The organism is Caballeronia sp. LjRoot34 (assembly GCF_964253815.1).
GTDB lineage: Bacteria > Pseudomonadota > Gammaproteobacteria > Burkholderiales > Burkholderiaceae > Caballeronia.
Map to the genome: position 1 here is coordinate 1 of NZ_CAXUSB020000003.1, position 57,236 is coordinate 57,236.

The window sequence follows — 57,236 nt, forward strand, 5'->3', positions numbered from 1 at the left end:
CACCTGCGCGCTTTCGAGTTAGTTCTTCCTCTCGTATCCGAGTTTTGAAGATTTCCGGGCACTACAACCGGGTGCGAGAAATTGGTCAGCAAGCGCTCGATAGAGCTTGGTTGCTTTCGGGACATGCACGCCAAACGACAACCCAAACGACGAGGCAACCGATCAAGCGAATCGGCCAATTCGTCTCTCCGTAGGCGACAACTGCAACACGTTTGTCTGGACCGCTCCCACCGACTCCATCCTGGCCAAGATACATCGGCTTTGCATCGGAAGCAGCGGGACGGAACTCTTGGCATGCCAAGACGTAGCTCGTGTCGAGCCAGAGCAAACTCTCAATAACGAAAGAGACAATGCTTTCCACGAAAGTCGAGCGCCCCCGCGGTCGAAGGCACCGCCCGTCTGCGCATTTTATTTGCCATACATGTCGAAGTCGAAGTAACGCGCTTCGATCTTCTTGTAGCTGCCGTCGGCGAGCAAACCGGCAAACGCTGTGTTCAGCGCGTCGCGGAGATCGGAATCACCTTTGCGAATACCTGCAGCATCGCCGTCGCCCATGATCGTCGCATCGTAGACCGTATCGCCAGCAAAAGCGTAGTCCTTACCACGCGGCGTATCCAGAAAGCCGAGCTTGCCCTGGACCGCGTCCATCAGCACCCCGTCAAGCCGGCCCGTGGTCAGATCGTCGTATGCTTGATCGTAGTTCTGATAGGAAACGATCTGCGCGCCCGATGGCGCCCATTTCTCGCGTCCGTAGGTTTCCTGCACGGTACCTTGCTCGACGCCGATATGCTTGCCCTGCAATGACGACGCCTCCGGCTTCACGCCGGAATCCCTGCGCGCCACCAGCTTCGTCTGATTGCGATACAGCCGGTTCGTGAAATCGATCTGCTCGCGTCGCTTTGCCGTGGCGGCCATCGACGAGAGGATCACGTCGAACTTGCGCGCCTGCAAGCCAGGAATGAGACCATCGAAACTACTTTGTACCCAGACGCATTTCGCCTTGAGCCTGGCGCAAAGTGCATTGCCCAGATCCACGTCGAATCCCACGACACGACCATCCGGCGCCACCGATTCGAATGGCGCATAGGTCGGGTCCACACCAATGCGGATCGTCGTCCAGTCCTTCGCCGATGCAACGCAAGACAACGCAAGCAGCGCGGCGGAAACACTCAATTTGAGGCTTGTTTTCATTGCATTACTCCGGCAGGGAAAGGATAAAGAAACTGCAGTCGCTGTTGATAACTCTGTCTCTGGCCATTCAGTTAATGATCCGATGTCGTCAACTTGGAAACTCGCCTCGATGCAGGACAGCATCAGCGGGAACGGCTGCCGCGATTTCGGCGATCGTCACGGGCTTCACCGGCGGACGGATTCGGAAATAACCGACGTCGCCAGGAGTGCGCCCTTGTGCATCGGCGATCAGTTCTGTGACTGTGCTGCCGCACCAGCGGCCTTGGCACGGCCCCATGCCGCAGCGAGAAAACGCTTTCATCTGGTTTGGCCCGGTGCAACCCAGTCCAGCGATCTTGCGGATGTCCCCCGCTGTCACTTCCTCACATCGGCAGACGATGACATCGTCGGCGGGGAGGCGCTGCGCGCGCGGCGGCGTGTACAAAACGTCGAGCAGTGGCCGGATTGCAGCGTGCTGCGCACGCCGGGCGCGGATTGGCTTGATGGCGTGCTCGAACGCGGCCATATCGATCCGTTCCTGCACCCGCGCTATATCAAGCGCAGCCATCTCGCCATCGCATTCGGCAAGCTGCGCGCCGCCAATCGCAGCGCCGTCACCGGCAATCCATATAAGCGGTACGCTCGTACGGCCGAAAGCGTCGACTTCGGCATGCCAGCACGCTTGCGCCTCGCTCCATCGATGCCGGCAGCCGACGGATCGACTCAGGTTCGTCCCGGGGATCACGCCCTGATGCAGCAGTACCAGGCCAGCCGCGACTTCATGCCTCTTGGTGCCCACGCGAAAGCGCAAGCCTTCGGCGCGCTGCTCTCCGAGCACTTCCACCGCCTGCGCCGAGCGATAAATACTTACGCCGGCGCGGCGGACGTCCCGCATCATGCTCAAACCTTTCGCCAGATAACTCGTTGCACGCAGCGCACGCGGCAATTGCGGCATCGCACGCCAATACGCGCCGGCCGGCGTGGTATCGACGATTGCGCGAAATGAACGGCCCGCGCAGATCAGTTGAGATGCGTAGAGCCACAGCAACGGCCCGCTTCCGGCAATCACCGTATCCGCGCCGGGAACCAGGGCGGCCGACTTGAGTAGGGTTTGCGCCGCGCCCACGTTCATGACGCCGGGAAGCGTCCAGCCGGGCACAGGCCATGGCCGCTCCTGCGCGCCGGTGGCGAGGAGAATTGCGGTTGCCTGAACTCGCAGCGTGCCTGGAGAATCGCCACGGCGTGTCAGCATCGCTTCGCCATCCTTACCGATCTGCCAGACCAGCGTCTGTGGGAGAAACGACGCGCCGCTCTGCCTGAAACGCTCGATCAGCGGTCTGCCATGCGCGTAGTCGCGCCCGAGCAGGCTGGCATCGGCCAGGGGCGAGTCACTGGCCTGCCGATAGACTTGTCCCCCCGGTCCCATGCCCTCCTCGGCGACGACGACCGACAAGCCGTACCGGCGTGCGGCAATGGCCGCTGCCATCCCGGCCGGGCCGGCGCCCACGATCAGGAGGTCGCAGCGGGCCGCGCCGGTCCCCGTGCCAGCGTCACTGGTCATGCAATCCTCGCTTTGCCATGCATCGGATGGATTCGCATGCCATCGCGGACTTGCACCATGCAGCCCTGTTGATTGGGCACGCCATCGATTTCCACAAGGCAATCGAAGCACACCCCCATCATGCAAAACGGGCCACGTGGCAAGCCGCTGATGGGGGTCGCACGGCACGCCTGCAGTCCCGCCTCAAGCATCGCGGCCGCGACGTTCAAATGCCCGGAAACGACATGCGCCTCTCCGTTTATATCGACGCAAACCTTCGCCCCTTCCGAAAGCGGCAACAGTTCAAACATGGCTCGGTCCGGGTTGAATGTGAAAACGGCGGCTACTGAACGTGTCCAGCGCGGCGGGTCGCGCGCCGCCCGCAATCCACGGCGCGATGCAATCCGCATGGGTCGCGGCGAGCGTCACGCCGCTATGGCAGATCGCGATGAATGCGCCGGGATGCGTCGGTGATTCTTCATAGACCGGTAATCCGTCCGGCGTCATGATGCGCAGCGCGCCCCAGCTGCGGACAATGCGCGCGTGGGCGAGCATGGGAAACGCGTTCTGCGCGCGACGGGCAATATCGGCCATGACGGTGGTACTCACTCCGTCGTGCAGACCGACGTCCTCGGCTGAATCGCCGATCATCACCGAGCCTTCGCGTGTCTGACGCACGACAAGCGTCGGATACGCGAGGAATGGCGCGAGCTTCTCGGTCACCATGATCTGGCCGCGCAGCGGCTTGATCGGCGCATCGAAACCGAGCATCTGGCCGAGCTCGGCGTTGCCCAAGCCGGCGGCGAGAACCACCCGCCCCGCTTCTAAAACGCCCTCTGCCGAGACAATCTCGAAGTGACCCACCCGCGCCCGAACCTCCGATACCTTGCGCCCCGGCAAATAGGCGCCGCCGCGCAGTTGAAACGCCGCGTGCATGGCGCGCAACGTAGTGAGGGGGTTGGCGTGGCCATCGTTCGGGGAATAGAGCGCCCCTGTCAACTCGGGCGATGCCGCCGGAATCCTGCGACGCAACTCGGTGGTACTGAAGACCTCGTAGGTGAGCCCGGCATCGCGACCATGCAGCGACGCGAGCAAAGCCTGGGCATCGGCAAATTGGTTTTGCGTCTCGCACAGTTCGAAACCACCCGGACGTTCGAACGCGGGATCGACACCCGTTTCGCGAATCAATTGCGCGGAAAACGCCGACCAGCGTTGTGACGATTCGAGCGACCACTGCGCGTATGGCAGGCAGCGCCCGCCTTTGCCCTGAACCCATACCAGTCCGAAATTGCCGCGTGCCGCGCGATACGACGTGTCCTCGCCGTCGCAGACTGCTACGCGCAGCTTCTCGCGCACCAAGCCATATGCGATAGCCATGCCCACGAGCCCGCCGCCGACGACCACGACGTCGAAGTTGCCGGCGGCGCTCAACGAGTGCATCGCCTAAGATTTCTATTATGAACAACCATGGAAGCCTTTTATGCGCTAAAACAAGCTTATCCGGAGCTTCGGTGATACAAAATGCGTGGTCAAATACCGTTTTTTTCGTCAACCATTCACTAATGTTATGGCCTCTCCCGACCTCAAGATTCGCCAGGTAGAAGCGTTCCGGGCGCTGATGCAGCGGCACACCGTCACCCGCGCCGCACAGATGCTGCATATTTCACAGCCGGCGATGAGCCGTCTTATCGCCGATTTCGAGGAGCGCGTCGGCTTTGCATTGTTCACGCGGCAGCAAGGACGGCTGTTGCCGACTGTCGAGGCGAATGTGCTTTATACGGAGGTCGAGCGGGCTTTTGTCGGACTCGATTCGATCACCCAGGCAGCACAGCAGATACGCGCGATGCGACGCGGTTCCTTGCGCATAGCAGGTTCTCCCGCGGTGGCGCTGGAATGGCTGCCGCGCTTGTTGACGTCGTTCGCGCGCGACCATCCGGGTGTGGATATCACGCTGCTGACCCACAGTTCATCGACAGTTGTCCAGCTCGTGGCGTCGCAACGAATTGACATCGGCTTCATTGCCGAAGCCATGCCTCATCCTGCCGTCCGGCTCGACCGGCTCACGCACGAACCCATGCGCTGCATTCTGCCGGCAGGCCATCGGTTGGCGCGCAAGCGCGTATTGAAACCGGAAGATCTACGCGACGAACCTTTCGTGTCATTTCCGCTTTCCTTCGACGCCCGGCGCACGATCGACCGGGTGTTCGTTGAGCACGGTGTGGCGCGGCAGATGACAGTCGAAGCGCAACTCTCGCAGACCATCGTTGCATTCGTGGCACAGGGCGCCGGAGTCGCTCTTATCGATCCGGTCACGGCGAGCTTTGCAGGTGAGCGCGTAGCAGTTCGCCGGTTCGAACCGGCTATCGCTGATGAGCTTTATCTTGTTAGTGCAGTGGGATCGCCTGCGTCGAGTCTCGTGACTGCGTTCGTGGCGGATATGAAGTTGGCGCTTGAGAAAATCAAGACGACGTAAGGCGAAATTAAGAGGTAGGGACTGGTTTGGATGTGCGCATATCCAGATATGCCCTCACCCGGCAGCCCGTTCGGGTAAGCGCAACCACCCCCTCCAATAAAGGCGGCCCGATCATGCCCGCGAGGCGCATGTTCGTATTCCCTCAGCAATACCCAATCTACCCGCGCTGTTCTGGGCCGCCCTGCCGGCTCCCGCCGCTCGTCGCAAAGCTCGTCCTTGACAAAAACAAATGATCAACATATTGTTTCGCCCAAGAGAACATAATTCTCTACAAAAAAATGAAGTGCGCGAGTAATACCGCTCCGTGTCACACAAAACGGCTCGCAGGAGACGCCTCAAAATGCAAAGTTCCGATTCGCCGGCAGACCACGCGTTGCTAAATCGCGTGTTCTGGCGGGTAATGCCCATCGTCATGCTGATGTACATGGTCGCGGTCATCGACCGGCAGAACGTCGGCTTCGCCAAGCTGCAAATGGTGCATGCGCTCGGCATGAGTGAAATGGCGTATGGCCTCGCCTCGTCGCTATTCTTTATCGGCTATCTCGTCTTCGAGGTGCCGAGCGCACTTGCGGTCCACCGCTTTGGCGCGAGGGTATGGTTTGCGCGCATCGTGCTCACGTGGGGATTGCTCACGATCCTGCTCGGCTTCTGCGTATCGGGCTCGATGTTTACCGCCATGCGCTTTCTCCTGGGGTCCGCCGAGGCCGGACTGTATCCGGGTCTCATCTATTACCTGACGCTGTGGTTTCCGCGGAGCTATCAGGTCCGCGCGCTAGGCGTGCTGACGCTCGGAAGCGCGATCGGCAACATGGCTGGCTCCATCATGGGCGGCCTGTTTCTCGACATCAATGGCTGGCTTGGTTTCGCAGGCTGGCAATGGGTGTTTATCGCCACCGGCATTCCCGCCCTGATCGTCACCGCGTTGATATGGATTTATCTGCCGGACACACCAGAGCGCGCCGGCTTCTTGACGAGCCCGGAGAAAACCCGCCTCCTCGCCGCGATCGAACGTGAACGCATCCCTGTTACCGGGCATGCAAGTATCTGGTCCGCCCTTGTCGACCCGCGCACGTTGCTGTTTTCCTTCGCCTACGTGCTCATCCTGACCTCCCTGTACGGCGTGATCTATTGGCTGCCGACGGTCATCAAAGGTTTCGGCGCGACGGGTTCGCTCAATGGTTTGCTCAATGCGATTCCCTGGGGCATCGCCACCGTCATGCTGTTGATCCTGCCGCGGCGCTTGCGCGACGAACAGGAGGTACTGCTGACCATGGCAGCAATCGCCGCGCTCGGCGTGGTGTGTTTCCTTGTCAGCATCAGCGCGGATTCCGTCATGGTGCGCTTCATTGCGCTGGCCATCGGCACACCCTGCATCTCGCTTGTCCTGCCCTGTTTCTGGTCGATTCCGCCGCGATATTTCAATGGTGCACAAGCGGCGGCAAGCGTTGCGGCAATCAGCAGCTTCGGCAACATTGGCGGTTTTCTCGCCCAAAACATCATGCCCTGGGTCGCTAAACAGGCCGGCACTCCCGGCGCCGCGATGTACGTCCCGGCCGCATGCCTCGTTGTGCTGGCGATCGGCGCGATCCGTTTTCGCACCCGGCGGACGGCGCTCCCCGCTAAAGCCTGACGCCGCCCGGTTCACCCGTCCGGCCTGACCATTCGTTTTTCGATCAAGGCGCCGTGAATTTCGCGGCGCGTGGATAGTGACATCGGCTTTACTTCAATGCATCTTTTTTTAATTTATTTAGTCATTCTAAGAAATATAGAAAAACAGGAGACCCTTGATGAAGAAAATACTCGTTGCTACGCTCGCCTCTGCCTTTGCAAGTGGCGCATTCGCTCAAAGCAGCGTCACGTTGTACGGGATTGTCGATGCGGGCATTCTCATCAACACGAACGCGGGAGGCAAGCCGCTAACGGCGCTTACAGGCGGTAACCAGAGCGCGAATCGCTTTGGTTTTTCGGGCACGGAAGACCTTGGCGGCGGGCTGAAGGCCATCTTCACACTGGAGAACGGGTTTAATCTCGCCAACGGCACGATGTCGAGCGGGCTCGAATTTGCCCGTCAGGCCTTTGTCGGACTGAGCGGGCCATTCGGCACGATCAGTCTGGGACGCCAGTATCTGACGCTGACCGCGTTCCTCACGCCGTTCGAAGCGGGCGCGGACTGGGCAGCGCGCGGATCGGGCTACGGCTATCACCCCGGCGGCCTGGACGATGTGGACGGCTCCGAGCGCGCCAACAACGCAATCAAATTCACCAGCAATTCCTATCGCGGCTTACGCGTGGGCGCCACCTACAGTTTCGGCGGCGTAGCCGGCGCGGTGACGCAGAACGAGTTGCTCTCCGCGGGTTTGGCGTACAACAATGGCCCGTTTGCTTTTGCCGCGGCCTACCTGTTCGTCAAGGCCCCGAACTTTTCGTTGTTCGGCAATAACGGCACCAGCAATGCACCTACGAGCGCAAGTGCCATCAACATCACCAGTCCCGTGTTCAGAGGCTATGCATCGGCGGCCTCCCAGCAGGAATTTGGCGCGGGTGCGTCGTACACCATCGGCCGGGCAACGGTCGGCGGAATATTTACCAGCACGCAATTCAAGGACATCGGCGGCACGGTCATCAACGGTGCGAAGCCGGCTACGGCCATCGCCGGTTCATCGCCCACCTTCAATACCGCCGAAATCAATCTCAAGTACCAGCTCACCCCGTCCTTTCTGCTTGGCGTGATGTACGCGTACACCCGGGCAAGCTCGTATGCCGGGGAGAGCGGCGCGAGCTACCAGCAGCTCAGTCTCGGCGCCGATTACTTCTTGTCGAAGCGGACCGACCTGTATCTCGTCGGGCTCCACGAAAAGGCCGCAGGCATTGATTCGACCGGCAAACCCGCCGTCGCTGCCATGACGTTCGCGACCCCCTCTACGAGCAACGAGCAAACCGTGCTGACGTTCGGCATGCGCCATACGTTCTAACGGGAAAACAGAAAGTTGCCGAAGCACTAAAGCGCCTTGACACCGCATCGGTCGATGTCTAGTATTGTTTCTACAAACGAAATACGATTCTTTTGAAAAGAACTTAAAAGATCATCGGAAAGCGACGAGACGGGTCGCTTCCGACCGCCCCCACCAGAATGGAGAGACAGCCAGAATGACAACTCAAGACTTGCTGCATAACTGGAATGACCTGCCCCGTGAAGTCGTTCGGAAGGGAGTCGAGCGGGTTGGCTTCCGCGGCGACAACGCCATGTGCGTGATGAACTGGCTGACGCCCGGCATGACGGTTTTTCCGCATAGCCATACTTTCGAACAGCTCGTCATCATCGTGCAGGGCCGGGTGCGGTTTCACCTCGGCGACGAGGTGGTGGAAGGCGGCCCCGGCACCATGATTCGCATCCCGCCGCATGTCATGCACTACGCAGAACCGGTTGGCGACGAGGTCGTGCTCAACCTGGACGTATTTGCACCGCTGCGTGAGGACTACCGGCATCTGGTGGAATATCAAGCCGCGGAATTCGAACCACAACCCGCAAGCACAGGTGTCTGAATGAGCCAGCATTTCGCGGCCCGCCTGCGGGACCGGCAATTGTTAGGCGGCACGTTCATCAAGACGCCGCAGTCGCATCACGCGGAGATCGCCGGTCTCGCGGGGCTTGATTTCGTGGTGTTCGACAGCGAACACGCGCCCTTTTCCGCCGCCCAACTCGATCATTGCCTGCTCGGCGCACGCGCCGCGGGCATTGCATCGCTGGTGCGCCTCCGTCAATCAAGCCCTTCTGACGTGTTGCAGGCACTCGACATGGGCGCTACCGGCGTACTGGTGCCGCACGTCACTTCCGCCCGGCAGGCGCGTGAGATCGTCGCGAGCGCGCGTTACCGGGACGGGTTGCGCGGCTTCAGCAACTCGCCGCGCGCCGGTGCCTACGGCGGCCATTCGATGCTCCAACACATCGAGCGCAGCGATAGTGAAACCGCGGTCCTCTGCCAGATCGAAGACCGCGAAGCGGTCGAGGCAATCGACGAGCTCGCGGGTGTAGCGGGCATCGACTGCCTCTTCATCGGGCGTGCGGATCTCTCGGTGTCGTATCGATTGTTCGACGTCGATCATCCCGAGGTCGAACGTGCAATTCAGCGCGTGGCGTCGGCTGGGCGCTCGGCGTGCGTGCCGGTTGGCATGTTCGTCGCCGATACCGCGGCGATGGCCCGTTATGCCGCCCTCGGCGTCACGCTGTTCGTGATCGGATCAGACCAGAGCCTCTTGCGCAGCGGCTTCAGCAAACTCAGCCAGAGCGTTGCCGAACTGCGCAGCCAAATTCAATAGCGCGTTACGACGTGCTCAACCAGACGGAAAAACTCATGTCCACACTAGACGACACCCGCACCACGCGCGATCCGGCCTATATCGGCAGCCTGCTGCGCGGCACGATCGACCTGCATTGTCATAGCGGCCCCTCAGTCATGCCGCGTTACCTGGACCACATCGAAGCAATGCGCGAAGCGTCATCGGCGGGCCTGCGCGCGGTGCTGCTCAAGGATCACTACTACTCGGCAACGCCCGTTACGGCGCTGCTGAACAAGCACTTCGCGGATCTCGGCGTGCTGATGCTCTCGGGCGTTCCGCTCAACAACACGGTCGGCGGCATCAATGTTCACGCGGTCGAGCACGGCATCAAGCTGGGCGCGCGGCTTGTGTGGATGCCCACGTTTTCGTCGGCGAACCATATCAACCATCACAAGCAAGACGCGCATTTCGACCAGAAATTCCCGCAGACCACGCAGAAGATGCTTGCTCCCATTCCGCTCTCGGTGCTCGACAGCGACGGCAAGCTCAAGGAGGAAGTCAAGGCGATCCTCGATCTCATCGCGGATGCGGACATTGTTCTCTCAGCCGGGCACCTGAACATAACTGAAATCTGGCCGCTCTTCGAAGAAGCGCGCAAACGCGGCGTGAAGCGGCTGCTCGTGAATCATCCGACCTATGTGGTGGACGCGACACTCGACGACATGCGCCAACTCGCAAAAGAAGGCGTGTACATGGAGCATTCCATGTGCATGTGGGTGCCGGGCTCGAAGTTCCGCTTCTATGATCCGGAGTTCCTGCGCGACGTCATCGAAGCGGGCACGGTCGATCTCACCATTCTCGGCTCCGACCTCGGTCAGAAGGGCAACCCGACAATCGTCGAGGGCTTTCGCAGCGTGATCGAAACCGCGCTCGACATTGGGTATAGTGAAGCGGACATCCGGAAGATGACCTCCACGAATGCGGCGCGATTGATGAACATCGAATTGCCCGCGTCCCGCTGAGCATCCCCCGCCAACCATCACGAAATCGGCACAGGAGATCGAGTTGCCCAAGAGTCTGCCCCGTCCCAAGAATGCCGTATTGCCTTCAGAGCCGGCTATCGAGGCCAGCAATACCACGCCGATCGACAAGAGCGGCCCCGCGCTGCTCGAATCGGTGGCCATCGTGTTCCGGCTGCTCGACGAGCTGTCGGCGGCACGCCGGCCGCTCGGCGTCACCGAGCTTGCGGATATCGTCGATGAGCCGAAGCCGCGTGTGTACCGGCATCTGGCGTCGATGCGGCAAATGGGCGCCGTCGAACAGGACCCTTCGACCGAAAAATATCGGCTGGGGGCTAAGCTCGTTATTTACGGCACAGCCGCCAGCGAGCAGTTCGACTTGCGCGCCATCGCCGATCCGTATCTGACGAAGTTGCGCGACACACTCGGTCAAAGCGCGGTGCTGTCGGTCGTCACGCACGATTCGGCACTCGTTGTCGCGGCGGTCGACTCGAACAACGGCGTGTGCATCACGGTCAAGCCGGGAAACCGGGTGCCGGCGCACTGCTCCGCCCAGGGACGGCTCGTGCTTGCGTTCCTGCCGCCGGAGGACCAGCAGCGTATCTTGCGCCGCAAGCTGCAAAGGTTCACGGCCCGCTCGATCACGGACCCGGTGGTGCTGGCGAGGCGCCTCGAAGCCGTGCGTGCGCAACTGTACGAAGATGCGAACGGCGAAGTGATCGACGGCATCAACGTGCTGAGCGCGCCGATCTTTCGCGACAACGACGTGATGGTCGGCGCAATTGGCATTATCGGTCCCACGCACGACGTGCCGTCGCCGCCGCCGCCGGCCTTGCTTGAACACGTGCAGCAGGCCGCCGCCGAATTGAGTGAGCGGCTTAACTGCGACAAATATCGCCGCGCCGGTCTGCCGTCGACCGAGCGTGGCCAGACAAAAGCATTAGCAGGAAATCACCGATGACCTCCCTGACCACCCGGATCGGGTCGATCGTGCTGAAAAACCCGGTGATCTGCGGATCGGGCGAGCACACCATGACGGCCGCCGGCATCCGCGCCGCACTCGAGGCTGGCGCGGCCGCCGTGGTGGCGAAATCGACCAATGAATCGAACGCCGCCAAAGCTCAGCTCGACAAGACCGATTACGCGCTCTTCGACAGCAACTGGACGCGCTTGCCCTGGAATTTCCAGCCGCCCGCCGACGCCTCGCTCTTCTGCCGCTCGGGTCTCGTGCAGAGCGAATTCGAGCCGTGGCTCGACCAGCTCGCGGCATTGGATAAAGAAGCTGCCGAGCGCAACGCCTACGTGATCCCCAGCCTGATTCTCGCCGACCTGGATCGCTGCGTTGAACAGGCGCAGCGGATCGAAGCGCGTGGGCTGCGTGTCCTCGAGCTGAACATCGGCGCGCCGCATGGCGAAGAGGCCGCAAAGGGCGCCATCGTTCTCGAACGCGATGTCGAACGTATCGAAATAATCGTGGCCCGCGTGCGTGCCGCGATCCGCCTGCCGCTGTGGATCAAACTGACGGGGCAAAGCGAGAACGTCGTTGCACTCGCGGATGCCGCGAGACGGGGCGGCGCGGACGCGGTCGTGATGATGGGGCGCTTCATGGGCTTCCTGCCCGACCTCGATACCGGCGCGCCTGTGCTGGGCACATCGGCGGCTATTGGCGGCGGCTGGGCATTGCCGCTGACAGCGCGTTGGCTGATGCTCACACGCAAGAAGCTGGGCACGTCGTTTCCCTTGCTCGCCACGAACGGCGCCCGCAATGGCCTCGATGTCGCGCGCTTTCTTCTGTCGGGCGCGGCTGCGACTGAAATGACCTCGGCCGTTTTCACGCGTGGTTATCGCGTGCTCACGGAGGCGATCGAAGAACTGAATGAATACGTAAAACAACGCGGAAAATCGGTGGAAGAACTGCTGGGTTCGGCCGCCGACCGCGTCGAAACCTATCAGGAACAGAATGACCGGCCGCAGTATTGGCAGGAGTTCGCGCCGCCCGCTGGATAGCCTGCCCGGGCGCCGGAAGCCTGCTGTCATTTGCGGCCGTAGCTGATTCAAACGCATCAGGTTGCTTTACCTGGCCTTAAGTCGTTGCAACCCCGCTGCATCTATTGAATACGCCCAAGCCCGCGTCCGATCTGTCGAACGCGGCGGGACACCCCTGCCCGTCATTCATGGCGTGGACAGACCGAACTCACGATACGAGCCGGCTCGACCGGCCACTCGCACCGCACATCCTGCGTGCGCAAGGAGACATGATGAGATTTCTCACCGCCGCTTCGTTCGACGACCCAGTCGACGATCGAATCTACAATCGCGTCGCCACGCGTTTGCTGCCGTTCCTGATGCTGCTCTATATCGTTTCGTTTCTCGACAAGATCAATGTCGGGTTTGCGAAGGCGGGCATGTCGGCGGAACTCGGGCTCAGCAACACAGCGTTTGGTATAGGCGCCGGCATATTCTTTATTGGCTACTGCATCTGCGAAATCCCGAGCAACCTGGCGTTGCAACGCTTCGGTGCGCGCGTGTGGATCGCCCGCATCATGATCGTGTGGGGCGCCATTTCGGTCGCCATGATGTTCGTCACGACCGAGCGTGAGTTTTTCATTGCGCGTTTCGTGCTCGGCGTCGCTGAAGCGGGCTTCTATCCGGGGGTCGTCTTCTATCTGACCTTCTGGTTTCCGGCTCGGCTGCGTTCGCAGGTTTGCGCATTATTCTTCCTCGGCATATCGCTCTCGGGTGTCGTGGGCGGACCCTTGTCGGGCGGGATTCTGACGATCTTCGAAGGCGTGCACGGACTGCACGGCTGGCGTTGGTTATTTCTCCTCGAAGGCCTGCCAGCCGTACTCCTCGGCGTCGTCACGCTGTTCTGGCTCGACGATGGCCCCGCCAAGGCGAAGTGGCTGCCGGCCGCGGACCGGGAGCGGATTGCCGCCACGCTGGAACAGGAGAATGCGAGCCGCGCCGGCGAATCCCAACATCGTTTCGCGGATGCCTTTCGCAATCGCAACGTGTGGCTGATGACCGCCGTGAACTTTGCGCTGCTGGGTAATACTTATGGCGTGTCGTTCTGGCTGCCGCAGATCGCTCGCGGTCTCGGCGTGCGCAACCCGATGGCCAACGGACTCGTGACCATGCTGCCGTTTGTCGTCGCTTCGATCGCCATGCTCGTCATCAGCCGCAGCTCGGACCGCCACGGTGAACGGCGCTTCCATTTGATTGCGAGTTCTTTCGCATCGGCGGCCGGCCTTGCACTCGCTGCCGTCTCGGCGGGCATGCCGGTGCTTTCGTTGACCGGTCTCGCGCTTGCGCTGTCCGGCGCGCTGGGCGGTCTCGCCGTGCTCTGGGCGATCCCCGGCACATTGCTAAGCGGTACCGCCGCCGGCGCGGCGATCGCGCTGATGGCAACCGTAGGTAACCTTAGCGGCTACGCGAGTCCCGTGCTGATCGGATGGATCAGTCAGCGCACCGGACATGTCGAAGACGGCCTGCTGGCGTTGGCCGCTATCACCTGCGCGTTGTCGGTATGCGCGTGGGGCCTGGCTCGCGTCATGGTCGTCGCCAGCCCCGACAGCGAGCCGGCGTTGCTCTCGTCCCGTCCCTGAACTGAGTCCGCTCTTCGCTCTTTCGGAGTCCGTTGTAAATTCACTCTCGCTGACCGTTTTACCGGTCAAGCAACGATCAGCGATGCCCGAGCGTATCGACAATGCCCGGCATCCGCGCCGTGGCTTGCTCGTGAAGCTGCGTATAGAGACTGTTGCCATGCGCGTCGATCGCGACTGTCGCCGGTCCGAGCTGCTCGACTTCGAGCGTGAGCAGCCGGAACTGCGAGATGTACTCGGTCCAGTTCATCGCCACGACCCGGCGCAGTGCACGCGACAGCAGATTCGCGCCGCCGCCGAGAAACGACAGATAGACGCAGCCGCTTTCGCGCAACGCCGTCGTGCTGGCTTCGTCGAGGCCGCCCTTGCCACCCACCAGCCGCACGCCGAGCCCGCGGATCAGTGTCGGCATCCACGGGTTATAGCGCGTGCTGGTGCTCGGGTTCAGATAAAGCGGCACCGGTCCGTCTGCAGTCTCGTCGACATAAGTGCTCAGATGAAAGAACGCGCCGCCGCGCAGGTCGATCGGCAACGGCGCGCCTTGCGTCACGGCCTCCGCGAGCCGGCGGTGAGTCGGCAAGCCGATGCTGACGGTGATCTCACCGGACAGCCGCACCATGTCGCCGAGCTTGAGATCGAGCACGCTGTCACGCGTGAGCGGCAAACGTAGATCGTGTAATTTGCTCATCGTCAGCTTTCCATGAATTCGACGCGGCCATCGCCGTGAATACGGGCCGCCGTGCGCCGGTTGATCCAGCAGTTGAAACACACCGCGATCGGCACGAAGCCATGGCTCGCGGCATAGTCGATGTGCACGGCCATCGCCGTGGTATCCCCGCCGGTTCCCATCGGTCCGAAACCCATCGCGTTGACGGCGTCGAGCAGGCGCTGCTCCATGCGTGCAAGAATGGGCTCGGGATTGGTCTGGCCGAACGGCCGCAGCATCTGCTCTTTCGCGAGCCGCGCCGCGTAGTCGAAGGTGCCGCCTATGCCGACACCGATCACGAGCGGCAAGCAGGGCTGCGAGCCGGCGCGCAGCATTGTGTCGAGCACGAAGCGCTCGATCTGGTCGAGCGTCGGATACACGAACGCTTCAATTGCTTCCCAGCGGCCCGTGCCCATCGCCTTCGGCGCGCAGACGATATCCACGTAGTCGGCGTCGTCGATCACGTCGAAGGCGACGATCGGCATGTCCTTGCCTGCATAGCTGCGTTCATGCGTCAGCGGGTTCGTGACCATCTTGAGGATCGGCGGCGAGATGTTCACCGCGAGCTCGGCAAAGCCTTCGCGAATCGCGGCCCGCACCGGCCCGTCGAATTGAACCCGGGTGCCGATCTTGATGCTGTAGGTCGGGATGCCGACGTCGCTGCACACCAGCGTGCCGTCGCGCTTCGCGCCGTCGGCGCTTTCCAGCATGATGGTCAGCGTGGCCTTCCCGGTCGGATGGGTCTCGGCGCCCGACGCGCGCTGCAGAAACGCGCGCGTATCGTTGGGTATCGCCTTGAGTGAGCGTTCGTAAAGTTGCGCAGTGACGCGCTTGAGAATCGAGCTGTCAATAGACATTGTCGTGCTTCCTTCAGATATAACCGGGCCGGCCACGGCTGGCGCATGTCATGCGAGCGCGCCAGATTTCGCCAGGAGAAAAGCCCGTAAAAACGCGGAGACCGAACGGGCGGCGCAGCGACAATAAGCGAATTCCATCGATAAAATGAGACCACCATGAATCCACGCCTTATTACTACGAGACACATTGGCATCGTCGGCGCGGGCGCGATCGGCGGCCATTTCGCCGCGCGTCTCGCACTCGCCGGCCATCGCGTGTCGATACTCGCACGCGGCGCGACGCTGGAGGCGCTGGCAACTTCCGGACTGCGTTATACGTGCCCCGGCGAAGCCGAACGCGCCGTGCCGGTCAGCGCCCACGCGCACTGCGCGGACATGGGGCCGCAGGACCTGGTGATCATCGCGCTGAAGTCGCATGCGTTGCCCGGCATCGCCGCATCGCTCGCGCCGCTGCTTGGGCCTGAAACCGTCATACTGCCGGTCGGAAACGGCTTGCCGTGGTGGTACTTCCTCACGCCAGGCCAATCCACCCAATCCAGCGCCCCGTTCGAAGGCTTGCGCCTCGCCAGCGTCGACCCGGACGGCGGTATCGAGCGGGCACTGGCATTCGAACAGGTGCTCGGCGGCAGCGTGATGGCGTCGTGCAGTTCGCCGGCGCCCGGCGTGGTACATCACCACAGCGGCGGCAAGATCGTGATCGGTGAGCCGTGCGGCGGCATTAGCACGCGCGCAAGCGACTGGGCGCAAGTGCTGACGGCCGCGGGCCTGCCCGCCCACGCCAGCGACGACATTCGCCGCGATCTGTGGATCAAATTGCTCGGTAACGTGTGCTCGAATCCGCTCAGCCTGATCACGCAGGCAAGCACCGACCGCCTGCTCGACGATCCCGGCACGCACGCGCTGTTCGCAAGCCTGATGGCGGAATGCCTCGCGCTCGGCCGGCGCGCCGGTCTCACGCTCGACATCGACATCGCGCAACGCATTGCCCAGACGCGCCAGCTCGGCGCAGTCAGGTCCTCGATGCTGCAGGACCTGGAGGCCGGACGCCGCGTCGAGCTCGACGCGATTCTCGGCGCGCCGCTGGAGTGTGCTGCAAGGCTCGATTTCGAGGCGCCATTGATGCAGACCGTATTTGCGCTGAGCCGCCTGCGCGCGGCGCAAGCCGGCCTGTATGGCGCACGCTCTCTCTGATGCTGATTCGGACACGAGCGCTCAGCCGCGCGTGTGATCGCGCGTGTAGTCGGCTGAATTGGCGACCCAGCCTTTGTCGATAAAGTCCTTGCGCGGCGGCGAGAACACGTCGATCAGCAGATGACGGCCCGCGCCGACGCCTTCGGTCGTATGGATCAGTTGAACCGGCACCGTGATCATCGAAGCTGGCCCGGCTTCGAGATGCTGGTCGTCGCGCCACTGGTTCGCATCGGCGCCCCATTGCACGCGCAGGTGATGAACGAAATGCCCGTCGATGGCGAGCGAGCCCTGTTCGAACTCGCCGTGGCTGTGCGGGCTCAATTTCGAGCGGTCGCGCGCGTCCTGATACTCGACCCAGTTGATGCTGAGCGTGTCCGTTTGCAGCATTTTCAGACGCGGCTTGTCAGCCGGCGGCTGAATGCCGTCGATCGCGATCACCTGTAGTTCACCGTTGCCGCGCGTGCGCCGGTAACCGGCATCGCTGCCGATAATCCGGGCGTCGGGCGACGCATAGTCGTGGTCGTTGCGCGCGGTGCCGGGCGCGAGATCCTCACGCGACGACGCGATCAGCACCGCGCGGGCGCCGTGGTTCGGCTGCACGGCGATCTCGCCGGCCGGCAGCACGCACACGCTGCGGCCCGCCACGGTTTGCGCGGCGTTGTGTCCGTTGCTTCCGATGCGCACTTCAGCGCCGTCCCCGGGAAGCAGCAGCAGCATTTCATGCGCGCTGTGCGCTTCGAACACCTTGCCGTCGCCTTCCAGCCATTGCACGAAGAAGTTCTGGCCGCGCGCCACGGCGCCGGGTGCGAGATCGTAGACAGCGGTTTCCCGCACGCCGGTTTCGGTTGTAGTCGTCATGTTGGTTCCTTCAATATTATGTGGAGTTAGTCGCGCCGCGGGCTCGGCCGGCCCAGGATGTCCATGCGGCCGACGGTCGAATAGCGGTTGCCGTCCATGCGTGTCAGTGGCTCGGCGCGAGCGGTGTCGAAATTCCCGTCCGCATCGACGAAACGCTCGTCCAGATGCACGCCGACGATGCGCCCGAACACCACGTTGCTGAACGTTTCGCCGGGCCCTGTCGGCTCGATGTCGACGATCCTCAGCAACCGGCACTCCATGCTGGCCGGCGACGCTGCGACCCGCGGCGGTTTGACCATCACGCTCGGCGCCTTTTCGAGGCCGGCCAGTTCGAACTCGTCAGTGCCGTACGGCGCGTTCATCGAACTGAGATTCATGGGCTCGCGCAAATCCCAGGTGGCGAGGTTCGTGACGAATTCACCGGTTTCGCGCACGTTGGCGATGGTGTCCTTCTCGTGCCGGTCGGCCGGCGCGTTGCACGAAAAGATCACCACTGGCGGTGACGTCGAGACGAGATTGAAATGCGAGAACGGCGCGAGATTCACCTGGCCTTTGCCGTTGATCGTGCTGATCCAGCCAATCGGGCGCGGTGCGACGATCGCGTTGAACAGCGTGCGCTTGAAGCCGGGCGTAGCCGCCGGGTCTAGAAACATTGTTATCTCCTTGTGGGGACCTGGCGCCCTCAGGCGCGCACGCCGCCTTTCACGAACACCTTCTTGCCCGTTTCGTAGAGCACGGCGTGGCGCTCCGCATCGGTCAGCAGAACAGTCGCGTCAAGGATGCGTTGCACCATGTCCTGGTACGTGCCCGACGACGTGCCGATATCGGAACCCCACATGATCCGGTCGGCGCCGAACATATCGACTGCACAGCGCAGTACCTGATCCGCCGGCGTATCAGTCTCGCGATAGATGTCGAGGTTGATCGACGTGAACTTGAAGAAGATGTTCGGCTCGGCCGCGAGCGGCACGAAGCGCTCGTCGAAACCATAGTTGTCGTCTTCGACCTCCGGTTCGAGCATGTGATCGAGCACCACCCGCAGATTCGGGAAGCGTCGCGCCAATTCGATAATGGCCGGCACCGACGGTCCGCCGCCCCCAATCGCCAGCACTTCCAGATCCATCACGATGCCGTATTCGTCGGCCACGGCCCACGTCTGCAGCGCGCGTGGCGAATTCAGCCACGGCATCGTGCCGTCGGCTTCGCGGCCGCCGAACAGGCGCACGCCCGCGAGGCCGTGTTTCTCGATGTACGAGCGCACCAGCGACGGCGTGCCTTCGTCTTCCGCATCGAGAATGACGACGGCGGAAAAGATCTCCGGATGCTCATCCGACGAATCGAGGATGTAGCTGTTGTCGAAGCGATAAACCATGCGCTTTTGCACCGCCACCGCGCCCTCGACACGCTCATCCGCCATCCAGGGCAGCATGCGCGCCACGTCCGGCACTTCGTTGACCGGATGCTCGCCGTGTTTGCCGCCGGGCAGCCCGATCACGCCGGGCAGGCGCGGCGGCGCATTCGGCGAGCGCTTCATCGGATTGCGCGGATAGCGCACCTGGTCGTCGGCCACGAGATGCGCGTGCGAGTCGAACAGTTTGATGGTCTGGCCAGCAGCGGCATTCGTGTTGTCTTGCGGGGAAGGCATGATGTCTCCAATGAAGTACGGGGGGTGCAAAAGCGGATCAGGCACCAAGGCCGGCGGTCGCGCTCGATCACCGGGCTTGCGCGCGTCGCGTCTAGAACATATGGCGGATGCCCACGGTGACGCCAGTTTGCGCGTCACTCGTCGACGGCGTCGCGAACGTCAGCGCGGCGACCGCGCGATGGCCGGTCGAGTCGAAACCGCCGGCGGTCTCACGCAGTACGACGAAATACAGATCGGTCCGCTTCGACAGCGCGTAGTCCGCGCCGAGATTCCATTGCTGATAGCTCGCGCCGCTCTCGCCGTTGTACGAACTCGCGCGCGTGTACGCGTAAGCAACGCCGAGCAGCAACGACGGTGTCAGACGATATTTCAAATTCGCTTCGGCCGTATTGAACGTCGCGGTCTGGCCGACTTCGCCTGCCGGCGGCTTCGCGCCCGCGACAGCAACGCTGCCGATATTAAAGAATTTCGTGTTCGTGTAGATGCCGCCGACCGTGAACGATCCGAACGCATACGACGCACCGGCGCCCGCCACCTGTTGCGAAGCGGCGGTCGCATAGCCGCTGAAGATCGGGCTTGCAAAGTTGTTGCCGGTCGCGCTGCTGGTAGCGTTGTTGCCGAACAGCGAGTAGTTGGGATTCTTCAGGTACAGGTAGGCCGCAGCGAACTTGAACGGTCCGCCGTCGTAATCCACGCCGGCGGAAATCATCTCGTTCTGCGTGGCGTTGCCCGCTACGCCGCCGAGGCTGTATGTCGCGCCGACCTGCACTCCGTGATAACGCGGACTGACATACTTGACCGCATTGTTCGCACGCTCTGTACCGTCGACGTCGTCGAGGCCGGCTGGGTGATAGCCCCAGCCGGCGCCACGCGCCGCCCAGTCGGTGCCGGACGCGAACGGGCCCAGATAGCTCGACAGTGTCAGGTACTGGCGGCCGAGCGTCACCGTGCCGTAAGGCGTGCCAAGTCCGACGAAAGCCTGGCGGCCGAACATCAGTCCGCCTTGCAGTGCGCCGGTGGTCGTGGTGAAACCGTTTTCCAGCGTGAAGACCGCTTTATAGCCGCCGCCCAGATCTTCAACACCGCTCAGGCCGAAGCGCGACGCGCTCTCGTTGCCGCCGGCAATAGCGAATTGTGATTTGCCGCCCGCATTGGTGTTGTAGCGAAACCCGGCATCGACGATGCCATATAGCGTCACGCTGCTTTGCGCATGTGCGGTGACGGCGGTGCCGCAGGCGGCAATCAGAAGTAGCGATTTTTTCATGTGGGGTCTCCTCACAATATGTTGGCCCGTTCGCGCTTGCATGACGGATCTTCCGAAAGCCGGCCGCCATTACGCTGGCAGCGCAACCTTCGATGCCTCATATGGTTTCATGCGAACCCGGCTGCGCCAAGCGCGCTTCCGCAACTTTCCGCACCGCGAAAAGCATGCGTCGCCGTGTGGCCCTCAATTCCATCCTCCCGAGATCGATTCCGCCACGCGAAATCTTCATGATTCGCACTTGGACGACCGCTGGCCGCGACGTAGTATTGCTCGCCATTGACCTCGCGTCGTTCCGACCGGGGTCACCCTATAAAACCGGCGCCGCGCCGCGTGTCTTGCGCGCGCGTTTAGCCGGTCCGCTACGTTGGAGGAGACATGCAGATTTCAGTTGCCCAGGCGGCCCACCCTGAAGTGGCGCAGGACGAAAGCCTGATCCGGCGCGTCTGGTGGCGCATCATGCCGCTGATCCTGGTGATCTACCTTGTGTCGGTCATCGACAAGATGAACGTCAGCTTCGCCAAGCTGCAAATGGTGCATCAGATCGGCCTGACTGAAACGGCTTATGGCCTGGCGTCGTCGCTGTTTTTCATCGGCTACCTGATCTTCGAGCTGCCGAGCGCGCTCGGCGTCCACCGCTTCGGGGCGCCGAAATGGATCTTCCGCATCGTATTTAGCTGGGGCATCGCGACCTTGCTGATCGCGTACACCTCATCGGGTTCGATGTTCGCGGCGCTGCGCTTCCTGGTCGGCGCGGCTGAGGCCGGGCTCTATCCGGGTATCGTCTATTACCTGACCGTGTGGTTTCCGCGCCGCTATCAGGTGCGCGCGCTCGCCCTGCTGACGCTGGGCAGCGCGCTCGGCAACATGCTGGGCTCGGGGTTCGGCGGCTTGCTGCTGTCGCTCGACGGCGTCTGGCATCACGCGGGCTGGCAGTGGGTGTTCATCGTCACCGGCGTGCTGGCGCTGGTGCTCGCACCGATCGTGCTGTTCTATCTGCCGCGCAGCGTGGAAACCGCGTCGTTCCTGACTCCGCAGGAGCGCAGCCGCCTCGCGCGGATGGTCGCCGACGAAGCGCCGGCCGCACATCACGAAGGGAGCCTCTGGACCGTGCTGTGGGACCGCAGGGTGCTGGCGTTCTCGCTCGGCTATACGTTGCTGCTCACGTCGCTCTACGGGCTGATCTACTGGCTGCCGACGGTGATCAAGGGGTTCGGCGTCTCGAGTTCGATGAACGGCCTGCTCACGTTGATTCCGTGGGCGCTGACCGCCGCGTTGCTGCTGATCGTGCCGCGACTGCTGACGAAAGAGCGTCACGTGCGGGTGGCCGCCGCGGCGATCGGCATGATCGGCTGTGTGGCGTTCGTGGTCAGCCTGCTGGTGAGCGATCCAGCCTTGCGCTATCTCGCGCTCGTGGTTGGCACGCCTTGCACGTCGTTGCTGCTGCCGTGCTTCTGGTCGCTGCCATCGAAGTATTTCAGCGGCAAGCGCTCCGCCGCGAGCCTCGCCATCATCAGCAGCATCGGCAACTTCGGCGGCTTTCTCGCCCAGAACGCGATGCCGTGGATCGGCAAGACGCTCGGCCACCCCGGTTACGCGATGCTGCTGCCGGCGCTGTGCCTGCTGCTGCTCGGCTGCACCGCACTCGCGATGCAGTTCAACAGCGCTCGCGAGCCGCTCAATCCTGCCGCGTTCTGATACGGCGCTTCCCTTCTGCTTTCGTCCATGTCCACTTCTACGCAACACCACACCGCACGCCAGATCGGCACTTTCGTTAAAACGGGCGCGCCGCAGATCATCGAGATCCTCGGCGCCGCGGGTCTTCATTTCGCGGTGATCGACGCAGAACACGCACCGTTCGATCGAGCGACGCTCGACGTCATGGTGATCGCCGCGCGCTCCGTGCAGCTGCCGCTGTTCGTGCGGATTCCCGACATGAACGCCGCGACGATCCAGTCCGCGCTCGATCTCGGCGCGTCGGGGCTGCTGGTGCCGCACGTCGACTCCGCCGACCAGGCGCGCACGCTGGTCGCGCGCACCCGGTTCATCGACGGCGAACGCGGCTTTTCGAGTTCGCCGCGCTTTGCCGGCTACGGCGCGCTCGGGATGCAGGCGGCCATCGCGGCCGGCAACGGCACGGTCGTCATGTGTCAGATCGAGAGCCGTGCGGGTTGTGAAGCCGCGCGTGAAATCGCGGAGGTGGACGGCGTGTCCGGTCTGTTCGTCGGCCGCGCCGATCTGGCTTTGTCGTTCGGGCTTACCAGCGCCCGCGCGCCCGACGTGATGCGAGCCACCGTTGAAGTACTCGACATCGCGCGGCGGGCCGGCAAAACGCCCGGCGTCGCGCTCGGCGAAGTCAGCGAATGCGCCGAATTCGAGCGGATGGGCGCCTCGTGGTTCGTGATCGGATCGGATCAATCGCTGCTTCGCAAGGGCGCGCTGACGTTGATGGCCTAGGTATTCGCCTTGCCTCGGGGCCACCGAAAAACTGCGATAATTCGCGTTTTTCGAGGAGCCTGCGCCTGACTCATCCGGCGCGGCCGACCACTGAGACCATGCAAGGCGAAAAGATGGCGGAACGCGAATCCTCGATCCGGGCAGTGGAGCGAGCCATCACGTTGCTGCGCGCGCTGAACCGGATGCCCGTTTCGACGCTCGACAGCCTGCATCAGTCGACGTCGCTGCCGAAGCCCACCTTGATCCGGCTGTTGCGGACGTTCGAAGAACTGGGCCTCGCCGCACGTGGCGCGCGCCCTGGCGAATACCGTCTGCTCGACGGCGTCAATGCACTGAATTCGGGCTATCACCATGTGCCGCATGTGGTCGAAATCGCCGCGCCGCTCGTGCGAAAACTCACTGAAGAAATCAAGTGGCCGATCGCTGTCGGCATGCTCGACGTCGACGCGCTGGTCGTGCGCTACAGCACGATTCCCTATTCGCCGCTGTCTCTGCTGCATTCGTCGATCAACATGCGCCTGAGCCTCGTCTCGCGTGCGTTGGGACGCGCGTATCTCGCGTTCTGCTCGTCCGAAGAACAGGAGATGCTGCTCGAAGTCGTGCGGCAAAGCCATCATCCCGAAGACCGGCTCGCCCAGGATCGCGAAGCGATGCAAGCGATGCTCGATCAAACTCGCGGACGGGGGTACGCGTTGCGGGATTCCACCGTTCGGCCGGTGTCCGGCACGATCGCCGTGCCGGTGATGGCGAAGGAATTCGTCGCCGCATCGATTGGGCTGACGTGGTTTTCTTCGGCGCTAACGAGCGAGAAAGTGGTCGATAGATATCTCGATCGGATGCTTGATGTGGCGCGGCAGATTTCTGAACAGCTGTGACCTGTCCAGTTGTAACCGTCTTGTAGCGATAAGTCCGGCAAGGTGAAAAAGTCCGCGACGGCAAGGGGTTCTGCTGCAATCTGTCGGTCGCGGCGCGTGTTACGTGGCGTCTTGATTTCGGAACGGCCGCCGTTGATTAATGCAGAGTCGGTGGCAGAGTCCGCGGCATGGTGGCGGTTCGTCTTGGCCTTGACATGCGCTTTCTGGCGGTTGCCACTCCGGAATATCTGGCGATTCATCCAGCGCCGAAAACGCCCGATGCGCTGCTGCAGCACCAATGCATCCGGCAACGTCTCCCCAGTGGCAAACGCTATCGATGGGAGTTTCTCAAGCGAAGGCAGGAAGTGGCGATCGACGTACCCGGAGCCCTGACGCTCGACAACAACCAGTTGATCGTAGAGGCCGCGATAGACGGCCTGGGCATCGCTTATGTTCCGGAACCCTATGCTCGCGCGGCATTGAACGATGGGCGACTCGCTGCTGTGTTGGAGGATTGGTGCCCGCCGATTCCTGGCCTCTTCCTTTATTTTCCTCGCACTCGTCATATGCCGACGAGTTTGCGAGCGTTCATTGATATGGTTCGAACGGTTGCCTGATGAACGCGATTGCCTGCCCGGTTCTTCATTCCCATTCACGGAGGTTCCGATCTCCATACAGCTGATTCCCAGTATGAAGGAAGCCTGAACAAGGCTCTCCACAGGGTCTCATCGCGGATATCGTCCGGTTTTTCAATAGAAAGCGCATGCGCCAACCAAACCTGGTTTGACCGTTTGGCCGCACTACTGACCCGAGGGCTGTCCGCTCGCTAGTCAGGTCAAGTACCTGAACAACTCGGTAGAGCAGGATCGACTGGCGCGGTCGAATACGCGACGTGGTCAGCCTGAGCTGTCGCACGCTCATTGCAAATGTCCCTCAGCTGTAATCGACGCTGATCGACTTCGTTATCAGATACGCGTCGAGCCCCTCAATACCCCCTTCCGAGCCATAGCCACTTTCTTTCACGCCGCCGAACGGCAGCTCCGGCAGCGACACCCGCGTCGTATTCACACCGACCATCCCCGCATCGATCAGTTCGGCGGCCCGGTGTGTCGTCGTGAGCGAACGACTGTACAAATACGCTGCGAGACCGAAGCGCGTGCTGTTCGCGATGTCGATCGCTTCATCGAAGCTGTCGAATGCGATACATGGCGCAATTGGACCAAACGGCTCCTCGTGCAGCAAGGGCGACTCGCGGCGCAGACCGCTCACGACCGTTGCCGGCCAGAAGAACCCCTGCGCCGGCACCGCTCCCCGCGCGGCTTCGGCCCCGTCCGCGCAAGCCGATGCCAGCATCGCGTCGAGCGCGTTCTGTCGCCGTTCTGTCGCGACTGGCCCAAGCTGCGTCGCCGGGTCTAGCCCCGCACCAACGCGCAATGATATTGCGTAGTCCGTAAGACGCTCGACAAACTCATCGTGGATCGACGCATCGACGATGAAGCGCGTCGGCGCGATGCAGATCTGCCCCGCGTTACGGAACTTCGCAGCCCCCGCTTGCGCGATCACGCGCTCGAGGTCCGCGTCGGCAAACACAATCACCGGGGCGTGACCACCGAGCTCCAGCGTACAGCGCACGGCCCGTTTCGCCGCGCGTGCCGCGAGCTGTTCGCCGATCGCCGTAGAGCCAGTGAAGCTGACCTTGCGGATCACCGGAGAGTCGATCAGTTGCCCGGCGATCGCGGGCGCATCGCCGAATATGACGCTCAACACGCCCTCGGGCAGCCCCGCTTCGACGAACGCATGCGCAATCGCGAGCGCGGACAGCGGCGTTTCTTCAGGCGCCTTCAAGACGCAGGTGCAACCCGCAGCGAGACTACCCGCTATCTTGCGCATCGGCGTCAATGCCGGAAAATTCCATGGCGCGAACGCCGCAACTGGTCCGACCGGCACACGTTCAACCAGTTGTCTCAGCGCCGCGCGTCGCGCCGGCACTACGCGCCCGTAAGCCCGCATGCCCTCGTGCGCGTACCATTCGAGCGTTTCGAGCGCCGCGTTCCATTCGGCGGCTGCCTCGGCTATCGGTTTGCCCTGCTCGCGGGTAAGCTGCGCGGCGAGCCGTTCGCGATCCGCGCGCAAACGCTCGGCCGCGCCGAGCAGCACCTGCGCCCGTTCGTGTGCGCTCGTGCCGCTCCAGCCGCGAAAGGCGCTGTGCGCGGCCGCGAGTGCCGCCTCAACCTGCGCATGATCGGCGCCGATCGCGTTGACCAGCGTGCGGCCCGTCGACGGATCGACGATCCGGATCTCCGGTCCGGCACCGCGCACGCAGGCGCCGCCGATCATGACATCCGCAGCCGTCAGTTCCCCGCTCTCCTGGCCCATCAACCGATCCTCCGGATCGAATCGGCGAGCGTCGAAAACAGCCGTTCGATCTCGTCGTGGCTGATCACAAGCGGCGGCGACAGCAGGATCGTGTCGCCGGATGCGCGCACCAGTACATCGTGCGCGAGGCAATCGCGATGCACCGCATAGCCGCGCCGGCCTGGTCCCTCCTCGGACGCAGCAAGGTCGATCGCCGCGAGCAACCCGATATTGCGAATGTCCAGTATGCCGGGCAGACTGCGCAACGCATGCGCGGCATCCTCCCAGGTTTGCTCGAGCTCCCTTGCGCGGACCAGCAGTCCTTCGCGGCGGTACACCCGCAATGCGGCAAGACCAGCGGCGCAGGCGAGCGGATGCGCGGAATACGTATAGCCGTGTGGCAATTCGATCGCGTCTTCCGGTCCGGCCATCAGCGCGTCGTAGACCGCTCGTGTTGTCAGCGTTGCGCCCATCGGCACCGCGCCATTCGTGAGTCCCTTGGCGCACGTGATGAGGTCCGGGGTGACGTCGAACCGGCTTGCCGCGAACGGCGCGCCGATACGACCGAACCCGGTGATCACCTCGTCGAAGATCAGTAGAATGCCGTGCGCGTCGCAGATCTCGCGCAGCCTCTTCAAATAGCCGGGCGGGGGCACCAGCACGCCAGTCGAACCCGACACTGGCTCGACGATCACCGCAGCGATCGTCGATGCATCATGCAGCGCCACGAGACGCGTCAGGTCGTCCGCGAGATGTTCGCCCCAGTTCGGCTGGCCGCGCGAAAAGGCCATCTGCGCGCGGTCGTACGTATGCGGCAAATGATCGATGCTCGGCAGCAGGTTGCCGAATGCTTTTCGCTGACTCGCAATACCGGAAACCGACAAGCCACCGAAGCCGACGCCGTGATACGCACGCTCCCGGCCGATTAACCGGACACGTTGCGCGTCGCCGCGTGCCCGGTGATAGGCGAGTGCGATCTTCAGCGCGGTGTCGACCGCCTCCGAGCCCGAGTTCGAGAAGAATGCGTGCCCGAAGCCAGCGGGCGCTTCGGCAACGAGCTCATCGGCGAATTCGAACGCCGTTGCATGGCCTAACTGGAACGACGGAGCGTAGTCGAGCTGCGCTGCGCTGCGTTGAATCGCGTCGACAATTTCCGGCCTGCCGTGGCCCGCGTTGACGCACCATAGTCCCGCGACGCCGTCGAGCACGCGCGAGCCGTCCGCGCGATGGTAGTACATGCCCTGCGCGCCGCTGAACAAGGTCGGATCCGCCTTGAATCTCCGGTTCGACGTGAATGGCATCCAGAATGCGTCCAGTCTGGACGCTGTCGTTGTGAAGCTCATCGATAGGTTTCCTGTTTATTGATCGCTCATTGCGCGAGCTTGATACCCCACAGCCGCGGCCGGCGCCCCGGCCATGCGGCGAAGCCGATCACGCGCCGGTTTGCCGCCGCGGTTACTGCACCCGCATCGAGGCCGATGATCGGCACGTCCCGCAGCATCAACTCATGCAACTGGTCGAACGCGGCTTGTTTCTGCGGATCGTCTGACGCCTGCATCAGGCGATCGCGCGCGGCCTGTGCGTCGGGGTCGTCCCACACCTTGCTGACATCCGTCGCCTTGCTGCCAATGAAACGGTCGTAGTGAAACGCCGGGTCGAGCGACGGCGCGAGGTGGAACACCATGACCTGATAGTGGCCGGCGAAGAAATCGCTCACCATGCTTGCGAATTCGAGCGGCTTGACGATCATGTTGAGGCCCGCCTGCTGCCCCATTGCCTGCACCATCAATGCGGTGTCATACATCGATTTGAAGCGCGGCGTGGTCGAGATCGCAATCGGCTGTCCGTGGTATCCGGCCGAGGCGAGCAGGTGCCGCGCGCCGGCGACGTCGTAGCCAATGCGCTTTTGCATCACCGCGTCGTAAAAGCGGTTTGCTGGCGACACCAGCGAACCATCCACCGGCGCGAGTCCGAGCGCGGTGACCTTGCTGATTGCCGCGGCGTCGATCGACATCGCAATCGCGCGCCGCACACGGACGTCGGCGAGCAGGGGATCGGCGGTCTGCAGCACGAGGATCGACGGGCCGACGCTCGGCGCGTGCGTTACCCGCAGCGACGCCATTCGCTCGAACTCCCGCTGGAACTGCGGATTGATGCCGTACCAGATATCGATGTCGCTCACTTCGAGCGCCGCCTTGATCGACGCCTCATCCGGGATCACCACGAAGCGCACGTTGTCGATGAACGGCGTCTTGTCGCCCGCGTAGCCATCCTCAATGCCCGGCGCCGGCCGATAGTCCCGATAGCGCGTCAGCGAGATCGACTGGCCCTTCAGCCACTGCCCGAACACGTATGGGCCCGTGCCGACCGGCGCACGCCAGTGGCCCGCGGCGTCTACCGACGCAGGACTCAGAATCGCCGTCTGGTCACAGTCGAGCCGCGCCATCATGTTGAGCAGCACCGGGCTCGGCTGGGCGAGAACAAATTGCACGTGCAGAGCGTCGAGCGCACTGACCGACTGGATCTTGAGCCCGCGCGTGCCGTCGAAATAGGCACGGCACGACCAGTTGGTCTTCGGATCGAGATAGCGATGCCACGTCCACACTACCGCGTCCGCATCGAGCGGCTGCCCGTTGTGGAACCGGACGCCCTGCCGCAATGCGAACGTATAGACGCGATGGTCCGCGGAGACGTCGATGCGCTCGGCAAGCATCGGCATCGGCGTGCCGTCGAGCGTCGGCGCGACCAGCCCCTCGACGATCTGCGACAGGACAATTCCGGTCGGATCGTCGGAAGTCTTGCCGGGCTCAGTCGTACGGATATCGGCGTTCAGCGCGAGCGTCAGCGTGTGCGGATCGGCGGCATGGGCTGCGAGTGGCGCGACCGCGACCGCGATCAGGACGCAGGCGGCCAGGTGGGCGAAGGCGGCAGCAACACGCGCCGCCGGTCTGAATAAATGGATCATGGAATGACCGGGACGTAAATAGACACTTCAGGCGCTGGTGGCGAATGGCTGGGCCGGCAAGTCAACGTGCGGCGATGCGTCGAGCAGGGTGCGCGTATAGGGGTGCTGCGGCGCGTCGAATACGGCGTCGCGTTCGCCGGTCTCGACTGCTCGCCCCTTGTGCATCACGAGCACCCGATCGCTGATCTGCTCGACCGCGGCGAGATCGTGCGAGATGAAGATGCACGCGAAGCCATGCTCTGACTGCAGTTGCTGAAATAGCGCCAGAACCTGTTTCTGCAGCGTCATGTCGAGCGCCGAGATCGGTTCGTCTGCAACGATCAGCGCCGGACGCGTGACGATCGCCCGCGCGATCGCTGCCCGCTGCCGCTGGCCGCCCGACAGCTGATGCGCAAAGCGCCGCCCGAAGCCCGCGAGGCCGACCTCGGCCAGCACGTCTTCCACGCGCCGCTCGCGCTGCGTCCGGGTGGCGAATTCGGGCAAATGCCGCAACGGTTCGGCGACGATTGCGCTGATCCGCATGCGCGGATCGAGCGACGAATACGGATCCTGAAACACCATCTGGCACTGTCTGCGGAACGCCTTCAATTGCGCGCCGTCGGCGCGCAGCACGTCGCGGCCACGAAACAGCAGTTGGCCGCCGCTCATGCGCACGAGTTGCACGATGGCGCGACCGAGCGTCGTCTTGCCCGACCCGCTGCCGCCGACAATCGCCACGGTCTCGCCAGCAAAGATGTCAAAGCTGACGCGGTCGACGGCCTTCAGCGGTGCACTGCGGGCGCCGAACAGGCCGCGCCGGCCCGGATGCACGACTTCGAGGTCGATCACCGACAACAGCGGCATGCCTTCGCGTGCGACCGGCACTCGAACCTCGCGACGCGGCAGCGCGGCGATCAGCTGGCGCGTGTAGGGATCGCGCGGCGCCTGCAGCAACGTACGCGCCGCGCCCTTTTCGATCTCGCGGCCGCGGCACAGCACGATCGCACGATTCGAATAGCGGGCCACGAGACCGAGGTTGTGCGTAATGAGCAGCACCGCCGTGCCGGCTTCGCGGGTCAGTTCGACCATGACCTCCATTACTTCGCGTTGCGTAACCGTGTCGAGCGCGGTAGTAGGCTCGTCCGCGATCAGCAGCGCGGGCTTGAGCAGCATGACGGAGGCCAGCATGATGCGCTGGCGCATGCCGCCGGAGAACTCGTGCGGATACGCGGCGAGGCAGCGGGCAGGATCGTCGATACCGATGCGCCGCAGCATCGCCAGGGACGCATCGCGGATCTCGGCGGCGCTCATGCGCGTATGCTGCTTCAGGCCTTGCGCCATTGATGCGCCGATGCGCATTGCCGGATTGAGCGAGGCCATTGGCTCCTGGAACACCATACCGATACGCGCGCCGCGCAACTTGCGCAGCGCATGCGGATTCAGGTTCGTCAGCTCGGTGCCTTGCAGGGTGATCGTGCCAGACAGATGACACACCGGTGCCGGCAGCAAGCCGAGAATCGAGCGCGCGATCATCGTTTTGCCGCTGCCGGATTCACCGACCACCGCTACGAATTCGCCCATCCCGACGCTCAACGACACGTCGTCGACGATCCGTTCCCGGCCTGGCACGCCGAGGACGAGGTGATCGACGCTCAGCAGCGTGGAGAAAGGCGGGTTCACGAATGCCCCTCCATGCGCGGGTCGAAGCGGTCGCGCAGCGCATCGCCGAGCAGATTCACGCCAAGTAGCACACCGGCGATGCACAGGCCCGGCACAATGGACAGCAATGCGTCGCTGTCCATGTATTGCCTTGCATCGGCCAGCATGTTGCCCCAGCTCGGTGCCGGAGGCGGCACGCCCATGCCGAGGAACGACAGCGCCGACTCGGCGAGGATCGACCAGCCGAAAATACTGGTCGCGATCACGATCAGCGGCGAAAGGCAGTTCGGCAGCACATGCCGGAACAGCGTGTACAGCGACGAGTTGCCTATCAGACAGGATGCTTCGACATACTCACGGCTGCGCACCGAGAGCGCCGACGCACGCACGATCCGATATACCGATGGCGCGTACGCGAACGACAGTGCCAGCACGATGCCACCAGGCGACTGGCCGGCTATCATCGTCACCCCGAGCGCCAGCATGATCCCCGGAAACGACAGCAGCGCGTTCGCGACAAGGTTCAGCGCGCGCTCTAACATACCGCGGAAATAGCCGGCAATGCCGCCTAGCAGCGCGCCGACCGCGGCGGTCGCGAGCATCGTCTCGAAGGCGATCATCATGCTGAGCGAGGCGCCTGCCATCAAGCGGGACAACACGTCCCGGCCGAATTCGTCAGTGCCTAGCCAGTGCTGCGCAGACGGCGGTGCGAGCAGGTTCACGAAGTCCATCTGGGTGATGCCGTAGGGCGTCCACCAGATGGCGAGTACTGCGAAGCCAAGCGGAACCGCCAGTAGTATGCCGCCGAGTGCGGCCGCAAACGGCCTGCGCAGTTTGAGCCGGCGCATCATGCGGCGACTCGCGGGTCGAACAAGAAGTAGCACAGATCCACCACGAGGTTGACGAGGACGTAAAAAACCGCGGTAAAGAGCAGACAGCCCTGTACCACCGGATAATCGCGAGCGAAGATTGAATCGACGAGCAGCCGGCCGAGGCCCGGCAACGTGAACACTGTTTCGATCACCGCGATGCCGCCTAGCAGATGCCCGAGCGACAAACCGATCAAGGTCCATGTCGGGGCGAACGCGTTGGGCAGGCAATGGCGCAGCATCACCCGGGCTTCGGACAGACCGGTTGCGCGCGCATGGGAGATGTACTCGAGTTGCAGCACGTCCATTGCGCTTGCACGCATCATCCGCGTTAGCGCCCCGACCTGGATCATCGTCAGCGCCAGGACCGGCAACGCGAGATAACTGAGGCTTTGCAGAGGATGTTCGCTGACAGGCACGTAGCCAACCACCGGCACCCAGCCGAGCCGCAGGCCGAACAGCATCAGCAGCAAAATGCCGAGCCAGAACGACGGAATCGACAGCAAGAGCGCGGAGGCGGCGACAATCGCCACATCCGGCCACTGTTTCCTGAAGCGGGCGGCGACAATCCCAGCCGGCACCGCGATTGCCGTTGCAAGCAGTACCGCAGCAAGAACGATGGACAGCGACAGCTTGAAGCGCGACCAGATCAGCACTGTTACGCTTTCCTGATTGATTAGCGAACGGCCGAGATCGCCACGCAACGCGTGGCCGAGCCAGTGTACGTACTGCATCGGTAGCGGATCGGTCAGGCCGTAGCTCGCCCGCAGCGCCCCCAGCGCTTGAGGCGTCGCTGCGTCGCCGAGCATCTGCTGCGCGGGGTCGCCCGGCAATAGCCGCAGCATCGCGAAGACAATGAGCGTCACCACCAGCAACGTCGGCACTATCGAGCCAAGCCGGCTTACCGCAAAGCGAAACATAGTGCACTCCTCGAACTGAATAAAACGTTCCGGCATGCGCCGGACGCCGGGAATGGCATCGGCCCGATGCAGACCTCCGACGGCTTGCCGCATTCGCGCCGGGCCTGCCATTTACATGCGCTACAGCCGGTACTCGGCAAACTGGATGCCCTCATATGGCTTACGCGCAACCCACATCCGGCGGTCCGCGGGATCCATCAGCGTGGTCGCAACCGTCGCCGAGATACTCGCGTGGCTTGCGGGTTTCGGACGGCGCAACACGCCGTCGGGCGCCGGAAAATCGTCAGCCAGCGCAGCCTTGACAGTGTCCCAGCCGATCCGATGCGGTGCCTCAAGGCGCGCAGCCGATAGTCGAGCGCTCACCCGCCGTTGCCGGTAGATCGAATCGGGGTTGGCGCGCGGGCCGAGATCGCGCAGCTTGGTCCGCGCGACCGGGCAGATCCAGTGGTTCGCGTGCACGATGAAGCCATTTTCCGGCGTGAGCCAGAAGATCTCGTCCGGCGCGCATTCGAGGTCAACCGCTTCACCGCCCGCCTGCGCCAGCATCAGGTTGTTCGAACAGAATCGGTCGACGCTCCACAACAGCTTCATCGCCTGACAAAGGTTTTCGGCTTCCAGCATCTTGCGGCGGATCAGCACGAGAGGGACGTCCGCGCGCTTGGTGTAGTCACGGTCCGACCACAAGAAGTTGCCGGTCAGCGATACACCGGCGCTGTTGAAACCGTGGCGCGCAAGCGAACCCGCTTCGGTGAACATCAGCAGGTCCGGGCCGTCGCCACGCTGCATCCGCAGCACGATACCGGTCTCGGTGCACTCCTCACGCCAGTCCCAATTGTGCGCATGGATCAGCCGCCCCGTTTCCGATGCGTCTGGCAACACGATGAGTCCGGTACAGCCATCACCCGGTTCGTCCGCGAGCCTCGCGTTGCTGACAAGCGCGTCGTGACCGAACATCATCTCGGTCCGGCAGTTGATCACGATCACGTCCTCAAGCGACACGCCCGCTCCGTCGGCGATACCGCGCATTTCGGCAAGATAGTCGGCATCGAAACGCTCGATGCACGACGCCATTGTCTGGGCGAGCACGCGGATCTGCGGCTCGCCGACGTCGCGGCGAAGCAGTTGCTCGCGATACAGGGCAATGCTCGCGGCGACGCGCTGCGGCACGGCCTGGCCATGCTGCAAACCGCGCTGATAAGGCGAACCGGAAGTTTCTACGAACGGGAAAGGCGCTGGCAGGGACATGAGATTTCGGGTTGGGAAGCAATGCGCCGATAATGGTCTATTTCGATGAAAAATACAATATTGTCAAAATAAATCGAAGACAATGATTGACCTGATGCGGCGCTGACTCTCTTGGCCAACCTGGCTCACCACCCGGTCGGTCCGTTTCGTTAGCAGATCGGAATCGGAAAATTACGGACATCTCCGCTGAATCAAGCGCCACGGCCATCTGTACTGCATCATTACCCGAGGCGTAAAGCGCACTGGCATCACCGTGGACCACGGTGAGTCTAATTGTTTTTTTATTTATTAAAATACACTATGATTGCGGCACTGCCATGTCATCCAGCTCCGTGCGCCGCCGCCAAAGCGGTCCGCCGGCGGCCTTAACTGCGGGAACCCGCCTGAAAAGCGCATGAATACCGACGAATACGACGATCGACCTGACATGTCAGAGGCGGCAGCGGGTTGCGATACCGCTACGATTTCCTGCGATGAAGCGCGAGCAATCGCTCTGGAGCACTACGGCATCGACGCGCTCGCCAGGCGGCTGACCGGCGAACAGGATGAGAATTTCCGCCTGGAGACAGCCAGCGCAACACGCTATGTTCTCAAGGTCGCCAGTCCTGCCGAAGACCCGAGCGTGGTCGACCTGGCGACGGCCGCGCTGTTGCACGTCGCAGCTTCCGACAATGAGTTCCCGTGCCCACGCGTCTGCATCGATCGGCGCGCGCGCACGGCTACCCCAATCGTTGACGCTGCGGGGCGTCCGCGAATCGCCAGAATGCTGACATGGCTGCCGGGCCAGCCGCTATTGACATCGGAACGCTCAGCCGCGCAGCGCGTGGCCTGCGGCCGGCTCGCGGCACGGCTCGGAAGTATTCTGCGCACGTTCGACCATCCGGCGGCGCGCCGGCCCCTGCTGTGGGATGTGTCCCGCGTGTCGGCGCTACTTGACATCCTCGACCAGGTGCCCGGTTTTAGTGCATCCACGTTCATCGGCGGCTTCGTGACGCAGTTCGAGGCGGCAACGCGCCCGGTCTCGGCGCTGCTGCGGCGTCAGGTCGTGCACAACGACATGAACGTGCGCAACCTGCTCGTCGACCCGCACGACAACACGCGTATCGTTGGACTCATCGATTTCGGCGATATCGTCGAGACGGCACTCGTCGCCGATGTCGCGATCGTCGCGAGTTCGCAGATCACTGCGCTTGAGTCGCTGGAGCGTGATCTTGCCGAGACAGTGGACGCCTATCGCTCTGTCGAGCCGCTGCAGCCCGCGGAGCTCGCGGTGCTGAACTGGTATATCGCGGCGCGTCTGGTGATGGGCATGCTGATTCCGGCGTGGCATCACTTGCGCAACCCGTCTAGCGGACATTTCATACCGAAAACCGAAGCCGACCTCGCGCGGCGCATTGACATGGTCCGCAAGGTCATGTCGATCCGCTTCACCTAGCGCGCCGGCCCCCATGACAAGGAAAGACATGACGAACCATTCGACCAATCCGAACCTGCTGTCGCGCCGGCGGGATCTGCTCGGCCCAACCTACGGCCTGTTCTATGACGAACCGCTGCACATGGTCCGTGCACAGGGGGTCTGGATGTACGACGCCGACGGTCGCGCGTATCTCGACGCGTACAACAACGTGCCGGTCGTCGGCCATTGCCATCCGCATGTCGTCGCGACACTCGCGACGCAGGCAGCCAGGCTCAACACGCATACGCGATATCTCGCCGACGCACCGGTGGAACTTGCGGACCGGCTGCTGTCGACCATGCCGGCCGAGATCGGCAACATGGTGTTCGTCTGCACGGGCAGCGAAGCGAACGATCTCGCGATCCGCGTCAGCAAGTTCGTCACCGGGGGAACCGGCTTCATCATCACCGAGCGCGCGTACCACGGCACCAGCGAGACGACTTCCGGCATGTCGCCATCATCGCGCGTTCCACTCGGCCGCGACGTTTACGCGATCGCCGCGCCGCTTGGCGAAGACGGTCCCGCGCAGTTCGCCGAGCGCGTGCGCGAGTGCATCGGACGCATGCGGGCTGACGGCGTCAAGCCAGCGGCCCTGCTCGTCGACACAATTTTTTCGAGCGACGGCGTCGTCTGCGATCCACCCGGCTTTCTCGCCGAAGCCGCGCGCGCGATCCACGACGCGGGTGGCCTGTTCATCGCCGATGAAGTGCAGCCCGGTTTCGGACGCACCGGCGAATACATGTGGGGTTTCATGCGGCATGGCGTCGTGCCCGACATCGTCACAATGGGCAAGCCGATGGGCAACGGTCATCCCATCGCTGCGCTGGCGGCGCGTCCCGAACTGATGGCCGCGTTCTCGAAGCACACACGGTACTTCAATACCTTCGGCGGCAACACGGTATCGTGCGCTGTCGCACTCGCGGTACTCGACGTGATCAAAGACGAACGGCTGATCGACAACGCCCGCCTCACCGGCGAATATCTGAAGGGCGGCTTTGCGTGGCTCGCGCAGAAATACCCGACAATTGGCGAGGTCCGTGGCAGCGGCCTTTTTGTCGGCGTCGACATTGCACAGGGCCGCGACGCGAACGAAACACCCCGGCAGGCAGCGACACGGATCGTCAACGAACTGCGTCGCGCAGGCGTGCTGACGGGCACGACAGGAAAGAATGGCAACACGCTGAAAATCCGCCCGCCGCTGCCATTCAACCGTGAGAACGCCGATTTCTTGCTGCTCGCGCTCGAAAGGATCGTCGCTGCGTAACAGCGCGGCATCGTCAACCTACGCGTAGTCTCCGGCTACGAGGAAACTTCCCGATGAATTCCAATCACGCCGCGCCTGCGCATCTTTTTTTCGATGGCCTGGCCCGCGGCCGCCCGGAGACCCACGGCGTGTCATCACGAGGCATCGTTGCATTTCTGGACGAAGTCGCCGCCGCCAATCTCGAGTTACACAGTTTCATGCTGTATCGCGGCGGCGCGGTGATCGCCGAAGGCTGGTGGTCGCCCTATCATGCGGGCCGGCTGCACATGATGCATTCGCTGACCAAGAGCGTTACCGCATGTGGCGTCGGCCTCGCGCTTGCCGAAGGCCGCTTCGGGTTGCACGACAAAGTGGCTTCGTTCTTCGACGACCTGCTGCCTGGCGTGCCCGATGCGAACCTCGAAGTGGCTTCGTTCTTCGACGACCTGCTGCCTGGCGTGCCCGATGCGAACCTCGCCGCGATGACCATCGAAGACCTGCTGACGATGCGCACCGGACACCGCATCAACGTATCGGGTTCCGCATGGCGCCCGATACGCACGAGCTGGATCGCCGAGTTCTTCAAGATCCCGGTCCCCGATGTCCCTGGCACGGCACACCTCTACACAAGCGCGGCGAGCTACATGCTGTCGGCGATCATCACGCGAACCACTGGCGAGCCGTTGAGCGAATATCTGCGGCCGCGCTTGTTCGAGCCGCTCGGCATCACCGGTTACGAGTGGCCGACCGGCCCCCATGGCATCAGCCCGGGGGCGAACGGGTTGAGCTGCCGCACCGCCGACGCGCTGAAGCTCGGCGTGCTGCATGCGCGCAACGGCCGGTGGAACGGGCGGCAGATCCTGCCGGCGGACTGGGTCGCCGCAGTGCAGGCCGCGCATGTGCCCGGCAAATACGGTTACCAGTGGTGGCTCGGACCGGACAATTATTCGGCACGCGGGCTGTTCGGCCAGTTCGTGTTCGTGTTTCCGAACCATGATGCGGTGCTCGCGGTAACCGCCGCGATGCCGGCCGGCAGCAACTTCACTGGCAGCTTCGCGTTCCGGTACTTCCCGGCGCTGTTCGAAACGCAGCCCCTGCCGGACAACGACGACGCGTTCGCCGCTCTTCAGGCACGCACGAACGCGCTGTGTCTGACGTTACCGACCGGTCCCGCCTGGGCGGAATGCGCAGTCCGCGTTTCCGGCAAAACCTATGTCGCCGACGATAACGAGGACGGCGTTCGCGCACTCCGCTTTGCATTCCGCGACGATCAATGCCGGTTCATTGTCGAAGACGCGCGTGGTACGCACGAAATCGACGTTGGGCTGGCCGAACCGGTCGAGGGCAATACGTCGATGACCGGGCACAAGCTGCATCACGAATATCAGCCCGACATGATGCGTGTCGTCGCAAGCGGCGTGTGGCACGACGACCGTACGTTCGTGATGACCTGGATTTTTGTCGAATCAGCATTCCGCGACACGGTCGTCTGCCGTTTCGACGGCGACAACCTCACGCTCGAACGTAGCGTCAACGTGAACTCCGGTGCGCTCGAACGGCCGCCGATCCGCGCCCGTGTCGTCACGTCTGATACCTAGTCGCATCCCCACGGGCGAGCAACTGGCATTCGCGTGATACTGTACGCGCGGCAGGTTGTGCATATTCTTTAAAAGAAAGACAATGAGGGATGAACAAACGACTGAAACCCGTACGCCACGATCCGAGCCAGCAGCCGAGCTCGCTCCAGACTGATCTGGCCCAACGCATCGCGCAGCAGATCAAGGACGGTAAATTCGCGCGTGGCGAGCATCTGACCGAGACTGCGCTCGCGCAGCAATACGACGTCTCGCGCACGCCCGTGCGACAGGCGCTCAGACTGCTCGAGGAACAAGGCTTCGTCGAATCGCGCGCGAACAGCGGCGTGTTCGTCGCCGAAGTCGCGCCCGAACTTGCCCTCGATCCGCTTACCTCCGAGCAGGCGAGCGAAGAAGAGATCTACCGCGCGATCATCGCGGATCGCGCGACCAACCAGCTGTCGTCGCCGTTCTCGGAATCGGAGATTCTTGGGCGTTACGACGCGCCAAAGCGGCTCGTCACGCGCGCGCTGCTGCGACTCACGCGCGAGGGCCTGATCGAGCGGCGGCGCGGTCATGGCTGGACCTTTTCGCCCATGCTCGAATCAACCGAGGCAATCAATGAGAGTTACCGGTTTCGCATGATGATCGAGTGCGGCGGGCTCGCCGAGCCGGGATTCCACGTTGACGAGAAAGAATTGCAGGAATCGCGAAGCGCACATCTGCATTACATCAATACGCGGCGCCGGGCGAAATCGCCGGCTGACTTCTTCGCGATGAATGCGAGCTTCCACGAGATGCTCGCGCGCTTTTCCGGTAACCGTTTCGTCGAGCAGGCGGTACGTCAGCAGAACCAGTTGCGGCGCTTCGAGGAATATTCGAACTTCGTGACGCGCAACATCAATCTCGTCGACTCGTGCCAACAGCATCTGGAAATCCTCGATGCGCTAGAGCGAAGCGACCGCGAATGGGCAATCGCGCTGATGAAGCACCACCTGTCAACGTCCAGCCAGATGTGAGACGCATGGGCTGGTTCTCGCGACGGCAGGGCCCGTCTTCTAACGCCGGGCGGTGACCTCGCCGTCCGTAAGACCGGCAGCGACCGGTCGCCTCTGCATGCGCGAATATGAGACCAGCATGCCGGCCAGTTCCTGCGCGACAAGCGTGGGCGATGACGCGTGGCGGCGGACGAAGCACACGTCGCGCTGGCTGAAACGTTCGCGCACCGGCACCGCGGTCACCGAACCCGCGAACAGATCCTGTTCGGTCAGCACCTTCGGCCCGAGCATCAGGTAGTCGGTTGACAATACCAGATGCAGCGACTCCAGCAGCGAGTCAGCCGTGATGGTGATCTTCGGCGGCGTCAGGTCGAGCGTCGCGAACACGCTGAACAAACGGTTCGCCGAGCCGCCGGTGATGCCGTCGGTCCTGAAACCGACCCATTTGCAATCGGCAAGTTCGCGAATCGACGTTGCACGCGCTTTCGGATGAGCACGGCGCGCGATGATCGCCGGCACCGACTGATACAGCCGCTCGATAGACAGGTCGATGTCCGTGACATGGGGTGCGATTGGGCACAATGCGAAGTCGAGCTGACCGTCGCGAACCTTGTGTATCAGCGTTTGCGTCGAGCCGCTCGACACGTGGACCGACACCCGAGGAAACCGGGCAGCGAACCGGGTCAATACGGGGGACAGGAGCTCCGAAAGAGGTTCGGCTGTCAGGCCCACCGCGATGTTGCCGCTCGGCTCGCCCTGCAACAGGCGCATGTCGTGGCCGACACGGTCGCAATCGGCAAGGATCGATCGCGCGCGCCCCCGCAACTGTTCGCCGAACGGCGTCAAGCTAATGCCGCGAGGCGTGCGGTTCACCAGCGGCACCGCAAACTCCGCTTCCAGAGTCTGAATAGCACGGGTCAGCGCACTCTGCGCGACATCGAGCGCCCGAGCTGCCGCCCTGAAGCTCCCCTGATCTACCACTGCACAAAACGCCCTCAACTGGCTCAACGTCATCTCGATACCTGCTCTTCAGGTTATTCCGTCACATCAACGGTTCGACGAACCGTCACGCGTTAATCAAATGCGTCTTCATGATCCCTGTTTTAGATCGCGATGCCACGAAGCGGTCTTCCTGATCAAAAAACGGCTAACTAGAATAATTTGCAATCCTTCATATATATACGTGAATCGGTTGGCGACAATTACTACCACAGAGGAATCAAAGATGAAAAAAACGCTCCCCATGATCGCCGCGCTCGCCTCGCTCGTCGGCGTGGCGCATGCGCAAAGCAGCGTGACGCTTTACGGCTTGATCGACGACGGTCTCACGTACAGCTCCAATGCGAAGGGCAGTTCACAGTATTCAATGACCGCCGGTAACCTCGAGGGCTCGCGCTGGGGCATGCGGGGCATCGAAGATCTCGGTGGCGGACTCAATGCGATCTTTCGCCTCGAGGGGGGCTTTAGCCCCGCGAACGGCACGCTCGGCCAGGGCGGCGCGCTCTTCGGGCGGAAGGCCTACGTTGGCTTGTCGAGTGCGGCCTACGGTACGCTGACAGCTGGTCGCCAATACGATCCCGCCGGAGACTACGTGAGCGGCTTTGAATCTGGCAATGCCTATGGTGAAGTCACCGCTACCGAATGGGGGAGCATCTATGGCGCACACCCGGGTGATATGGACAACCTCGACAACTCGTTCCGCATCAACAACACAGTCAAGTACACGAGCCCCAGTTATCGTGGCCTGTCGGCCGAGGGGCTGTACAGCTTTGGCGGCCAGGCTGGCGATTTCACGCGCAACCAGTTGTACGGGTTCGCCGCCGGCTACGCGAATGGCCCGCTTGCACTCGGCGCAGCGTTCGAGAAGGCCAAAGATCCGAACTATTCGCTCTTCGGTACCAACCCGAGCGCCAACACAGCGACTTCGACGAGTGCAATCAACGCATCGACGCCGGTATACAGCGGCTATCTGTCAGCCAGCGCGTGGCAACTGATCACCGCAGGCGGCGCATACCGGATTGGCAATGCAACGATCGGCGGCGTATATAGCAATGTACAGTTCCAGAACGTCGGATCCGTCTCCGGGGCCGGCCTGAATCCAGGTCACCTCTCCGGCACGGCGACGTTCAATATCGGCGAAATCAATCTCGCCTACCTGGTGACCCCGTTCCTGCAACTTGGCGCCGCGTACAGCTATACGCGCGGCAGCTCGATCGGGACGATTTCGGGCGCGTCGTATAGCCAGTTCAACCTCGCAGCGAACTACCTGCTGTCGAAGCGAACCGACCTGTACCTTGTCGGCATCCACCAGCACGCGAGCGGCGTGGACTCCACCGGCAAGGCGGCAGTTGCGGCCATTCCGAACCTGTCCAACTCGTCGAGCGACGTCCAAACCGCCATCGTGTTCGGCGTGCGTCACCGTTTCTGACCCGATTTGACGGATACGCGCGTAGAAGATTCCTCCGGTATCTTCTACGTCCCACCGGAGCCGAACACGGACTGCTCGATAAGAGTTCGGCACCTCACTGAAGCGTTACCTGCAGATCGATTGAGCTGGCGCACGGATAAATTGTACTTTATTTAAAATAAATGCAAATTGAAATCAGCGTTTTCGCTAGGCCCTCGAAGCATTCCCCGGTTGCAAGCAGCTTCGCGCATTAGAAATGCTGACAGCCAAATTCCGGCAACCGCCTTGCAATGAACCGTTTCGATAACCAATGTCATGACGAGCACCGCGTCTTGCTGCGGTACGTCGCCCAGCTGCCTGTCCGGCTAGTTGCCATGTTCGAGCTCGCTGCCTGAACTGTAGACACGAGTGCCATCTTTCCGACTAAACCGCTTATTCGCTCGATCCCTTCGGTGATCTCGCTCATCGCTGTACCGGCTCTGTTCCAAGGCCAAGCTTCAACTAGGTCCCTGAAGCCGACGTTCGTGAGGAATTTGGAGAAGTCCTAATGAATTCTTCGGTCGACGAATCCCCATTCAGTGGACGACGATTCTGATCGTCGAACCAGGACAACAAGATGCGGTTTGTATCGTCCGGCCTTTCGTACTGAGTCCAATGGCCGGCCCGGGGTACGATTACAACCTCATGGCAGAGTGGCACGTGGTCAAGTTGAACCGCGAACTGTGCGGGATTCCTGGCGGTCACGTCTTCACTACCCCAGATCAACAACAAAGGCGCTGTCACGTTACGCAACACGTCCAACAGGTTTCGCGAGAGCTTGCCCGTCGCCAACGGATGTTTGCTGCGAAATCGAGCGTTCTCGCACGCGTCCTCATAGATCGCCATCCCGAGCGGATCGGCCGGCGTATCGCCGCTCAGCATAAGCGCCTTGAGGTTATGCTCCAGCGCATCGAGGCGTTCGACACTCGTCGCGGCGTCCCGCCAATTCCTCAACGGGCTGTACTCGCGCCGTGCGCCGCCATGTCCGGCCGCGCCCAACAGGGCCAGGGCGCTCACCCGGCGTTGCGATGCCACATGCGCGGCTACGAGGCCGCCAAACGAGAACCCGGCAAGCCCGATGTACTCGTCAGGTCCAAAAAGAACGTCCATCGACTCGAGCAGTGCATCGACCAACCCATCGAAGTCATGGGGGGAATGCAGGTCGTCCGACTCGCCGAATCCGGGCATGTCGGGCAGCCATATCGCATAGCGGGCGGAGAGAGCGTCGATATTACGAGCCCAGTGCTTCCAGTTGCCGTGACCACCGTGAAGAAGAATCAGTTTGGGACCCAGGCCGAAAGTGCGCCATGAAATCATCAAACCGCTCCTGAGGCGACAGCGATGATGGCTCGCGCGGCCGTCCAGCATGACAAGCCAATCGTGGGGGCTTTGGTTATCGCTATTCATCGGGATTGCCCTGTTCGTGGAGTGGCAAGGAAACGTGAAAGAGAATGCTCTACGCCCTGGCGGCCGTCTAGGAAAGCGCATGTGGTGTACCTTTGGAAGGCGCTCGAGTTAAGTTCCATGCTTCAACTTAATCTGGATGCCATCGCTTTCCTTGCGGTTCACTTCGGCATAGTCGCTTTCGGCAGTCCCGTAAAGAACATGACGGATATCAACGTCATGCAGCCAACCGCGGTGAAGGCCGGCATGAAGTCGGCCGGGCCGGGAAGCGCAACATTGCTGCCGTATGACCATGCGGTCAGGGACAGGAGCGCCGCCCCGATAGCCACTCCCAGGCTGACCGACAGTTGCTGCGCCATGCTGGCGAGCGTGGTTGCATGACTCATCCTCGCCTTAGGTATTTCCGCGTAGCCGATCGCATTGAGCGTGACCATCGCAGCGCATTAAAGAGGCCGCCCAGGATCAATGTGCAGAAGATCAGCACGTGCGAGGTAGTCGGCCGGAATTGGCCGTAAAGACCATAGAACAGGCTGGTGAATATCGTTGCGCCGACCAGCAGTCGGCGAAAGCCGAGACGGCGCATCGCGAAGGCGGTAATGGTGCGCGTGCTCAGGGAGCCGAGCGCGGTTGCCATCGTCAAGAATCCGGAAGTCATCGGCGACAGTCCGAAGCCGAGCTGCAACATCAGCGGCAGCAGGAACTCCGACGCGCCGAGATATTCGTGGACTCATGATAATCCGGGTCCTTGCGTAAAGACTGCCACCTGGCAGATTCCCGGTCGTCATGACGGGATCGACCCTATGACAGGACGCCTTCGTGAGACGGCAACTGTTCCCAGTTCGGCGTTGGCGGCACCAGTTTCGACAGGAAGTCGATAAAGACACGGATACGCGGCGACAAGTGCTTGTTGGGCAGATAGACCGCGGACACCGGCGTTCCCTGGGGCACGTAGCGGGTCAGCAACATCTTGAGCTGACCCGCCCGTATCGCGTCGGCGGTGTACATGGTGCTGAGCATGACGATACCCAGACCGGAAATTGCGGCCTCCAGCAAGGATTCGGCGCTGTTCATGTTGACGCGCCCTCCCACCGTGAGATGCAGGGGACGTCCGTTTTTTTCGAATGTCCAATCCCGATAGCGGCTCATCTGAGGCCCCATGTAGGCCAGGCAATGATGTTTCGCCAAGTCCTCCGGGTCGCTCGGCTCACCGTGACGGGCGATGTACTCCGGCGACGCACAGGCGACGAAATTCAGCGTGCACAATCTCTTCGCTATCAGCCGCGCATCAGGGACCGTGCCTCTCACGATAGCCACATCGACGGGTTCATAGGCGAGGTCGACCACTCTGTCGCTCAACTCCGCCTCGATCGTTATGCCGGGATATCGCTTGGCAAACGCGAAGAGCGCAGGGGCGACTACTCGCCTGCCGAACCCGACCGGCATCGTAACCCGGATGGTCCCCTTGAGAGATCCGCAGGTTTGCCGCAACCCGTCTTCGGCTTCGGCGATGGCCCCCAACACTTCCTTGCAACGTTCAAGGAAGCTCAGTCCGTCGTTGGTGAGATTCACCGAACGTGTCGAGCGGTTGAACAGCCGCACCCCGAGTTCCGCCTCGAAACGCGTGATGATCTTGCTCACACCGGAACTGGTGATTCCAAGAACGCGGGACGCATCCGTGAAATTCTTGGCCTCCGCTACCTTCACAAACACAAAAATGTTGTTCAGGTCTTTCATGTTCGTCTCCTCGCCGCTCGCGTTATCGAAATCCGCGTCTCAGGCTTTGAATCATCATGCAACACTAGCGAGCGGACCGCCAAGGCAGGTGTTTCCGATTCCTCAACCCGCCTTGTCGGGACGGTTGGAGAAAATCCTTTCGCCGACCAACGCGTCGAACTCTTCCTGGCAAAGGCCCATAAGGTCCAAGGCCACGCGCTCGTTCGCTTCTCCCAGAGTCTGCGCGGAGACGAACTTATCGCGGCAATGTTCGCCAATCTGCATTGGCAGCCCTTTGACCTGCAATCCCTGATCATCCCTGGAGAAGGCGCTCGTCGTGGAAAGCCGGTCTGGATCCTCGCGCTGTCCTGCCTGCAACACAACCTCGGCAGCGGCAAACGCTCGCAGCCGTCGCGCGGCCGTCGCCGCCGGTTGGACGGCGATCCAGCCTCGCAACGAGTCCGGTGTCAACGCTTCCCCGATCAGGCTTGCCGCGTCCGCTGCAGACCCGTGCTCGACCGTCACCGCGACCCACTGATCGTCCTGCGCCCTGAACAGTCCTTCGACAGCAGCCGGCACCCCGATCGGATACGACTCTAGCGGGTTTCCCTCAGCAGCCGCAACTAGCGCTTCCCCGACGAGGAAAGAAGTCAGTTCCCGCTGCGAGAGATCAAGCACGACCCCTGTCCCCGTGCGGTGCCGCTCGACCAGCGCGGCCATGATCGCGCTGGCGGCAAACAGTGACGCGACCTGATCGGGATAGTTCAGGCCGCGACCGGTGATCTTGGGGGTTTCCCCAGCATAACGCATCAGGTATGCAAGGCCGCTGGAGGCCTCGAGCGTCGAGCCGAAGGAGGTATTGCCGGAATCGGGTCCCGTCTGCCCCTGGCTGGAAATCGACGCCAGGATGATCCCCGGATTTGCCGCGCAAAGCGTTTCGTAACCAATCCTGAGGCGCTTCAGTACCCCTGCCCTGAAATTCTCGACCACGACATCGCTTTGCGCGACCAGCTTCATGAATAGGCCATGGCCGCGCTCGCTCTTGAGGTCGAGACAAACGCTGCTTTTGTTCCGGTTGGTCGCCCTGAACTGTGGACTCTCGTTCCACCAATTTGGTGCATTGGTCGTTCCCAGCCATTCGCGAAACGGATCCGTATATGAAGGGCCCTCGACTTTGATCACCTCCGCGCCCAGATCGGCGAGCACGGCCGACGTGCTGGCTCCGGCCGTGATGATTCCGAGGTCGAGCACGCGGATTCCTTGCAGAGACTCGTAGGTCATTTAGAGCGCCCTCTGTGAGGACTCGCGCCCTGCTTGCGTCAAGGGATGTCCGTTCCAAAGGACCGGCAGGCGCGGAGAAAGAACGCCGCCGTCCCTTTCGAAGAATTCCCGGTAATGCATCTGGGGATCGTCGATCACTTCTCGCGGCGGCAAAACCGCTGAGAACGGTAGCCCGAGCGATTGCGCCTCGGCGACGATCTCATCCCTCGACCTGTCAACAAGCGCGTCCGCAATGATGCTGCGCAACTCGCCGAGGTGGTTCGCCCTGACTTTCAGCACTTTGAATTCTTCCGCTTCGAGCCGGGTACTGCGCATCAGCCGGGCCAAAGCCGGCATGTCCCGGTCCCTGAAAATCGCAGCGACGAACCCGTCGCGACAACGCACGACCTCCCATTCCTCCTGACGATTGACACCGGTCTCGCGCACTCCGCTCACCGAGGACATTCCGTGCTTCCAGTTGAGCCACGTCGCGACCTCGCTGGCTGCGACCTGTGCCGACTGCGACTTACCTGCGAAGAGTTGCGAGCAGTGCAGCGCGAGCAAAGCGGAAAACGCCGTCAACCCCGTGGCATAAGCCATCTGATAGCCAGGAAGCGCCAAGGGAGGCCGGCCCGCTTCGCCAACAATATCCAGCAAGCCGCTGACGGCTTGAATCGTGAGCTCGCTCTGCGCGCGCCGGTCCGGCTCGAAGCTCGAACGCACCAGCACCTTGCGAAGGTTTCCCCATTGCTCGGCCACCCCGGCATCGTCGGTCAGCAGATAGCTGCCGGGCTCCTGTTCCGCAGCACTGTCGACGAGTTGCTTGGAGTCGAGCAAGAAGCGAGAGGCGGCGCTCGATCCGTCCGCCATCAAAGGCGCCCAATTGCGCATCGGGTCACCGCCTTCTGGCTGGACCCGCTTGACGCGCGCTCCCATGCGAGCAGCCAGCATCCCGGCAAACGACACCGAAGCGCGGCCGATGTCACAGGATTGCGGCCCGAATACTTCGATGACATCCAGACCATCCAGCGGGCCCACCCTGGACCCAGCTGCGGATGCTGGCGGAAAAGCGTTCCGGTATGGCATGTCAGTTTCCTTTCTCGCCCGGCAGCGCATCCTTGAATGGATTCGCATTGGCATTGCGCAGCTGGATTTTCGCGTTGACGAGTTCGCCGTATTGGAATGCCTGACGCAAATCGCGTATGTTCGCGGGAATTTGACCGATAGCCTGCTTGGCCGCAGACAGCGCTATAGGGTTGAACTGCGCTATCCGTTGCGCGAGTTCTTCGGCGCTAGTCATGAGTCGCGCCGGCGGAACACACTGGTTGACCAGCCCCCATTCCACAGCCACGGCTGCGGTGATCCGCTCGGTTGTCAGCATCATCCATGAGACTCGCTTGCGCGAAAGAGCCAGTTGCGTCGACGGGCCCGCCATGGCCGGGTAGGTACTGAAACTCATCTCCGGCATGCCAATTTCGACCGTGTCGGCCGCGATCGCCAGGTCACAGACGTTGATTAGCGTAGCTCCGCCTCCCAATGCAAGACCGTTGACGGCGGCAATGAAAATCGACGGATGCTCGCGGATCGCAACATTCACATCGATCCATTCCGCCGACGCGGAGAAATCTCCCCGGGCCACGTCATCCGCCCGCTCCTTCAGATCGATGCCCGCGCAGAAAGAGGATCCCGTTCCCGTGAGGATGACCACCGGGAAGCGACCGTTCAGATAACTGAGCGCCAGCATCAGGTTTTGCCGGCAACTGCGATTGACTGCGTTTCGCTTCGATTCCCGGCTTATCGTCAGGATGGCGAACGATCCCCGATCCGTCACGACAATATCGCCCCAAACCTTCTGTTCGTCACTGCTCATTGGCATCCGCCCAGACAAAAATCGGCACATTCACGTCGCCGCGCCGTTCGAACCGCAATGACACACGCCGGCCAATTGCAATTTCGTCGTTTGGAGCGTCGATGTTCGTCACGAGATCGAAGCCCTCGTCCAGACGAACCATTGCAACGTTATAGGGGATGCGTTCAGCAAATCCAGGGAAGTACTTCTGGTGAAATACCACCCAGGAAAGCACTGCCCCCTCGCCCGTGCTTTGGATCCAGTTCCAACTGCCTTTCGGGTTGTATGGGCTGACAGGAGAGGGAGGAAACCAGGTTTTCTTCGTTGTCTGGCACAGTTGCACCATCAGCCGGTTCTCCGAGCATGCGTCCCAGAACGGCTTGTTCCATACGTCAATTGCGGGTTGGGGCATCATGATCACGGTCTAATCTCTCCTGAAAATCAACGAGCTCGAAATATTCGTCGCGGCGGTGTACTGAATGGCCCGCGCGTTCGGAATCTGCCGCTCGCCACATTCGCCGCGAAGCTGGCGCGCCGCTTCCGCGATCAGTCCCCAACCCTGCATGTAGCTGTCGGACAAGTGGCCGCCGTTCGTGTTGGTGGGCCACCGGCCCCGATTTAGCTCCAGCGTGCCTCCTTTCACGAAATCCGCGGCTTCGCCTTGCGCGCAAAACCCCATGCCTTCCAGAGTGAATAGCACCGTTGGAGAGAAGTTGTCGTAGATCATCAACCCGTCGATATCATTGCGGGATATCCCGGCGCGATCGTAGACTTCACCGGCGATCTTTTGCAGGACCGGATACCAGTAGTCAAGCCGGGGAGCGGCTTCATCGAACACGTCATAGCGCGAATATCCCGAGAGCAAGACCGGTGGTTTGCGAAGATCCTTTGCTCTATCCGCCGACGTCATGATCAGGGCCACACCGCCGTCGTTGATCTGGCAATAATCCAGCAGCCTCAAGGGCTCGCAGATAGGCCGCGACGACCGATGGTCGCCATGCGTGATCGGTGTCCGCATTAAGGCTGCCGGATTCAGGCACGCGTGCTTTCGGAAAGCGACCGCCACGTCTCCAAGCGATTCGGTGTCTGCGCCGAATTGATTCATGTAGGCTCGATACATCATGGCGTGCGTCGCTCCGGGAGACGTCATGCCCCAGGGGTTCCATTGCCCCCCCTCGGCGCCCCCGTAAAGCATCCTCTTTGACCGGCCATTGTTGCCATAGACCAATGCCACGGTGTGGGCCGCGCCTGTCGCTATCGCTTGCGCGGCAACCATCACTGCAACCGACGCAAAGCGTCCGGCCATGTCAATAGGAAGGCAGTAGCGGGGATTGACCCCCGTCATCAATGCAAAGCGCTCATAGGACGGGATCCGGGAAACCAGAAGCCCGTCTATGTCACCGTGATCCAGTCCTGCGTCTTCCAGCGCCATGTTCAAGGCCGCCGCGCCCAACCCATAGCTGTCATTGTCGGGAAACGATCCCGACGCCGTTGTCCCTATTCCTGCAATGCAAACCTTGTCGCGTAAATCCCAGCCGTCCATGGTCACTCCACTGATTACTCTTCGTTAGGTATGTTTCAGAAAACGTCTCATGTCGAGTTTCTGTTTTCGGTAGCACTACAAATAATATTCACGCTATATATTCGATAGACCAGGCCAGTTCCACGGCATCGCGCGCTAACGCTCCAGTGATAAAAATTATAGAGCCGCGCGGGTTGGGTATTAGGACCCCGGTGATCCGAACAATGATGACCCACCGTCAGCAATGACAAAGGTTATCCGTGATTCGACTGCATCGCGGGATCTGTCACGCCAACATCTCCGACTAGAACCTGACGCGGATACCCGCCCGCACCAGCGCCTCGCGGTTGTTTGTCGAGCCGCCCGCCAGATACTGCCCCGCTGTGGCGGAAGTACCCGTGGAATCGATGCCGGACGCGATCTGATAGACGCCCACGAGCGTGAGGTCCGTGCGCTTCGATAAAGCGTAAAGGGCCGACACCGAAACCTGGTTGTAGGTAACGCCACCGGTATCGTGCGTACCGTTGCTCAGGAGCCGGCCAAACCGGACGCTGCTGCCGCGGGTGTATGAATAGGCAACTCCGGTCAGGAACGACGGCGTCCATTGCCAGGTCAGGTTCGCTTCGATTGCATTGAAGATCGCGGTGCCTTGTGCACCGGTGGCCGATGGGGTCAGCCCGGACCCCGCCAGCGAGCTCTGCATATCGCTGAACTTCGTATTGGAGTAGATCAAGCCGATCTTGGCCGGACCAACCTGATAGGTCGCCGACACGTCGGCGCTCTGGTAAGAATTAGCGCTAACATAGCCGCCAAAAACAGGAGTGCTCGTTGTGGTAATGCTGCTCGTAGCGGTCCCCAGCGAACCGGCCGCGATGGCGCTGTTGCTGAAGTACGATGTGTTTGGCTGATTGACGTGCAATATGGCAGCTGCCAAAGCCACCGGACCCAGTGCGTAGCCCAGTCCGAATGAGTAGATCTGGTTACGTGCAACCGAACCGGCTACGCCGCCAAAGCCGTAGAGTGCTTCAAACGACACGCCGTACAAAACCGGGCTTCGATACTTCACCGAATTATTGATGCGCTGACCGACGGTTTGTCCGTTTACATCCCCGGGGAGCGCAGCGTATGACGATCCGATCGTATCGGAAAACGTCGCCGGCCCGATAAACTCCGTGATAGGGTCGTATTGACGGCCCATGGTGAATGTTCCGTACCTCTTGTCGCTCAACCCGACATACTCTTGGCGGCCGAATTCCAGTCCGCCATTTCCGAGCGCCCCATTGTTCAGGTTGAATGCGTTCTCCAAAAGAAACACGGCTGACAACCCCCCGCCGAGATTCTCCTCCCCTCTCAAGCCCCAGCGGCTGCCGCTGACGCCATTGGTCGAATCGAGCCAAAACCGCTTGCCCCCAACGTTGGGACTGGCTGCCGTATTGGCTCCGCCGGTCTTGACGTTGGACGTATAGACCGCGGCTTCATCAATGATTCCGTATAGGGTCACGCTGCCCTGTGCATGCGCCACCGCGCCGAAACTGCCGAGCACCGCGAAGGCTACTATTGATTTTTTCATCGATTGTCTCCAACATTTTTATGATCAGAATTTGACGAGTTACCCGCCCGCCGATGGCGGTCCATCGGTCGTCCATCCACTGCTGCAAGCCCGGCTGGAAAGCCATCGACCCTTGTCAGCCCCGCGCAGAAACCGTGCGAGGCCGCGTGAAACGCGTCAGACCTTCATCTGCGCAACGGCGTCGTTCGCCCCGGCAGTTATCAATCGTGAATCGTTTGAACAGGTCACGAAGCGAAACCCCAGATCGAGCATCTTTCGGGCAAATTGCGGACTCGAGGTGTGCGTGCAAGGAAAGACGCCATGCTCCTTCGCTTTAGCAAGAATGTAGCGAATGGCGTCCCCCACTTCACCTTCCATCGTGTCTGCCTGCGGTCTTCCGGTAAGCGACAGGCTTAGGTCTCCAGGCCCCACGTAAATCGCGTCGAGGCCTTCGACTGAGCATATTTCGTCGATCCGATCCACCGCCTGCGCCGTCTCGATCATGGCGAAGTTCAGGACGGTATCGTTCGCGCCAGACAAGTAATCCGTGCCCGCATAAAGCACCGCTCGCAAAGGCCCCCAACTGCGTTTCCCGCGCGGCGCATAGTGTGTGGAGGCCACAAGCAGCTCGGCGTCTTCACGCGAATTGATCATCGGGCAAATGATTCCGTACGCGCCTGCGTCCAGCATCTTCATGATGATGCCGGGGTCGAGCCACGGCACTCTGACGATCGGTGTGACCGAGGTGGTGGAGATTGCCGTCAACATGCTTAGCGCGCATGGGAAGTCAATCATGCCGTGCTGCATGTCCACCGTCAGCGAATCGAATCCTGCTTGCGCCATCAATTCCGCCGACAGGCTGCTCGGCAACATCAGCCATCCATTCAGTACAGGCTTGCTATCTGTGAGCAGCGTGCGCACGCGGTTTTCACGCATGACCCTCTCCTTATGTCCTGGAAGCCCTGGAGAGCGCGGCTACTACCGCGTCGCCCATTTCCGCCGTACCGGTTAGGTGTGATCCTGCTTCGAAAATGTCCTGGGTTCGCAGCCCCTCGGCCAGTACCGTTCTAACTGCCTGTTCGATTTTCTTCGCGTCCTCTTCCAAATCGAACGTGTGACGAAGCATCAATGCAGCCGAAAGGATGGCGGCCAGCGGGTTCGCCACATTCATGCCCGCGATGTCCGGCGCGCACCCGTGCACGGGTTCGTAGAGCCCCTTCCTGTTCAGTCCCACGGCGGCAGACGGAAGCATGCCGATCGAGCCTGTCAACATGGCTGCGGCATCCGACAGAATGTCGCCGAACAGATTAGGCGTCAGCATCACGTCGAACTGCTTCGGCGAACGCATCAAGGTCATCACGGCAGCGTCGACATACAAGAACGACAGTTCGACGTCCGGGTAACGCTTTCCAACCTCCGTTACGACTTCCCGCCACAGCGCCATGGTTTCCAGGACGTTGGCCTTGTCCACAGAGCAGACTTTCTTCCGCCGTTGCCTGGCAGTCTGAAATGCGACATGTGCGATCCGTGCAATCTCCGATTCGGAGTACCTCATAGTGTTGAACCCGACGCGTTCGCCAGATGAGGTCGTCTCGATGCCTCTCGGCTCACCGTAATAGATGTCTCCGTTCAGCTCCCGGAGGATCATCAAATCCAATCCTTCGACAACCTCGGGTTTCAGTGTCGAGGCGCCGAGCAATTCGGGAAACATGAATGCCGGCCGGAAATTGGCAAAGAGCCCAAGCGACTTCCTGAGCAAGCGCAGCCCGGTCCTGTTGCGCAATTCCGCGGGAAGCGCGTCATAGGCAGCGCCACCGGTAGCGCCAAACAGAATGGCATCGGAGCGCTTCGCCAAATCCAGGGTGGCGGCAGACAGAACCTCACCCTCACGCTCATACGCCGTCATTCCCATCTGCCGTTCGACGATATCGAATCGGGACCGGCCCCCATCCAGGGCATGCAGCACCTTGACCGCCTGCGCGGTCACTTCTGGACCTATACCGTCACCAGGCAGTACTAAAACACTGTATTCCATATGTAATCCTTATTAATTGCTCGACCCGATTAAATCCATTTCCTTGGTTCGCTAACGGGTCGTATCGGACGCAAGCGGTTTTATCAGCCCTTCGGCTTCAAGCATCGGAAAGATTCCCCCACCGCGCATCATCGCAAGGAACCTAGGCGGAACCGGCAAGGGTTTCAGAGTCGTTCCGGTGCGCGGATTCCTCACGATCCATTGCTCGAGGCACAACTCCGCGGTATCGCCTTCGTCGAATATGCCGAGTACACCGGGACAATCCAGCGCCAGAAATCCCAGATTGATACAGTTCCTAAAGAAGAGGCTATTAATCTGTTCCGCGAGCAGATATCCCAGCTTGAGTTCCCTCAGCGACCGAGGGGCCGGCCGTGCGGATCCCATTCCGAAATTTCGGCCCGCGACGATCACGTCCCCGGCACGCATTTCGTCGACCCAGCTCGGACGATTGGCAGAAAATACATGGCGCAACTGTACGCTGACTGGCTCACGTATCACCCGTCCTGGCATGATGAGATCGGTACTGATGTCATCGCCGAATTTCCAGACCCGTCCGCTTATCACTGCATCTCTCCCTGGAAATAGACTGAGGGATCTGCGATGACGCCGGCAACCGCCGATGCCGCGACTGTGGCCGGCGAGGCCATGTAAATGCGCGCTGACGGGTCCCCCATGCGGCCCTTGAAATTTCGGGTGCTGGCCGTGATGCAAGTCTCGTTCGGTCCGAGCACGCCCATGTGTCCGCCGATGCACGCCCCGCAAGTTGCAGGCGTAACCACGGCGCCGGCGTCCATCAGAATTTTGACGAAACCCGCATCGACTGCGGCCCTGAAAATCGCCTGCGAACCAGGGGTGACGATCAGGCGCACGCCCGCCGCCACGCGTTTTCCCTGCATGATCCTTGCCGCCACCGCGAGATCATCGAGGGTTCCGTTGGCGCACGAGCCAATGAACGCCTGATGAATGGGTATGCCCGCGGCGTCATGCGTCGAAACCGAATTATTGACTACCTCGTCCGGAAGAGCGACCAGGGATATGATTTCGGCAAGATCAATGGTTCGTACTTCTTTATATTGCGCATCCGAGTCCGGCCAGCGCGGAGTGAAGGGTGTCGGGTTGCGCTCCCGGACATAGGTGATCAATGTGTCGTCAGGCTCAAATATCACGAACTGCGCAGAGAGCTCAGCCCCCATGATTGCGATCGTACGGCGGGCGTTCAGGCTCAGGCCAGCCATTCCAGGGCCGCCGAATTCAATGTTCTGGTTGACGTGACCACCGTAGCGCCCGGCAATGTGAAGAAAAACGTCCTTGGCCGATACGCCGGGCCCCAAGACGCCATGCAGGTTGTAGCGAACAGTCTCTCCGACCCGGAACCACGCTTCCCCTTTCGTGATGGCCAGGTACAGGTCGGGAAATCCAACGCCTCGGGCCGCGCAATTGAATGCCCCCGCCCCGCACGCGTGAGAATCCCCGTTCACCATGACGGTACCCGGCAAGGCATAGGCGTAGTCGCTGACAATGACGTGACTGATGCCCTGGTCGAAACCCACGTCGTGCATACGCGTTACGCCAAAGCGACTGGCGAACTGCCGGCCGACGCCGTGGGCTGCGGCGCTGCTCGCCGACGAAGCGGGTACCAGGTGGTCATACACGATCACGACTTTCGAAGGATCGGCGACGTGAAGAATTTCGCGCCACGCTCCCTGGGCAAACATCCCGTCGATGATCACCGAGGTTTCAACCTGGGTCACAACCAGATCATCGGGACCCACTGCTGCGCTGCCGCTCGCATGAGCCAGTATCTTTTCGACTATGTTCATGCCCATAAACCGTCTGCGATTGAGATTGTTGATTGAGAATGAGCTTACTCGTGCAGCCCGGGTGGATAAACGCGTTGACGATACGTACAGCGATGCCGCGGCGTCATCAATGCGCGGCATATTCTGTCTTGAGGATCCTCGTCTGCGAACGAGAGTGATGCTGCTTCAGGCTATTCACAGCCTGAAGCAATCAATACCCGGATTGCTTCAGGTACACGGTCCCGTCCGCGAGACGTCGCGCGGTACGCAGGATTTTCGCGGAATGCACCGTGCGGCCCGTCGACGATTCATCCACTCGCGCCTCCACCCCAATGACGCCCGACGGATGCCCGATCTCGATCAGCTCCCGTGACAACGCCCTCTTGGACAGGTAGCGAGACGGGATCGAACCTTCTATGCGGCAGGCAGCACCCGTGCAGGCGGTGCCCGTCGTCGCCAGGGCCTGGGCCGTGCTGCCGGTGGCGTATGACCGGCACACGAGGTCGATCGACTCGGCATGGACTTCCGTCCCGTCGGTAAATTTCTTATACGTGGTCGGCTTCTGCACCGCGATCAAGAGCGGTATCGCAGGCGACACCCGCGAGTCCCAGTACTCGCCCAGTCCGACTTCATGCGCCACCGCCTTGCGAATTGCATTGATCCGGGCGACCAGGGCGATATCGCCGTCGATTTGGGCGGGAGTCTCCGTTCCGGTCATTCCCAACGAGTCGGCGGCAACGAACACGACGAGATTCGCACAATCGACCACCGTCACTTCGATCGACCCGTATCCTGGTACAGGCAAGTTGACGGCCGGATCGCCGAGCGGCAGCAGCTTCCCTGTGGTCGCGCCGGCGGCACGGCTGAAATCCAATGCAATCGGCGCGCCGCTTCCAGGCACGCCCCCGATCGTCAGTTGTCCTTCGATCAAGGGAATACCGCCGCGGACCTGGACTTCCGCATGAATGACCTTGTCGGTGTTGATATTGTGAATACGGACCGTCGTGACCCCTTCTTCCGGTGCGACCAGGCCCTCCTGGATCGCATACATGGCCACTGCCGACGTCAGATTGCCGCAATTGGGCTTGAAGTCAACTTCGGCGGCGGAGACTCCGACCTGCCCGAATAGATAGGTCAAGTCGGTTTCAGCTCGAATAGGCTTCCCGATGATTGCAACCTTGCTCGTCAGTTTGTCGGCCCCGCCCATGCCGTCTATCTGTCGCCGGTCTGGACTTCCAAACAAATCAAGGATGAGCGGCACCAGCCTCGCACGATCCGCCGGAACATCGCCTTCACGGAGGAAGACACCTTTGGAGGTGCCCCCGCGCATGAGGGTGAACGGAAGAGACATTTGCTTCGTCATTGTGATCCCTTCTTCTAAAGATACGGATTCGTCAGGCATGCAAACCTAAGATTTGCCAGACGCTTGCTAATAACCGCCACTAATGTGGTCACCTGGAATAGCGGTTGAGCAGTCCTTGACTACTGCCACGCCTGGGCGATGAATTTCGTGTTCAGGTAGGCCTCGAGACCTTCGCTACCGCCTTCGTGCCCATAACCGCTGTCCTTGATCCCGCCGAACGGCGCCTCCGGAATCGAGACGCCAAGGGTATTGACCCCCACCATCCCGGCTTCAAGGTCATCCGAGATGGCTTGCGCCGTCGATAGAGACCGCGTGAAGGCATAAGCCGCGAGTCCGATGTTCAGGCTATTCGAATGCCTGACCACCTCTTCGTAGCGCTTGAACGGCACCACCGGCACTAACGGGCCGAAGACCTCTTCCTGCATGAGGGCAGCGTCCAGAGGCACGTCGCGCAAAACGGTCGGTGCATAGAAATTGCCTGTTCGTCCAACCCGATTACCGCCGGTAACGACGCGAGCACCCTGCGCGCGCGCCTTGTCGACGAACCCTGACACCGCCTCGAGGCGCCTCACGCTGGTGAGCGGCCCCATGTCCATGCCCGGCTCCAGGCCGTTGCCCACCTTGAGCTTTTCACTGGCTGCGCTTATCAGCGTCAAGAAGCGCTCGTACACGCCCTCCTGTACGAAGAAGCGGCTCGGACAACTGCACACCTGGCCCGCAGTCCTGAACTTGAAGGGCATGATCTTCGCCACCGCGGCGTCGACATCTGCATCGTCGAACACGATTACCGGCGCGTGACCACCCAACTCCAGCGTGATGCGCTTCGGAGCCTGAGCCGCTTGCGCCGCCAACAATCGGCCTACTGCGATGGACCCGGTGAACGATACCTTGCGTACGTGGGGAGAGCTGATGAGCCGACGCGAGATGTGGGAAGGAACGCCATAGACAACGCTCAGCACGCCGTCAGGCAAGCCGGCTTCCATCAGGATCCTTGCCAGGGCGACGGCGCACGAAGGCGTTTCCTCGGCGGGTTTGAGGATGACCGAACAGCCCGCGGCAAGCGCCGGCGCCAACTTGCGCGTGGCGGTCATCAAAGGCCAGTTCCACGGCGACAACGCGAGC

53 protein-coding genes (1 of these 53 running past the window's edge) are annotated in these 57,236 nt (G+C 61.8%); 19 read left to right on the plus strand and 34 right to left on the minus strand.

Annotation, left to right across the window (positions count from 1 at the left end; all coding sequences use genetic code 11):
• Positions 1 to 408: 408 nt before the first annotated feature.
• The 4 genes from ACSQ36_RS31025 to ACSQ36_RS31040 form a co-directional block, all read right to left on the minus strand.
• Positions 409 to 1,191 carry an ABC transporter substrate-binding protein gene (locus tag ACSQ36_RS31025; RefSeq protein ID WP_213763593.1) on the minus strand — a complete coding sequence of 261 codons (783 nt, stop codon included), beginning with the start codon at positions 1,189 to 1,191 and terminating at the stop codon, positions 409 to 411.
• A gap of 88 nt (positions 1,192 to 1,279) precedes the next feature.
• The gene (locus ACSQ36_RS31030; RefSeq protein ID WP_436184986.1) at positions 1,280 to 2,731 is read right to left on the minus strand and encodes an NAD(P)/FAD-dependent oxidoreductase; all 1,452 of its coding nucleotides are present in this window, start codon (positions 2,729 to 2,731) and stop codon (positions 1,280 to 1,282) included.
• Positions 2,728 to 3,021, minus strand: coding sequence for a (2Fe-2S)-binding protein (locus tag ACSQ36_RS31035; protein WP_436184987.1), 294 nt, complete (start codon positions 3,019 to 3,021; stop codon positions 2,728 to 2,730). Before ACSQ36_RS31035 ends, ACSQ36_RS31030 begins: the two co-directional genes overlap by 4 nt.
• The gene (locus ACSQ36_RS31040; protein ID WP_436184988.1) at positions 3,014 to 4,150 is read right to left on the minus strand and encodes an NAD(P)/FAD-dependent oxidoreductase; all 1,137 of its coding nucleotides are present in this window, start codon (positions 4,148 to 4,150) and stop codon (positions 3,014 to 3,016) included. Before ACSQ36_RS31040 ends, ACSQ36_RS31035 begins: the two co-directional genes overlap by 8 nt.
• A gap of 127 nt (positions 4,151 to 4,277) precedes the next feature.
• Between ACSQ36_RS31040 and ACSQ36_RS31045 the strand changes: the two genes are divergently transcribed.
• The 9 genes from ACSQ36_RS31045 (at position 4,278) to ACSQ36_RS31085 (ending at position 14,085) form a co-directional block, all read left to right on the plus strand.
• Positions 4,278 to 5,183, plus strand: a complete 906-nt coding sequence (locus tag ACSQ36_RS31045) for a LysR substrate-binding domain-containing protein (protein ID WP_158937362.1) — start codon at positions 4,278 to 4,280, stop codon at positions 5,181 to 5,183.
• Positions 5,184 to 5,523: 340 nt separating this feature from the next.
• Positions 5,524 to 6,813: an MFS transporter gene (locus ACSQ36_RS31050; protein WP_436184989.1), complete on the plus strand. Its 1,290-nt coding sequence runs from the start codon at positions 5,524 to 5,526 to the stop codon at positions 6,811 to 6,813.
• 157 nt (positions 6,814 to 6,970) lie between these two features.
• Positions 6,971 to 8,155, plus strand: coding sequence for a porin (locus tag ACSQ36_RS31055; RefSeq protein WP_213763599.1), 1,185 nt, complete (start codon positions 6,971 to 6,973; stop codon positions 8,153 to 8,155).
• 175 nt (positions 8,156 to 8,330) lie between these two features.
• Complete coding sequence (locus tag ACSQ36_RS31060; RefSeq protein ID WP_213763600.1) at positions 8,331 to 8,726, plus strand: cupin domain-containing protein; 396 nt, start codon at positions 8,331 to 8,333, stop codon at positions 8,724 to 8,726.
• Positions 8,727 to 9,500 (plus strand): HpcH/HpaI aldolase family protein, encoded by a 774-nt coding sequence (locus tag ACSQ36_RS31065; protein WP_436184990.1) that lies wholly within the window; start codon positions 8,727 to 8,729, stop codon positions 9,498 to 9,500.
• A gap of 35 nt (positions 9,501 to 9,535) precedes the next feature.
• A complete protein-coding gene (locus tag ACSQ36_RS31070) occupies positions 9,536 to 10,483 on the plus strand; it encodes a DUF6282 family protein (protein ID WP_436184991.1) in 948 nt (315 codons plus the stop codon).
• A 43-nt stretch (positions 10,484 to 10,526) separates the two neighbouring features.
• Positions 10,527 to 11,441, plus strand: coding sequence for an IclR family transcriptional regulator (locus tag ACSQ36_RS31075; RefSeq protein ID WP_436184992.1), 915 nt, complete (start codon positions 10,527 to 10,529; stop codon positions 11,439 to 11,441).
• On the plus strand, positions 11,438 to 12,487 hold the full coding sequence (locus tag ACSQ36_RS31080) for a hypothetical protein (protein WP_436184993.1): 1,050 nt from the start codon (positions 11,438 to 11,440) through the stop codon (positions 12,485 to 12,487). Before ACSQ36_RS31075 ends, ACSQ36_RS31080 begins: the two co-directional genes overlap by 4 nt.
• 248 nt (positions 12,488 to 12,735) lie before the next feature.
• Entirely contained in the window at positions 12,736 to 14,085 is a 1,350-nt protein-coding gene (locus ACSQ36_RS31085) for an MFS transporter (RefSeq protein WP_436184994.1), read from the plus strand.
• Positions 14,086 to 14,161: 76 nt separating this feature from the next.
• Here ACSQ36_RS31085 and ACSQ36_RS31090 read toward each other — a convergent pair whose 3' ends face one another.
• Positions 14,162 to 14,770 (minus strand): fumarate hydratase C-terminal domain-containing protein, encoded by a 609-nt coding sequence (locus tag ACSQ36_RS31090; protein WP_213763605.1) that lies wholly within the window; start codon positions 14,768 to 14,770, stop codon positions 14,162 to 14,164.
• 2 nt (positions 14,771 to 14,772) lie between these two features.
• Positions 14,773 to 15,645: a fumarate hydratase gene (locus ACSQ36_RS31095; protein WP_436184995.1), complete on the minus strand. Its 873-nt coding sequence runs from the start codon at positions 15,643 to 15,645 to the stop codon at positions 14,773 to 14,775.
• 156 nt (positions 15,646 to 15,801) lie between these two features.
• Here ACSQ36_RS31095 and ACSQ36_RS31100 point away from each other — a divergent pair, with 156 nt between their 5' ends.
• The gene (locus tag ACSQ36_RS31100) at positions 15,802 to 16,836 is read left to right on the plus strand and encodes a ketopantoate reductase family protein (protein ID WP_436184996.1); all 1,035 of its coding nucleotides are present in this window, start codon (positions 15,802 to 15,804) and stop codon (positions 16,834 to 16,836) included.
• Between the two features lie 21 nt (positions 16,837 to 16,857).
• On the opposite strand, the gene ACSQ36_RS31105 is transcribed toward ACSQ36_RS31100, so the two are convergent.
• The 4 genes from ACSQ36_RS31105 to ACSQ36_RS31120 form a co-directional block, all read right to left on the minus strand.
• Positions 16,858 to 17,694, minus strand: coding sequence for a hypothetical protein (locus ACSQ36_RS31105; RefSeq protein ID WP_436184997.1), 837 nt, complete (start codon positions 17,692 to 17,694; stop codon positions 16,858 to 16,860).
• Positions 17,695 to 17,720: 26 nt separating this feature from the next.
• The gene (locus ACSQ36_RS31110; protein WP_436184998.1) at positions 17,721 to 18,347 is read right to left on the minus strand and encodes a flavin reductase family protein; all 627 of its coding nucleotides are present in this window, start codon (positions 18,345 to 18,347) and stop codon (positions 17,721 to 17,723) included.
• A 29-nt stretch (positions 18,348 to 18,376) separates the two neighbouring features.
• Complete coding sequence (locus ACSQ36_RS31115) at positions 18,377 to 19,339, minus strand: amidohydrolase family protein (protein WP_436184999.1); 963 nt, start codon at positions 19,337 to 19,339, stop codon at positions 18,377 to 18,379.
• Between the two features lie 91 nt (positions 19,340 to 19,430).
• The gene (locus ACSQ36_RS31120; RefSeq protein ID WP_213763611.1) at positions 19,431 to 20,603 is read right to left on the minus strand and encodes a porin; all 1,173 of its coding nucleotides are present in this window, start codon (positions 20,601 to 20,603) and stop codon (positions 19,431 to 19,433) included.
• A gap of 375 nt (positions 20,604 to 20,978) precedes the next feature.
• Here ACSQ36_RS31120 and ACSQ36_RS31125 point away from each other — a divergent pair, with 375 nt between their 5' ends.
• The 4 genes from ACSQ36_RS31125 (at position 20,979) to ACSQ36_RS31140 (ending at position 24,528) form a co-directional block, all read left to right on the plus strand.
• Positions 20,979 to 22,298: an MFS transporter gene (locus ACSQ36_RS31125; protein WP_436185000.1), complete on the plus strand. Its 1,320-nt coding sequence runs from the start codon at positions 20,979 to 20,981 to the stop codon at positions 22,296 to 22,298.
• 27 nt (positions 22,299 to 22,325) lie between these two features.
• Positions 22,326 to 23,057, plus strand: a complete 732-nt coding sequence (locus tag ACSQ36_RS31130; RefSeq protein ID WP_436185001.1) for an HpcH/HpaI aldolase family protein — start codon at positions 22,326 to 22,328, stop codon at positions 23,055 to 23,057.
• Between the two features lie 98 nt (positions 23,058 to 23,155).
• A complete protein-coding gene (locus ACSQ36_RS31135; RefSeq protein WP_436185002.1) occupies positions 23,156 to 23,932 on the plus strand; it encodes a DNA-binding transcriptional regulator in 777 nt (258 codons plus the stop codon).
• 167 nt (positions 23,933 to 24,099) lie between these two features.
• Positions 24,100 to 24,528, plus strand: coding sequence for a LysR substrate-binding domain-containing protein (locus ACSQ36_RS31140; RefSeq protein ID WP_436185003.1), 429 nt, complete (start codon positions 24,100 to 24,102; stop codon positions 24,526 to 24,528).
• Positions 24,529 to 24,844: 316 nt separating this feature from the next.
• Here ACSQ36_RS31140 and ACSQ36_RS31145 read toward each other — a convergent pair whose 3' ends face one another.
• From ACSQ36_RS31145 to ACSQ36_RS31175, 7 genes are all read right to left on the minus strand, one after another.
• Positions 24,845 to 26,287, minus strand: a complete 1,443-nt coding sequence (locus ACSQ36_RS31145; protein WP_436185004.1) for an NAD-dependent succinate-semialdehyde dehydrogenase — start codon at positions 26,285 to 26,287, stop codon at positions 24,845 to 24,847.
• Complete coding sequence (locus tag ACSQ36_RS31150) at positions 26,287 to 27,609, minus strand: aspartate aminotransferase family protein (RefSeq protein ID WP_436185005.1); 1,323 nt, start codon at positions 27,607 to 27,609, stop codon at positions 26,287 to 26,289. Before ACSQ36_RS31150 ends, ACSQ36_RS31145 begins: the two co-directional genes overlap by 1 nt.
• A gap of 26 nt (positions 27,610 to 27,635) precedes the next feature.
• Complete coding sequence (locus ACSQ36_RS31155) at positions 27,636 to 29,231, minus strand: ABC transporter substrate-binding protein (RefSeq protein WP_436185006.1); 1,596 nt, start codon at positions 29,229 to 29,231, stop codon at positions 27,636 to 27,638.
• Between the two features lie 27 nt (positions 29,232 to 29,258).
• Entirely contained in the window at positions 29,259 to 30,890 is a 1,632-nt protein-coding gene (locus tag ACSQ36_RS31160; protein WP_436185007.1) for a dipeptide ABC transporter ATP-binding protein, read from the minus strand.
• Complete coding sequence (locus ACSQ36_RS31165; protein ID WP_436185008.1) at positions 30,887 to 31,720, minus strand: ABC transporter permease; 834 nt, start codon at positions 31,718 to 31,720, stop codon at positions 30,887 to 30,889. Before ACSQ36_RS31165 ends, ACSQ36_RS31160 begins: the two co-directional genes overlap by 4 nt.
• On the minus strand, positions 31,717 to 32,658 hold the full coding sequence (locus ACSQ36_RS31170; protein WP_436185009.1) for an ABC transporter permease: 942 nt from the start codon (positions 32,656 to 32,658) through the stop codon (positions 31,717 to 31,719). The genes ACSQ36_RS31165 and ACSQ36_RS31170 overlap by 4 nt, the downstream gene beginning before the upstream one ends.
• 120 nt (positions 32,659 to 32,778) lie before the next feature.
• Positions 32,779 to 33,903 (minus strand): C45 family autoproteolytic acyltransferase/hydolase, encoded by a 1,125-nt coding sequence (locus ACSQ36_RS31175; RefSeq protein ID WP_213763619.1) that lies wholly within the window; start codon positions 33,901 to 33,903, stop codon positions 32,779 to 32,781.
• 394 nt (positions 33,904 to 34,297) lie between these two features.
• Between ACSQ36_RS31175 and ACSQ36_RS31180 the strand changes: the two genes are divergently transcribed.
• The 4 genes from ACSQ36_RS31180 to ACSQ36_RS31195 all read left to right on the plus strand — a co-directional run bounded on the left by ACSQ36_RS31180 (position 34,298) and on the right by ACSQ36_RS31195 (position 39,195).
• Positions 34,298 to 35,338, plus strand: a complete 1,041-nt coding sequence (locus ACSQ36_RS31180; RefSeq protein WP_436185010.1) for a phosphotransferase — start codon at positions 34,298 to 34,300, stop codon at positions 35,336 to 35,338.
• A gap of 28 nt (positions 35,339 to 35,366) precedes the next feature.
• Positions 35,367 to 36,623, plus strand: a complete 1,257-nt coding sequence (locus ACSQ36_RS31185) for an aspartate aminotransferase family protein (protein WP_436185011.1) — start codon at positions 35,367 to 35,369, stop codon at positions 36,621 to 36,623.
• Between the two features lie 53 nt (positions 36,624 to 36,676).
• Complete coding sequence (locus tag ACSQ36_RS31190) at positions 36,677 to 38,200, plus strand: serine hydrolase domain-containing protein (protein ID WP_436185012.1); 1,524 nt, start codon at positions 36,677 to 36,679, stop codon at positions 38,198 to 38,200.
• 89 nt (positions 38,201 to 38,289) lie between these two features.
• Positions 38,290 to 39,195: a GntR family transcriptional regulator gene (locus ACSQ36_RS31195; RefSeq protein ID WP_436185013.1), complete on the plus strand. Its 906-nt coding sequence runs from the start codon at positions 38,290 to 38,292 to the stop codon at positions 39,193 to 39,195.
• A 39-nt stretch (positions 39,196 to 39,234) separates the two neighbouring features.
• Here the strand turns inward: ACSQ36_RS31195 and ACSQ36_RS31200 are convergent, their stop codons facing one another.
• The gene (locus tag ACSQ36_RS31200; protein WP_436185014.1) at positions 39,235 to 40,188 is read right to left on the minus strand and encodes a LysR family transcriptional regulator; all 954 of its coding nucleotides are present in this window, start codon (positions 40,186 to 40,188) and stop codon (positions 39,235 to 39,237) included.
• A 211-nt stretch (positions 40,189 to 40,399) separates the two neighbouring features.
• Between ACSQ36_RS31200 and ACSQ36_RS31205 the strand changes: the two genes are divergently transcribed.
• Positions 40,400 to 41,602 carry a porin gene (locus tag ACSQ36_RS31205; RefSeq protein WP_436185015.1) on the plus strand — a complete coding sequence of 401 codons (1,203 nt, stop codon included), beginning with the start codon at positions 40,400 to 40,402 and terminating at the stop codon, positions 41,600 to 41,602.
• Between the two features lie 480 nt (positions 41,603 to 42,082).
• Here the strand turns inward: ACSQ36_RS31205 and ACSQ36_RS31210 are convergent, their stop codons facing one another.
• The 16 genes from ACSQ36_RS31210 to ACSQ36_RS31285 all read right to left on the minus strand — a co-directional run.
• Positions 42,083 to 42,937, minus strand: coding sequence for an alpha/beta fold hydrolase (locus ACSQ36_RS31210; RefSeq protein ID WP_436185016.1), 855 nt, complete (start codon positions 42,935 to 42,937; stop codon positions 42,083 to 42,085).
• Positions 42,938 to 43,185: 248 nt separating this feature from the next.
• Positions 43,186 to 43,410, minus strand: coding sequence for a hypothetical protein (locus ACSQ36_RS31215; RefSeq protein ID WP_436185017.1), 225 nt, complete (start codon positions 43,408 to 43,410; stop codon positions 43,186 to 43,188).
• The gene (locus ACSQ36_RS31220) at positions 43,407 to 43,679 is read right to left on the minus strand and encodes a hypothetical protein (RefSeq protein WP_436185018.1); all 273 of its coding nucleotides are present in this window, start codon (positions 43,677 to 43,679) and stop codon (positions 43,407 to 43,409) included. Before ACSQ36_RS31220 ends, ACSQ36_RS31215 begins: the two co-directional genes overlap by 4 nt.
• 143 nt (positions 43,680 to 43,822) lie before the next feature.
• Positions 43,823 to 44,758, minus strand: coding sequence for a LysR family transcriptional regulator (locus tag ACSQ36_RS31225; RefSeq protein ID WP_414969518.1), 936 nt, complete (start codon positions 44,756 to 44,758; stop codon positions 43,823 to 43,825).
• Between the two features lie 102 nt (positions 44,759 to 44,860).
• Positions 44,861 to 46,018, minus strand: a complete 1,158-nt coding sequence (locus ACSQ36_RS31230; protein ID WP_436185019.1) for a CaiB/BaiF CoA transferase family protein — start codon at positions 46,016 to 46,018, stop codon at positions 44,861 to 44,863.
• Complete coding sequence (locus ACSQ36_RS31235; RefSeq protein WP_436185020.1) at positions 46,019 to 47,083, minus strand: CoA transferase; 1,065 nt, start codon at positions 47,081 to 47,083, stop codon at positions 46,019 to 46,021.
• Position 47,084: 1 nt separating this feature from the next.
• On the minus strand, positions 47,085 to 47,867 hold the full coding sequence (locus ACSQ36_RS31240) for an enoyl-CoA hydratase/isomerase family protein (protein WP_436185021.1): 783 nt from the start codon (positions 47,865 to 47,867) through the stop codon (positions 47,085 to 47,087).
• The gene (locus tag ACSQ36_RS31245) at positions 47,857 to 48,261 is read right to left on the minus strand and encodes a Zn-ribbon domain-containing OB-fold protein (RefSeq protein ID WP_436186424.1); all 405 of its coding nucleotides are present in this window, start codon (positions 48,259 to 48,261) and stop codon (positions 47,857 to 47,859) included. The genes ACSQ36_RS31240 and ACSQ36_RS31245 overlap by 11 nt, the downstream gene beginning before the upstream one ends.
• A 9-nt stretch (positions 48,262 to 48,270) precedes the next feature.
• A complete protein-coding gene (locus ACSQ36_RS31250; RefSeq protein WP_436185022.1) occupies positions 48,271 to 49,389 on the minus strand; it encodes a thiolase family protein in 1,119 nt (372 codons plus the stop codon).
• A gap of 283 nt (positions 49,390 to 49,672) precedes the next feature.
• Positions 49,673 to 50,938 (minus strand): porin, encoded by a 1,266-nt coding sequence (locus ACSQ36_RS31255; RefSeq protein WP_436185023.1) that lies wholly within the window; start codon positions 50,936 to 50,938, stop codon positions 49,673 to 49,675.
• A gap of 156 nt (positions 50,939 to 51,094) precedes the next feature.
• The gene (locus ACSQ36_RS31260; protein WP_436185024.1) at positions 51,095 to 51,853 is read right to left on the minus strand and encodes an HpcH/HpaI aldolase family protein; all 759 of its coding nucleotides are present in this window, start codon (positions 51,851 to 51,853) and stop codon (positions 51,095 to 51,097) included.
• Positions 51,854 to 51,863: 10 nt separating this feature from the next.
• The gene (leuB, locus tag ACSQ36_RS31265) at positions 51,864 to 52,952 is read right to left on the minus strand and encodes a 3-isopropylmalate dehydrogenase (RefSeq protein WP_436185025.1); all 1,089 of its coding nucleotides are present in this window, start codon (positions 52,950 to 52,952) and stop codon (positions 51,864 to 51,866) included.
• 51 nt (positions 52,953 to 53,003) lie between these two features.
• Positions 53,004 to 53,516 (minus strand): 3-isopropylmalate dehydratase, encoded by a 513-nt coding sequence (locus ACSQ36_RS31270; protein ID WP_436185026.1) that lies wholly within the window; start codon positions 53,514 to 53,516, stop codon positions 53,004 to 53,006.
• Complete coding sequence (locus tag ACSQ36_RS31275; RefSeq protein WP_436185027.1) at positions 53,513 to 54,772, minus strand: aconitase/3-isopropylmalate dehydratase large subunit family protein; 1,260 nt, start codon at positions 54,770 to 54,772, stop codon at positions 53,513 to 53,515. The genes ACSQ36_RS31270 and ACSQ36_RS31275 overlap by 4 nt, the downstream gene beginning before the upstream one ends.
• Positions 54,773 to 54,962: 190 nt before the next feature.
• Positions 54,963 to 56,114: a 2-methylaconitate cis-trans isomerase PrpF family protein gene (locus tag ACSQ36_RS31280; protein ID WP_436185028.1), complete on the minus strand. Its 1,152-nt coding sequence runs from the start codon at positions 56,112 to 56,114 to the stop codon at positions 54,963 to 54,965.
• A gap of 119 nt (positions 56,115 to 56,233) precedes the next feature.
• Positions 56,234 to 57,236, minus strand: partial view of an NAD-dependent succinate-semialdehyde dehydrogenase gene (locus tag ACSQ36_RS31285; RefSeq protein WP_436185029.1) — the 3' portion only. It continues 428 nt past the right edge of the window; the window shows 1,003 of its 1,431 coding nt (coding positions 429-1,431); its start codon lies beyond the right edge, outside the window; it ends in the stop codon at positions 56,234 to 56,236.

Coding starts and splice junctions, on each gene's coding strand:
- ACSQ36_RS31025 (WP_213763593.1), bottom strand. CDS start 1,191: ATGAAAACAAGCCTCAAATTGAGTGTTTCCGCCGCGCTGCTTGCGTTG.
- ACSQ36_RS31030 (WP_436184986.1), bottom strand. CDS start 2,731: ATGACCAGTGACGCTGGCACGGGGACCGGCGCGGCCCGCTGCGACCTC.
- ACSQ36_RS31035 (WP_436184987.1), bottom strand. CDS start 3,021: ATGTTTGAACTGTTGCCGCTTTCGGAAGGGGCGAAGGTTTGCGTCGAT.
- ACSQ36_RS31040 (WP_436184988.1), bottom strand. CDS start 4,150: ATGCACTCGTTGAGCGCCGCCGGCAACTTCGACGTCGTGGTCGTCGGC.
- ACSQ36_RS31045 (WP_158937362.1), top strand. CDS start 4,278: ATGGCCTCTCCCGACCTCAAGATTCGCCAGGTAGAAGCGTTCCGGGCG.
- ACSQ36_RS31050 (WP_436184989.1), top strand. CDS start 5,524: ATGCAAAGTTCCGATTCGCCGGCAGACCACGCGTTGCTAAATCGCGTG.
- ACSQ36_RS31055 (WP_213763599.1), top strand. CDS start 6,971: ATGAAGAAAATACTCGTTGCTACGCTCGCCTCTGCCTTTGCAAGTGGC.
- ACSQ36_RS31060 (WP_213763600.1), top strand. CDS start 8,331: ATGACAACTCAAGACTTGCTGCATAACTGGAATGACCTGCCCCGTGAA.
- ACSQ36_RS31065 (WP_436184990.1), top strand. CDS start 8,727: ATGAGCCAGCATTTCGCGGCCCGCCTGCGGGACCGGCAATTGTTAGGC.
- ACSQ36_RS31070 (WP_436184991.1), top strand. CDS start 9,536: ATGTCCACACTAGACGACACCCGCACCACGCGCGATCCGGCCTATATC.
- ACSQ36_RS31080 (WP_436184993.1), top strand. CDS start 11,438: ATGACCTCCCTGACCACCCGGATCGGGTCGATCGTGCTGAAAAACCCG.
- ACSQ36_RS31085 (WP_436184994.1), top strand. CDS start 12,736: ATGATGAGATTTCTCACCGCCGCTTCGTTCGACGACCCAGTCGACGAT.
- ACSQ36_RS31090 (WP_213763605.1), bottom strand. CDS start 14,770: ATGAGCAAATTACACGATCTACGTTTGCCGCTCACGCGTGACAGCGTG.
- ACSQ36_RS31095 (WP_436184995.1), bottom strand. CDS start 15,645: ATGTCTATTGACAGCTCGATTCTCAAGCGCGTCACTGCGCAACTTTAC.
- ACSQ36_RS31100 (WP_436184996.1), top strand. CDS start 15,802: ATGAATCCACGCCTTATTACTACGAGACACATTGGCATCGTCGGCGCG.
- ACSQ36_RS31105 (WP_436184997.1), bottom strand. CDS start 17,694: ATGACGACTACAACCGAAACCGGCGTGCGGGAAACCGCTGTCTACGAT.
- ACSQ36_RS31110 (WP_436184998.1), bottom strand. CDS start 18,347: ATGTTTCTAGACCCGGCGGCTACGCCCGGCTTCAAGCGCACGCTGTTC.
- ACSQ36_RS31115 (WP_436184999.1), bottom strand. CDS start 19,339: ATGCCTTCCCCGCAAGACAACACGAATGCCGCTGCTGGCCAGACCATC.
- ACSQ36_RS31120 (WP_213763611.1), bottom strand. CDS start 20,603: ATGAAAAAATCGCTACTTCTGATTGCCGCCTGCGGCACCGCCGTCACC.
- ACSQ36_RS31125 (WP_436185000.1), top strand. CDS start 20,979: ATGCAGATTTCAGTTGCCCAGGCGGCCCACCCTGAAGTGGCGCAGGAC.
- ACSQ36_RS31130 (WP_436185001.1), top strand. CDS start 22,326: ATGTCCACTTCTACGCAACACCACACCGCACGCCAGATCGGCACTTTC.
- ACSQ36_RS31135 (WP_436185002.1), top strand. CDS start 23,156: ATGCAAGGCGAAAAGATGGCGGAACGCGAATCCTCGATCCGGGCAGTG.
- ACSQ36_RS31140 (WP_436185003.1), top strand. CDS start 24,100: ATGGTGGCGGTTCGTCTTGGCCTTGACATGCGCTTTCTGGCGGTTGCC.
- ACSQ36_RS31145 (WP_436185004.1), bottom strand. CDS start 26,287: ATGGGCCAGGAGAGCGGGGAACTGACGGCTGCGGATGTCATGATCGGC.
- ACSQ36_RS31150 (WP_436185005.1), bottom strand. CDS start 27,609: ATGAGCTTCACAACGACAGCGTCCAGACTGGACGCATTCTGGATGCCA.
- ACSQ36_RS31155 (WP_436185006.1), bottom strand. CDS start 29,231: ATGATCCATTTATTCAGACCGGCGGCGCGTGTTGCTGCCGCCTTCGCC.
- ACSQ36_RS31165 (WP_436185008.1), bottom strand. CDS start 31,720: ATGATGCGCCGGCTCAAACTGCGCAGGCCGTTTGCGGCCGCACTCGGC.
- ACSQ36_RS31170 (WP_436185009.1), bottom strand. CDS start 32,658: ATGTTTCGCTTTGCGGTAAGCCGGCTTGGCTCGATAGTGCCGACGTTG.
- ACSQ36_RS31175 (WP_213763619.1), bottom strand. CDS start 33,903: ATGTCCCTGCCAGCGCCTTTCCCGTTCGTAGAAACTTCCGGTTCGCCT.
- ACSQ36_RS31180 (WP_436185010.1), top strand. CDS start 34,298: ATGAATACCGACGAATACGACGATCGACCTGACATGTCAGAGGCGGCA.
- ACSQ36_RS31185 (WP_436185011.1), top strand. CDS start 35,367: ATGACGAACCATTCGACCAATCCGAACCTGCTGTCGCGCCGGCGGGAT.
- ACSQ36_RS31190 (WP_436185012.1), top strand. CDS start 36,677: ATGAATTCCAATCACGCCGCGCCTGCGCATCTTTTTTTCGATGGCCTG.
- ACSQ36_RS31195 (WP_436185013.1), top strand. CDS start 38,290: ATGAACAAACGACTGAAACCCGTACGCCACGATCCGAGCCAGCAGCCG.
- ACSQ36_RS31200 (WP_436185014.1), bottom strand. CDS start 40,188: ATGACGTTGAGCCAGTTGAGGGCGTTTTGTGCAGTGGTAGATCAGGGG.
- ACSQ36_RS31205 (WP_436185015.1), top strand. CDS start 40,400: ATGAAAAAAACGCTCCCCATGATCGCCGCGCTCGCCTCGCTCGTCGGC.
- ACSQ36_RS31210 (WP_436185016.1), bottom strand. CDS start 42,937: ATGATTTCATGGCGCACTTTCGGCCTGGGTCCCAAACTGATTCTTCTT.
- ACSQ36_RS31215 (WP_436185017.1), bottom strand. CDS start 43,410: ATGAGTCATGCAACCACGCTCGCCAGCATGGCGCAGCAACTGTCGGTC.
- ACSQ36_RS31220 (WP_436185018.1), bottom strand. CDS start 43,679: ATGACTTCCGGATTCTTGACGATGGCAACCGCGCTCGGCTCCCTGAGC.
- ACSQ36_RS31225 (WP_414969518.1), bottom strand. CDS start 44,758: ATGAAAGACCTGAACAACATTTTTGTGTTTGTGAAGGTAGCGGAGGCC.
- ACSQ36_RS31230 (WP_436185019.1), bottom strand. CDS start 46,018: ATGACCTACGAGTCTCTGCAAGGAATCCGCGTGCTCGACCTCGGAATC.
- ACSQ36_RS31235 (WP_436185020.1), bottom strand. CDS start 47,083: ATGCCATACCGGAACGCTTTTCCGCCAGCATCCGCAGCTGGGTCCAGG.
- ACSQ36_RS31240 (WP_436185021.1), bottom strand. CDS start 47,867: ATGAGCAGTGACGAACAGAAGGTTTGGGGCGATATTGTCGTGACGGAT.
- ACSQ36_RS31245 (WP_436186424.1), bottom strand. CDS start 48,261: ATGATGCCCCAACCCGCAATTGACGTATGGAACAAGCCGTTCTGGGAC.
- ACSQ36_RS31250 (WP_436185022.1), bottom strand. CDS start 49,389: ATGGACGGCTGGGATTTACGCGACAAGGTTTGCATTGCAGGAATAGGG.
- ACSQ36_RS31255 (WP_436185023.1), bottom strand. CDS start 50,938: ATGAAAAAATCAATAGTAGCCTTCGCGGTGCTCGGCAGTTTCGGCGCG.
- ACSQ36_RS31260 (WP_436185024.1), bottom strand. CDS start 51,853: ATGCGTGAAAACCGCGTGCGCACGCTGCTCACAGATAGCAAGCCTGTA.
- leuB (WP_436185025.1), bottom strand. CDS start 52,952: ATGGAATACAGTGTTTTAGTACTGCCTGGTGACGGTATAGGTCCAGAA.
- ACSQ36_RS31275 (WP_436185027.1), bottom strand. CDS start 54,772: ATGAACATAGTCGAAAAGATACTGGCTCATGCGAGCGGCAGCGCAGCA.
- ACSQ36_RS31280 (WP_436185028.1), bottom strand. CDS start 56,114: ATGACGAAGCAAATGTCTCTTCCGTTCACCCTCATGCGCGGGGGCACC.